General features: G+C 45.8%; 45 protein-coding genes and 1 pseudogene. 32 read left to right on the top strand and 14 right to left on the bottom strand.

Annotation, left to right across the window (positions count from 1 at the left end):
* From RAC86_RS07585 to znuB, 3 genes are all read left to right on the top strand, one after another.
* A partial coding sequence (locus RAC86_RS07585; RefSeq protein WP_377885464.1) for a metal ABC transporter solute-binding protein, Zn/Mn family occupies positions 1-667 on the top strand: 667 nt, incomplete at its 5' end.
* A gap of 54 nt (positions 668-721) precedes the next feature.
* Entirely contained in the window at positions 722-1,417 is a 696-nt protein-coding gene (znuC, locus tag RAC86_RS07580) for a zinc ABC transporter ATP-binding protein ZnuC (RefSeq protein WP_014475714.1), read from the top strand.
* Positions 1,375-2,217 carry a zinc ABC transporter permease ZnuB gene (znuB, locus tag RAC86_RS07575; protein WP_003246340.1) on the top strand — a complete coding sequence of 281 codons (843 nt, stop codon included), beginning with the start codon at positions 1,375-1,377 and terminating at the stop codon, positions 2,215-2,217. The genes znuC and znuB overlap by 43 nt, the downstream gene beginning before the upstream one ends.
* Positions 2,218-2,254: 37 nt before the next feature.
* On the opposite strand, the gene RAC86_RS07570 is transcribed toward znuB, so the two are convergent.
* A complete protein-coding gene (locus tag RAC86_RS07570; RefSeq protein WP_377885463.1) occupies positions 2,255-3,250 on the bottom strand; it encodes an LLM class flavin-dependent oxidoreductase in 996 nt (331 codons plus the stop codon).
* Positions 3,251-3,533: 283 nt separating this feature from the next.
* Between RAC86_RS07570 and RAC86_RS07565 the strand changes: the two genes are divergently transcribed.
* From RAC86_RS07565 to niaP, 7 genes are all read left to right on the top strand, one after another.
* Entirely contained in the window at positions 3,534-4,133 is a 600-nt protein-coding gene (locus RAC86_RS07565; protein WP_029317217.1) for a TerD family protein, read from the top strand.
* Positions 4,134-4,154: 21 nt separating this feature from the next.
* Positions 4,155-4,736, top strand: a complete 582-nt coding sequence (locus tag RAC86_RS07560; protein ID WP_003234723.1) for a TerD family protein — start codon at positions 4,155-4,157, stop codon at positions 4,734-4,736.
* A gap of 34 nt (positions 4,737-4,770) precedes the next feature.
* Positions 4,771-5,349: a TerD family protein gene (locus RAC86_RS07555; RefSeq protein ID WP_003241242.1), complete on the top strand. Its 579-nt coding sequence runs from the start codon at positions 4,771-4,773 to the stop codon at positions 5,347-5,349.
* Positions 5,350-5,400: 51 nt separating this feature from the next.
* A complete protein-coding gene (locus RAC86_RS07550; RefSeq protein ID WP_003234719.1) occupies positions 5,401-6,174 on the top strand; it encodes a TerC family protein in 774 nt (257 codons plus the stop codon).
* Positions 6,175-6,257: 83 nt separating this feature from the next.
* The gene (locus RAC86_RS07545; RefSeq protein ID WP_377885462.1) at positions 6,258-7,871 is read left to right on the top strand and encodes a YceG family protein; all 1,614 of its coding nucleotides are present in this window, start codon (positions 6,258-6,260) and stop codon (positions 7,869-7,871) included.
* A gap of 15 nt (positions 7,872-7,886) precedes the next feature.
* A complete protein-coding gene (locus RAC86_RS07540; protein ID WP_120027753.1) occupies positions 7,887-8,978 on the top strand; it encodes a toxic anion resistance protein in 1,092 nt (363 codons plus the stop codon).
* A gap of 120 nt (positions 8,979-9,098) precedes the next feature.
* Positions 9,099-10,301 (top strand): niacin permease NiaP, encoded by a 1,203-nt coding sequence (gene niaP / locus RAC86_RS07535; protein WP_015252880.1) that lies wholly within the window; start codon positions 9,099-9,101, stop codon positions 10,299-10,301.
* Positions 10,302-10,591: 290 nt separating this feature from the next.
* Here the strand turns inward: niaP and RAC86_RS07530 are convergent, their stop codons facing one another.
* Together RAC86_RS07530 and RAC86_RS07525 are read right to left on the bottom strand one after the other, a co-directional pair.
* Positions 10,592-11,764, bottom strand: coding sequence for an MFS transporter (locus RAC86_RS07530; RefSeq protein ID WP_029317213.1), 1,173 nt, complete (start codon positions 11,762-11,764; stop codon positions 10,592-10,594).
* Positions 11,765-11,828: 64 nt separating this feature from the next.
* Positions 11,829-12,131, bottom strand: coding sequence for an ArsR/SmtB family transcription factor (locus RAC86_RS07525; protein WP_010886398.1), 303 nt, complete (start codon positions 12,129-12,131; stop codon positions 11,829-11,831).
* 289 nt (positions 12,132-12,420) lie between these two features.
* On the opposite strand from RAC86_RS07525, the gene opuAA reads away from it, so the two are divergent.
* From opuAA to opuAC, 3 genes are read left to right on the top strand one after another with little or no spacing between them, the layout of a single operon-like run.
* Entirely contained in the window at positions 12,421-13,677 is a 1,257-nt protein-coding gene (gene opuAA, locus RAC86_RS07520) for a glycine/proline betaine ABC transporter ATP-binding protein OpuAA (RefSeq protein WP_003246301.1), read from the top strand.
* A 1-nt stretch (position 13,678) separates the two neighbouring features.
* Positions 13,679-14,527, top strand: a complete 849-nt coding sequence (gene opuAB / locus RAC86_RS07515) for a glycine/proline betaine ABC transporter permease subunit OpuAB (protein WP_003234703.1) — start codon at positions 13,679-13,681, stop codon at positions 14,525-14,527.
* Positions 14,527-15,408, top strand: a complete 882-nt coding sequence (gene opuAC / locus RAC86_RS07510) for a glycine/proline betaine ABC transporter substrate-binding protein OpuAC (RefSeq protein WP_003234700.1) — start codon at positions 14,527-14,529, stop codon at positions 15,406-15,408. Before opuAB ends, opuAC begins: the two co-directional genes overlap by 1 nt.
* Positions 15,409-15,445: 37 nt before the next feature.
* On the opposite strand, the gene RAC86_RS07505 is transcribed toward opuAC, so the two are convergent.
* Positions 15,446-16,597 carry a M20 peptidase aminoacylase family protein gene (locus RAC86_RS07505; RefSeq protein WP_377885461.1) on the bottom strand — a complete coding sequence of 384 codons (1,152 nt, stop codon included), beginning with the start codon at positions 16,595-16,597 and terminating at the stop codon, positions 15,446-15,448.
* A 149-nt stretch (positions 16,598-16,746) separates the two neighbouring features.
* Between RAC86_RS07505 and RAC86_RS07500 the strand changes: the two genes are divergently transcribed.
* The 5 genes and pseudogenes from RAC86_RS07500 (at position 16,747) to RAC86_RS07480 (ending at position 23,824) form a co-directional block, all read left to right on the top strand.
* Complete coding sequence (locus RAC86_RS07500; protein WP_029727054.1) at positions 16,747-18,180, top strand: YfcC family protein; 1,434 nt, start codon at positions 16,747-16,749, stop codon at positions 18,178-18,180.
* Positions 18,181-18,295: 115 nt separating this feature from the next.
* Positions 18,296-18,897 (top strand): annotated as a pseudogene (locus RAC86_RS07495) (DUF6773 family protein).
* Positions 18,898-19,045: 148 nt separating this feature from the next.
* Positions 19,046-21,025: an alpha-amylase gene (gene amyE / locus RAC86_RS07490; RefSeq protein ID WP_029727055.1), complete on the top strand. Its 1,980-nt coding sequence runs from the start codon at positions 19,046-19,048 to the stop codon at positions 21,023-21,025.
* Positions 21,026-21,201: 176 nt separating this feature from the next.
* Positions 21,202-22,167, top strand: a complete 966-nt coding sequence (locus RAC86_RS07485; protein ID WP_029727056.1) for an L-lactate dehydrogenase — start codon at positions 21,202-21,204, stop codon at positions 22,165-22,167.
* A gap of 31 nt (positions 22,168-22,198) precedes the next feature.
* Positions 22,199-23,824: an L-lactate permease gene (locus tag RAC86_RS07480; protein ID WP_003246465.1), complete on the top strand. Its 1,626-nt coding sequence runs from the start codon at positions 22,199-22,201 to the stop codon at positions 23,822-23,824.
* A gap of 44 nt (positions 23,825-23,868) precedes the next feature.
* Here RAC86_RS07480 and bmr3 read toward each other — a convergent pair whose 3' ends face one another.
* Positions 23,869-25,407 (bottom strand): multidrug efflux MFS transporter Bmr3, encoded by a 1,539-nt coding sequence (gene bmr3, locus RAC86_RS07475; protein ID WP_003246377.1) that lies wholly within the window; start codon positions 25,405-25,407, stop codon positions 23,869-23,871.
* 112 nt (positions 25,408-25,519) lie between these two features.
* On the opposite strand from bmr3, the gene RAC86_RS07470 reads away from it, so the two are divergent.
* The 3 genes from RAC86_RS07470 (at position 25,520) to RAC86_RS07460 (ending at position 27,518) form a co-directional block, all read left to right on the top strand.
* Entirely contained in the window at positions 25,520-25,984 is a 465-nt protein-coding gene (locus RAC86_RS07470; RefSeq protein WP_003246360.1) for a MarR family transcriptional regulator, read from the top strand.
* 73 nt (positions 25,985-26,057) lie between these two features.
* A complete protein-coding gene (locus RAC86_RS07465) occupies positions 26,058-26,687 on the top strand; it encodes a LysE family translocator (RefSeq protein WP_003246469.1) in 630 nt (209 codons plus the stop codon).
* Positions 26,688-26,756: 69 nt separating this feature from the next.
* On the top strand, positions 26,757-27,518 hold the full coding sequence (locus RAC86_RS07460) for a YqcI/YcgG family protein (protein ID WP_377885458.1): 762 nt from the start codon (positions 26,757-26,759) through the stop codon (positions 27,516-27,518).
* Between the two features lies 1 nt (position 27,519).
* On the opposite strand, the gene RAC86_RS07455 is transcribed toward RAC86_RS07460, so the two are convergent.
* Complete coding sequence (locus RAC86_RS07455) at positions 27,520-28,860, bottom strand: amino acid permease (RefSeq protein ID WP_024572720.1); 1,341 nt, start codon at positions 28,858-28,860, stop codon at positions 27,520-27,522.
* Positions 28,861-28,989: 129 nt separating this feature from the next.
* Between RAC86_RS07455 and RAC86_RS07450 the strand changes: the two genes are divergently transcribed.
* Complete coding sequence (locus RAC86_RS07450) at positions 28,990-29,586, top strand: DUF1989 domain-containing protein (RefSeq protein WP_003246345.1); 597 nt, start codon at positions 28,990-28,992, stop codon at positions 29,584-29,586.
* Positions 29,587-29,715: 129 nt separating this feature from the next.
* Positions 29,716-30,534 carry an ammonia-dependent NAD(+) synthetase gene (gene nadE / locus RAC86_RS07445; RefSeq protein WP_019712417.1) on the top strand — a complete coding sequence of 273 codons (819 nt, stop codon included), beginning with the start codon at positions 29,716-29,718 and terminating at the stop codon, positions 30,532-30,534.
* A gap of 49 nt (positions 30,535-30,583) precedes the next feature.
* Here nadE and tmrB read toward each other — a convergent pair whose 3' ends face one another.
* Complete coding sequence (gene tmrB / locus RAC86_RS07440) at positions 30,584-31,177, bottom strand: tunicamycin resistance ATP-binding TmrB (protein ID WP_116316175.1); 594 nt, start codon at positions 31,175-31,177, stop codon at positions 30,584-30,586.
* A 277-nt stretch (positions 31,178-31,454) separates the two neighbouring features.
* Here tmrB and RAC86_RS07435 point away from each other — a divergent pair, with 277 nt between their 5' ends.
* Positions 31,455-32,015, top strand: a complete 561-nt coding sequence (locus tag RAC86_RS07435) for a shikimate kinase (protein ID WP_014475740.1) — start codon at positions 31,455-31,457, stop codon at positions 32,013-32,015.
* Positions 32,016-32,042: 27 nt separating this feature from the next.
* Here RAC86_RS07435 and RAC86_RS07430 read toward each other — a convergent pair whose 3' ends face one another.
* The gene (locus RAC86_RS07430; protein ID WP_377885457.1) at positions 32,043-32,804 is read right to left on the bottom strand and encodes a class I SAM-dependent methyltransferase; all 762 of its coding nucleotides are present in this window, start codon (positions 32,802-32,804) and stop codon (positions 32,043-32,045) included.
* Positions 32,805-32,921: 117 nt separating this feature from the next.
* Between RAC86_RS07430 and RAC86_RS07425 the strand changes: the two genes are divergently transcribed.
* From RAC86_RS07425 to putR, 7 genes are all read left to right on the top strand, one after another.
* Complete coding sequence (locus RAC86_RS07425) at positions 32,922-33,896, top strand: LysR family transcriptional regulator (protein ID WP_119898983.1); 975 nt, start codon at positions 32,922-32,924, stop codon at positions 33,894-33,896.
* 71 nt (positions 33,897-33,967) lie between these two features.
* Entirely contained in the window at positions 33,968-34,924 is a 957-nt protein-coding gene (gene cah / locus RAC86_RS07420; protein WP_377885456.1) for a cephalosporin C deacetylase, read from the top strand.
* 83 nt (positions 34,925-35,007) lie between these two features.
* A complete protein-coding gene (locus tag RAC86_RS07415; protein WP_031315677.1) occupies positions 35,008-35,790 on the top strand; it encodes a nucleotidyltransferase domain-containing protein in 783 nt (260 codons plus the stop codon).
* A 189-nt stretch (positions 35,791-35,979) separates the two neighbouring features.
* Positions 35,980-36,891, top strand: a complete 912-nt coding sequence (gene putB, locus RAC86_RS07410; protein ID WP_003246421.1) for a proline dehydrogenase PutB — start codon at positions 35,980-35,982, stop codon at positions 36,889-36,891.
* A gap of 16 nt (positions 36,892-36,907) precedes the next feature.
* Positions 36,908-38,455, top strand: a complete 1,548-nt coding sequence (pruA, locus tag RAC86_RS07405; protein ID WP_003234655.1) for an L-glutamate gamma-semialdehyde dehydrogenase — start codon at positions 36,908-36,910, stop codon at positions 38,453-38,455.
* Positions 38,456-38,545: 90 nt separating this feature from the next.
* Positions 38,546-40,000, top strand: coding sequence for a sodium/proline symporter PutP (putP, locus tag RAC86_RS07400; RefSeq protein WP_483861760.1), 1,455 nt, complete (start codon positions 38,546-38,548; stop codon positions 39,998-40,000).
* A 152-nt stretch (positions 40,001-40,152) separates the two neighbouring features.
* On the top strand, positions 40,153-41,388 hold the full coding sequence (gene putR / locus RAC86_RS07395; RefSeq protein ID WP_003234651.1) for a proline utilization transcriptional regulator PutR: 1,236 nt from the start codon (positions 40,153-40,155) through the stop codon (positions 41,386-41,388).
* 36 nt (positions 41,389-41,424) lie between these two features.
* Here the strand turns inward: putR and RAC86_RS07390 are convergent, their stop codons facing one another.
* The 3 genes from RAC86_RS07390 to RAC86_RS07380 form a co-directional block, all read right to left on the bottom strand.
* Complete coding sequence (locus RAC86_RS07390; protein ID WP_003234649.1) at positions 41,425-42,282, bottom strand: TIGR03943 family putative permease subunit; 858 nt, start codon at positions 42,280-42,282, stop codon at positions 41,425-41,427.
* Positions 42,283-42,286: 4 nt separating this feature from the next.
* The gene (locus RAC86_RS07385; protein ID WP_088325278.1) at positions 42,287-43,171 is read right to left on the bottom strand and encodes a permease; all 885 of its coding nucleotides are present in this window, start codon (positions 43,169-43,171) and stop codon (positions 42,287-42,289) included.
* A 99-nt stretch (positions 43,172-43,270) separates the two neighbouring features.
* The gene (locus RAC86_RS07380; RefSeq protein ID WP_172480944.1) at positions 43,271-44,125 is read right to left on the bottom strand and encodes an alpha/beta fold hydrolase; all 855 of its coding nucleotides are present in this window, start codon (positions 44,123-44,125) and stop codon (positions 43,271-43,273) included.
* Positions 44,126-44,285: 160 nt separating this feature from the next.
* On the opposite strand from RAC86_RS07380, the gene ffoR reads away from it, so the two are divergent.
* The gene (ffoR, locus tag RAC86_RS07375; RefSeq protein ID WP_327837515.1) at positions 44,286-45,296 is read left to right on the top strand and encodes a ferredoxin--NADP(+) reductase; all 1,011 of its coding nucleotides are present in this window, start codon (positions 44,286-44,288) and stop codon (positions 45,294-45,296) included.
* A gap of 31 nt (positions 45,297-45,327) precedes the next feature.
* Here ffoR and cobA read toward each other — a convergent pair whose 3' ends face one another.
* From cobA to nasD, 3 genes are all read right to left on the bottom strand, one after another.
* A complete protein-coding gene (gene cobA, locus RAC86_RS07370) occupies positions 45,328-46,779 on the bottom strand; it encodes a uroporphyrinogen-III C-methyltransferase (RefSeq protein ID WP_377885455.1) in 1,452 nt (483 codons plus the stop codon).
* A 60-nt stretch (positions 46,780-46,839) separates the two neighbouring features.
* Positions 46,840-47,160 (bottom strand): nitrite reductase small subunit NirD, encoded by a 321-nt coding sequence (gene nirD / locus RAC86_RS07365; protein WP_003246252.1) that lies wholly within the window; start codon positions 47,158-47,160, stop codon positions 46,840-46,842.
* 31 nt (positions 47,161-47,191) lie between these two features.
* Positions 47,192-49,580 (bottom strand): NADPH-nitrite reductase (gene nasD / locus RAC86_RS07360; RefSeq protein ID WP_377885454.1); only part of this gene is annotated, 2,389 nt, incomplete at its 5' end.

Below are 49,580 nucleotides of genomic sequence, written 5' to 3'. Positions count from 1 at the left end.
ATGGGTTCCGTCAGCTGAAAAAAGCATGGGCCAAGGCCATGCCGTTTTCGTTAATGCAAGCAAAGGCATTGATTTAATGGAAGGCTCTGAAGAAGAACACGAAGAGCATGATCATGGGGAGCATGAGCACAGTCATGCAATGGACCCTCACGTATGGCTTAGCCCTGTTCTGGCACAGAAGGAAGTTAAAAATATTACGGCGCAAATCGTGAAGCAGGACCCGGATAACAAAGAATACTATGAGAAAAATAGTAAAGAATATATTGCAAAACTGCAGGATCTTGATAAACTATATCGTACAACCGCAAAAAAAGCGGAGAAAAAAGAATTTATCACGCAGCATACAGCTTTTGGCTATCTGGCAAAAGAATACGGCTTGAAGCAGGTTCCGATTGCAGGGCTGTCACCTGACCAAGAACCGAGTGCAGCCAGCTTGGCAAAGCTGAAAACATATGCCAAAGAACATAATGTAAAAGTCATTTACTTTGAAGAAATTGCATCCTCAAAGGTCGCAGATACGCTCGCCAGTGAAATCGGCGCAAAGACAGAAGTGCTGAATACACTGGAAGGCTTGAGCAAAGAAGAACAGGATAAAGGTTTAGGGTATATCGACATTATGAAACAAAACCTCGATGCCCTGAAAGATTCACTATTGGTTAAATCATAAGATAGTGTGCGCCGGAGGGTGCACACTATTTCTTTGTGAGAAAGGAAGATTAACATGAATCTCGTCTCATTGAAAGATATCGTTTTCGGCTATTCCCATACGCCTGTTTTAGATAAAGTATCACTTGATATTGAAAGCGGTGAGTTCGTCGGCATCACTGGACCAAACGGCGCCTCTAAATCGACGCTCATAAAGGTAATGCTCGGCATGCTGAAACCGTGGGAAGGCACAGTGACGATCAGTAAAAGGAATACAGAAGGGAAACGCCTGACCATAGGGTACGTCCCGCAGCAAATTTCTTCATTTAATGCCGGCTTTCCGAGCACGGTGCTGGAGCTTGTTCAGTCAGGCCGCTATACAAAAGGGAAATGGTTTAAACGTTTAAATGAAGAAGATCATCTTGAAGTAGAAAAAGCACTGAAAATGGTGGAAATGTGGGAGCTCCGTCATCGTAAAATCGGTGATTTATCAGGCGGACAGAAACAGAAAATCTGTATCGCCAGAATGCTCGCCAGCAACCCGGATCTGCTGATGCTGGACGAACCGACGACAGCTGTTGATTACGACAGCAGAAAAGGATTTTACGAATTTATGCATCACCTTGTGAAAAATCACAACCGCACAGTTGTGATGGTTACTCACGAACAAAACGAAGTACAGCAATTTTTAGATAAAGTGATTCGATTAGAGAGAGGAGAAAAAGGCGGATGGAAATGTTTGACTTGGAATTCATGCGACGAGCTTTTCTAGCAGGCGGCATGATCGCCGTCATGGCTCCGATACTAGGAGTGTATCTCGTTCTCAGAAGACAGGCCTTAATGGCTGACACACTTTCACATATCTCATTGTCAGGTGTTGCCATCGGCTTTTTTCTCAGCACCAATATAACCGCAGCAAGCATAGTCGTCGTGACCATTGGCGCGATCGGAATTGAATACATGCGGCGGGCGTATCGTACTTATTCAGAAGTGTCCATTGCCATCTTAATGGCAGCTGGTTTGTCCTTCGCGATGTTTTTAATCAGCCTTTCCAAAGGCACAGCCAATATGAGCATCGATCAATACCTATTTGGATCGCTTGTGACAGTAAACCAGCAGCAGGTCTATATTATCAGTATTATCACACTGCTGATCCTGCTTTATTTTATCGTACTGAGAAGGCCGCTCTACCTGCTGACGTTTGATGAAGCAACAGCCAAAACATCGGGAATCAATACAAACGTTCTCTCGTTGTCATTCAGTATTGTCACAGGCCTTGCGATTTCAGTCATTATTCCGATCATCGGGGTTCTTCTTGTATCGGCCCTGCTCGTATTGCCGGCAGCATTCGCCATCAGAATTGCAAAAGGCTTTAACATGGTTTTCATTACAGCCATACTCATTTCATTATTCAGCGTATTTACGGGACTGACATCATCCTATCAGCTCGGGACGCCGCCAGGTCCGTCTATTACCCTGCTATTGATCGTTTTGCTATTAATCGGATTTGCAGTTCAGGGAGTTTGGACGTTTATCAAAAAAGAAGCTCAGCGCAAAAAAAGAAGCCGATAACATGAAAAGCAGTTTTCCCTAGGGAAAACTGCTTTTTTTATAGAAACAATCCGGCAAGGCGCTCATAAGATTCCTTTTTCGCCTCAAAATCAAACACATTGCACAGAACCATGATTTCATTTGTTTCGTAGCGGCCTGTGAGGTCTAACAGCTGTTGTTTGACAGTGGTTGGAGAACCGATCACCATCCGCTTTCTGTTTTCTTCTATGAGTTTTTTATCGGACGCTGTATAGGGATGAGCTTTCGCTTCCTCGATGCTTGGCACGCGGCTGTCCAAGCCTTTTCCGACGCGAAGAAGCCACAGATCCTGGCTTAATGCGAGTTCTTCTGCCTCTTCATCTGTTTTTGCGCAAATGACAAAAATCGTAAACAGTGCGGATGGATTCGAAAAATGGGCTGAGGGCCGAAAGCTTTCCCGGTAGATGCGGAATGCATTTTCTCCTCGCTCGGGATTAATGAAATGCCCAAATACATATCCAATCCCCTGGTGCGCCGCGCGTCTTGCGCTGTTTTCACCAAGACCGAGCACCCATAGCTCGGGTGCCGTGTCAATAAGGGGCGCCGCTTTGATTCCGGCATACGGATGGTCGGGAGGAAGGGAATCTGTTAGAAAATAAGAGACATCCTGCAGCTGTCTGTTAAATTCGGTTAAGCTTTTTTTCACCCCGTCCGTTAATGCAAGCCTGGTTTTTGTCGTGCCGCCGGGGGAACGGCCGACGCCGAGGTCAATCCGGTTTGGATACAGGGCCTCAAGCTGGCGAAAGGTTTCAGCCACTTTAAATGGGCTGTATTGGGGCAGAAGCACGCCGCCTGATCCGACACGAATGGTGTTTGTCTGTGCTGCGATGCGGGCGATCATGATTTCAGGCGCTGTGCTTGCCAGTCCTTTCGTGCTGTGGTGCTCGGCAAACCAATACCGCTTATAGCCCCACTGTTCGCTTAATTGAGCAAGCTCAACCGAATGCTGGAGAGTTGTCACAGGGCTTTCTCCTTTAGAAACAGGTGCCTGATCAAGTATGCTTAAATGAATCAAAAGGCCGCTTCCTTTCTGTCTGTTTTTAGATGGTGACACCAGAATAGGCAAAATGACTTGCCCGCGTCAAATGGTTTGTTTAAGAAGCGCACTTTATAGCATTTGCAAATCATATATCAAATATGGAAGTTTTTTTTCGAGGTTTTTCGTCAATTATTCTTAACTTTTACGAAACTTTGATATAATAACAAACGTATATATTAGTAATTTACGGCTTATTTTCCTTGTGAGCGTAAAAATAAATGTGACTATCTTCACATTTCGATGAGTAGGAGTGAATCGTGTGGCAATTTCTTTAGAAAAAGGTCAACGAATTGATTTAACAAAAGGAAAAGCCGGTCTGTCAAAATTGATGGTCGGTCTCGGCTGGGACCCAGTGTCCTCAGGCGGAGGATTCTTCAGCAAACTGCTTGGCGGAGGCGGTCCGAATATCGACTGTGACGCTTCAGTGCTGATGCTGGAAAACGGAAAATTCACCGATAAGAAAAACCTGATTTATTTCGGCAACCTGAAAAGCCGCTGCGGCGGTGTACAGCATACAGGCGACAACCTGACGGGTGACGGTGCGGGCGATGACGAGCAAATTATGATAGATTTAGATAAAGTGCCTGCAAACATTGATAAGCTTGTATTTGTAGTAAACATTTACGATTGTGTCAGAAGAAAACAAGATTTCGGCATGATTCAAAATGCGTTTATCCGCGTAGTTGATCAATCTAATCACGAGGAAATGCTCAAGTACAATTTGAGAGACAATTACGCCGGCAGAACAAGCCTGATTACAGCAGAAATCTACCGCAGCGGCAGTGAGTGGAAGTTTGCAGCGGTTGGTGAAGGCACAAACGATACGAGACTAGAAGATATTATCAGCAGATACGTATAAAAGAAAAGGAGTGGATGAAACATGACAATTTCATTGGCAAAAGGACAAAAAGTAGATTTAACAAAAACAAATCCGGGTCTTTCAAAGGTTGTTGTCGGTTTAGGCTGGGATACGAACAAGTATGACGGCGGGCACGACTTTGATCTTGACTCAAGTGTGTTTCTGTTAGACGCCGCAGGCAAATGCGCGTCACCAAACGACTTTATTTTCTACAACCAGCTTGAAGGCGGCAACGGTTCAGTCGTTCATTCAGGCGACAACCTGACTGGTGCTGGCGAAGGCGACGATGAGAATGTAAAAGTAAATCTCAGCGCTGTACCGGCAAACATTGATAAAATCTCATTTGTTATTACCATTCACGATGCAGAAGCGCGCAGCCAAAACTTTGGACAAGTATCAAACGCGTTTGTCCGCATCGTAAATGAAGAAACAAATGAAGAGCTCATCCGTTACGATCTTGCAGAAGATTTCTCTATTGAAACGGCAATCATTGCAGGGGAGCTTTACAGACATAACGGCGAGTGGAAATTCTCAGCAATCGGCTCAGGCTACCAAGGCGGCCTTGCCCGCATTGCAACAGACTACGGTTTGCAAGTCGGTTAAGACAAATACGAAGAGCAGAAAGGAGAGAGGCAGTATGGCCATTCAATTATCAAAAGGACAGCGCATTGATTTAACAAAAACAAATCCGGGACTGACTAAAGCGGTGATCGGCTTAGGCTGGGATACAAACAAGTACTCCGGCGGACACGATTTTGACCTGGATGCTTCGGCCTTTTTAGTTGATGCGCATGATAACTGCGTAAATGATCTCGATTTCGTCTTCTATAATAACCTTGAACATCCGAGCGGCGGTGTCATCCATACGGGTGACAACCGCACGGGTGAGGGCGACGGAGATGATGAGCAGATTATCGTTGATTTCTCAAAAATCCCTGCTCACATTGAGAAAATCGGCATCACAGTGACCATTCACGACGCTGAAGCACGCAGCCAAAACTTTGGACAAGTTTCCAATGCATTTGTCCGCGTTGTGGATGAAGAAACGCAGAATGAGCTTCTTCGCTTCGATTTGGGAGAAGACTTCTCCATTGAAACAGCTGTTGTCGTTTGTGAGCTTTACAGACACGGCGGCGAGTGGAAATTCAATGCAATCGGCAGCGGATTTTCTGGCGGGCTGGCTGCATTGTGCCGGAATTACGGTTTGCAAGTGTAAGCGAGTGACAAATAGAGAAGTCACCGTTTCAAATTAATAGGAGGAAAAAACTTGGACTTTTTACATCATATTTTGTCTACGTATGCTTCATTTTTCGATTGGAAAATGTGGGGGGAAGTTCTGACTGATCCTGTTTCCTGGGGTTTGATCGGTTCCCTTGTTGTTCTGGAAGGCCTTTTATCGGCCGATAACGCGCTTGTTCTTGCGGTCATGGTTAAACACCTGCCGGAAAAACAGCGGAAAAAAGCGTTAACGTATGGTTTGTTTGGAGCTTATATTTTCAGATTTATTTTCATCGGGCTCGGTATGCTTCTCATTAAATTCTGGTGGATCAAGGTGCTTGGCGCGCTTTACCTGGCTTGGCTCGTCATTAAGCACTTCTGGATTGGCGAAAAAGAAGAGGAAGCGGACGGCATCAAGAAAAACTCTTGGATGGTCCGTACGTTTGGGATCTTCTGGGCGACTGTCATTTCAGTAGAATTAATGGATCTTGCCTTCTCTGTGGACAGCATCCTGGCCGCGTTTGCAGTATCTGAAAAAGTATGGGTGCTTCTGATCGGCGGTATGCTTGGTATTTTAATGATGCGTACAGTGGCAAAAGTGTTCCTTGTGCTGATTGATAAAATTCCTGAGCTGGAAAACACAGCATTCGTCTTAATCGGCATTATCGCGCTGAAAATGGCGGGGAGCGCTTTCCATTACGAAATGCCGCACTCTGTATTCTTCATCATCATTATCGCTGCATTTGCGGTAACATTGATCATTCACTACATCAATAAACAAAAGCAGGTGCGCGAACAAACAGCCGCTTCAAAAGAAGAATAAAACAAAACAAGGAGGGAGGTTCAATGTCCTTCCTTTTTTGTTACCGAAATATCGTTCAATGACAAACCGGAAAGGAGGATATGATGAGACAAGAAGAACTAACCATTCATAAAGCACTTCCGGCTGATGGCGATTGGAAAAGCCTGCTGTTTCAGCCATTGCCGGAGCGGGATCACTATGAAACTGCACAAGGCCTTTCTTTTTCTCGTCTTGCCGGGCAGATATTGGGCACGCCTATTGATGAGACGGACTACTATAACGAGCTGTATGAGCTGTCTGTAAACGACCGCATAACGATTTTGAGTGAAACGCTTGATAAAACAATCGAACCGGAAACATTTCAAAAGCTTCAGCATATTCATTCCATCAATCAGAAAGAAAAAGGGCTGTCAGTCAGCCGTTTTGTTGCCTTTCTGGACGGGGAAAAGCTGATTGCGAAGCACTCAAATCCCCTGATGCACCGCCATTTAAGAAAAGCGCTGATGACGCTTTTACATACCTTTGCGGACAGTCATGAAAAGGGGCTGAATCATCCTGATTTTCGCAGAGTGCTGCTTGATGTCTCGAAGTTTTCCTTAAACCATCTGAACCCTTGGCTGGAAAAAACCGATATAGAGCGAGAGATGCCGAAGATTGTTTGGTATGGAGATGCGACGAAAAGCCAGCTCTATTTCTTATATTATCTGATGCTGGTCGGCTGTGATGTACTGCTGTTCCATCCGGCGGGAACGAATCAGCTGGCGCTTATCGACCCGAAGCAGGAGCTCAGTTTTACGGAAAAGCTCCCGGATGTTTCGGAGCTTCAGCCGTTTCCGAAAGAAAAACCAGACCGTAAATCAACAGTGGCCTACCGCTCAACAAAAGAAATTGAACATGTGCTGAATCACGAGGAGTCCATGCTGTATAAGCCGTGGCAGTTCAGAGATCACACACCGGTGTCCGTTACGCTGAAAACGACCTATGATGAATTGTTTTTAATCACGAAAGAACGCGCCTTTATTCGGCCGAATTTCAAAGCTGATAAACATTCCATTGAGATTCCGAATGTATTCGCCAAAATTATGGGCGTGTCGAAAGACAATAAGGAATATTGGAACAGGCTTCATACTCTAGCGGATTATCAGGAAACAGAAATGGTCAGAAGCTTTCCATTTACAGAAGAAATAAAGTCGAACTATCAATTTCACTACAGCCACGCACTTGATCAAGAAGGGAACATTGATCCGGACAAGCTGATGGCAAGCAATGTGTGGCAGTATAAACAGCTGCCGGCGGGCGTTCAGACTGCCATTGCCAAAACGATTTCGAGAATGTGCAGGTACCCGCGGCTTAAAGCCTTGCATCAGGAACAAGTCAAGGATGTTCAAATCTATTTGTTTAAACAAACAACAAACCTGCCTGCTAATCTGCTGAAATTGATTCAAATGTTCGACTATGCGCAAACCGTTCCGAAACTCGTTTTATATCATACGGAAATGAGCGGCGGACTCACGCGTTCGGATGCTGCCGCCCTGCTGTTCCTGAATGAAATCGGAATCGATATCATCATTTATAATCCGCCCGGACACCAAGATATTGAGCAGTTTATTGAAGATGACCAGTATGATATCCACTGGCTGGATGACATGGTGTTTCAGCAGGACTACAAAGAGCCTTCGATTGTGAAAAGGCTCTTCAGAACCATTACCCAAAAATAAGGAGAGAAGAAAAGCATGACAACAGAAAATCAAAATCCGCTTGTTCTCGATAAAAATGAAGAGATTTCCCAGCAAAAAGCTGACGATATCCGTCTTCAGCTCCGTCAGGAACCAGAAGTGAAGCGGCTTGCTCAACAAATTGACGTCAAAAACCAAATGGAGCTGCTTGAGTACGGCAAGGAGCCGGCCGTTGAAATATCCAAGTTCTCTGACCGCATCTTAGGGATGATGAAAACAACAAGCGTGACAGACTCCGGCACAATGCTGACTCAGCTTGGGAAAATCATGGACCGCTTCGACAAAAATGATTTTGATGAGCCAAAGGGATTAATGGCGAAAATTTTCAAACGCGGCGGCAGCATGATTGAAAAAATCTTTAAAAAGTATCAGACACTTGGCGGAGAGATTGAAAAAATCCACGTTGAGATTTCTAAATACAAAGATGAGATGACGAAGACGAACTACACGCTCGATGAAATGTATGAAAACAATATCAAATACTATATGGAGCTTGAAAAATACGTCGTTGCCGGGCAGATGAAACTGGAAGAGATGCAGTCGATCCTTCCTTCATATGAGGAAAAAGCGGCAAGCGGGAACCAGCTGGCGCAAATGCAGCTCGATACGTTGCGCAACGGCATTCAGGCGCTTGAGGAACGGGTGTATGATCTGGATATGGCAAGGATGGTGGCGCTTCAAACCGCACCACAAATCCGTCTCCTGCAGCGCGGAAATGCAAAGCTGATCGGGAAAATCAACTCCGCGTTTATCATTACCATTCCGATTTTCAAAAACGGCATTATTCAGGCTGTTACGGTAAAGCGGCAAAAGCTTGTGGCTGATTCCATGAGCGAGCTTGACCGCCGGACAAACGAGATGCTGAAACGAAATGCTGAAAACATCTCGAGCCAAAGTATTGAAATTGCGAGAATGGCCGGCAGACCGAGCATAGATATTGAAACGATTGAATCGTCTTGGAACACGATTGTCAGCGGCATGCAGGAAACAAAACAAATCGAAGAAGAAAACAAGCGCCTCCGCGAAGACGGCGCGAGACGAATTGCCCAGCTTCAGGATAATATTAAAAAAGCAGCATTGCAGCAATAATAGAAACCCCGCTTGTGAACATAAGCGGGGTTTATCAATTACATCATTTAGTTAATGACAATGTGTAAAGACAGGTGTAAACTTAAACGGTAATCATTTTGCATATCAGAGGTGTTGGCAATGGGAAAACAACAGCCTATATCCCAGCGTAAACTGCTGGGCGTCGCCGGTTTGGGGTGGCTGTTTGATGCAATGGATGTCGGAATATTATCGTTTATTATCGCCGCGCTCCATGTAGAGTGGAATCTGTCGCCCGAGGAAATGAAATGGATCGGAAGCGTCAATTCCATCGGCATGGCTGCGGGTGCGTTTTTGTTTGGTTTGCTTGCTGATCGAATCGGCCGCAAAAAAGTGTTCATCATCACCCTTTTATGCTTTTCCATCGGAAGCGGCATTTCCGCTTTTGTGACGAGCTTATCGGCATTTCTAATCCTTCGTTTCGTGATTGGTATGGGACTTGGCGGCGAGCTTCCAGTCGCTTCAACACTCGTTTCGGAAGCGGTTGTGCCTGAAAAGCGGGGCAGAGTGATTGTGCTTTTGGAAAGCTTTTGGGCCGTGGGCTGGCTCGCAGCGGCCTTGATTTCTTACTTTGTGATACCAAGCTTCGGCTGGCAGGCTGCCCTTCTGTTAACTGCGCTGACTGCTTTTTATGCGCTGTACCTGCGGACGAGTCTGCCTGATTCGCCGAAATATGAATCGCTTTCTGCCAAAAAGAGGTCGGTGTGGGAGAATGTAAAAAGCGTCTGGGCAAGACAGTATATACGGCCGACGGTGATGCTGTCGATCGTTTGGTTCTGTGTGGTGTTTTCTTATTACGGCATGTTCCTATGGCTCCCGAGTGTCATGCTGCTGAAAGGCTTCAGCATGATTCAAAGCTTTGAATATGTCCTGCTGATGACGCTTGCTCAGCTACCGGGCTATTTCTCTGCCGCATGGCTGATTGAAAAAGCGGGCCGGAAGTGGATACTCGTCATTTACTTGATTGGCACAGCAGGAAGCGCCTATTTCTTCGGAACGGCGGATTCCTTAAGTCTTCTGCTTACGGCTGGAATGCTGTTATCGTTTTTCAATCTCGGTGCATGGGGCGTGCTGTATGCTTATACCCCGGAGCAATACCCGACTGCGATTCGAGCAACAGGTTCAGGAACGACAGCAGCGTTTGGAAGAATCGGCGGCATCTTCGGGCCTTTGCTCGTCGGAACTCTGGCAGCCCGTCATATTTCGTTTTCGGTCATCTTTTCAATCTTTTGCATTGCAATCTTACTTGCGGTTGCTTGTATTTTGATTATGGGGAAAGAAACGAAACAAACTGAGCTAGAATAGGAAAAGCACCTCTTGAAAGAGGTGCTTTCAGCGTGTCGACAAACCCTCGCATTCGTTGTCAGGACTGCGCTTCGGTGCTCAATGCGAAGTGGATCAACGGCTAAATTCTCAGGCGTCCTGCCTAAACGCCGTCGTCATCACATCCTGTGAATGTCCGCTCCTATGCTCGTCCTTCCTAGACTTCAAGGGTTTTCAATCACGCTGAAAAGATGACAAAATCCTAAAATGAAAACCATTTTAGGATTTTGTCAACAATCTGAGGCACCTCTTGAATGAGGTGCTTTTTTTTTTTACATCTGCGCCCGGGCTGCGGATTGGCGTTTCCCGGTTTTACTGATTGCCTGGTAGAGCGTCATAGAAAGTATGAACAAAATGGCAGTAAATCCTGTGACAGCTCCGAAATGCTGTGTGCTTTGATATAAAAAACCTGCAATACTTGTACCGACAGTGGTCCCGGCATACATAGCGGCATTGGAAAGGGAAGCGATGGTTCCTCGCGCATTTGGTGCAATGGATTGAAAGACACCCATCATTAACGGAAAGATGATGCCAGCTGTAAAGAACGTGAGAAAAAAGCCGGCTTCTACTAAAAACAAGTTTGGAAAGAACGGAAGAGCGAAATAGAGAGCGCCCATTAGCAGCATCCCGCTGATCAGTGTTTTAAACATGCCCAGCTTTTCTGAAACCCGGCTGCCGATAAGGCTCCCGAGCATATTTCCCAGTCCGAGTACAAGCATAGCTGCGCCAATTTGTGACACGGTTAAATGATAATCCGCGGAAAGCCAAGTACCCAGAAAGCTGAACGAAGCGAAGTTTCCGGTTTGAAACAGAAAATAGGCAAGCAGAATGACCGATGTTTTCGGCAATGAAAAAAGCTCCCGGTAGGGGTTGACAATTGATGGTCGCGCCAATGGTTCAGAAGGCAGGATATCAGGCATGACCGCCGCCAGGATCAATAGAAGAATAAGCGAGCACGCTGACAAAACGAAAAATGGCGTATGCCATGTAAAGGAAGCGAGAAACCCTCCAATAGGAAGTCCGAGCATTTGTGAAGCGGCCAAACCTGCTGTCGCAATCCCCATGCCTTTTATGATCTGAGAAGGCTGGACAATGACTGGGATGGACGCCCAAATTTGAGGCGTCACAAACGCAGCGCTAACGCCTGCGGCAAAACGGAACAGGCACATGGCGGCAAAAGAGGGAGCGATGCCGCATAAAAATGTGGATACGATAAAGCCTGCAAGTCCCCACAGCATGACTGTTTTCCTGTTCAGCCGGTCTGAGATTGGGCCTGCAATGAAAGCGAAGAGCGCATAACCGAGTGCATAAGCACTGACCATCCAGCCTGACAAATCAGTAGAGACATGAAACTGATCCTGTAAAAGGGGGAGAAGCGGCGAAAGCAAAAAGGTATCCGTGCCAATGACAAACATGACACTGAAGAAAAGCCAAATGCGATTCAAATTTTATCACTCCTATTGTTTTATAACTTTGAAACTATGAAACAGATATGTATAGAGAAAACCCTTAGAGGGTTTCCAAAAAGCCAGGCAGGTATGTTTGAAATGTGTCTTCACGCAGACTGACGTATTTTGTACGCGAATCTTTCCGGGTTGCCGTCAATCCCGCTTCACGCAGCGTTTTAAAATGATAAGATGCCGTGGTTTTGACAATATTGCACTTTTCACCTACTTCACCGCAGCTGAGTTCTTTTCCGCTGACATAAAGCGTACGAATAATGGCAAGCCTTGATTCATCAGACAGTGCTTTAAAAATTTGCGCTCTGATTTGATCATCTGATTGTTTCATAGTCATGAAACTATAATACATAATTGATGTTGAAAAAGCAACTTATTTTTCCAGTAAAGGAGAGGGAAGTCATAAGAGGAAGAAGGAATTCAATTCCAATAAAAGCGTTTTCAACTAAAGATAGGCGAAAAATCACCCGTAAAATACAATCATATAGGAGGATTACAGAGCATTTAGAAGCATAAATAAGATCATGTGGTCACATGGATGTTTATAAAGAAATGGTACAGAATAAAAGAGAATATGCTGTTTGTGTGGGAAGTTACATAAATGTTACGGTAATAAAGATTGCTTAATATGGAGGGAAAATATGAGTGTAGATGAGAAACCAATTAAGATAAAAGTCGAGAAAGTCTCTAAGATTTTTGGGAAACAAACAAAGAAGGCAGTTCAAATGCTTGCCAACGGAAAGACAAAAAAAGAGATCCTGAAAGCAACCGGATCAACCGTTGGGGTTAATCAGGCAGATTTTGAAGTATATGATGGTGAGATATTTGTCATCATGGGTCTATCAGGGAGCGGTAAATCAACTTTAGTACGGATGTTAAACCGGCTTATTGAACCGACTGCCGGAAATATTTACATTGATGGTGACATGATAACAAATATGTCTAAAGACCAGCTCCGGGAAGTCCGCCGGAAGAAAATCAGCATGGTCTTCCAAAAGTTCGCTCTGTTCCCGCACAGAACGATACTTGAAAACACAGAATACGGACTGGAGCTTCAAGGCGTAGACAAACAAGAGCGGCAGCAAAAAGCGCTTGAGTCTCTTAAGCTCGTCGGGCTCGAAGGGTTTGAACATCAATATCCTGACCAGCTTTCCGGCGGGATGCAGCAGCGTGTCGGCCTTGCCCGCGCGTTGACGAATGACCCGGACATCCTTCTGATGGACGAAGCGTTCAGTGCGCTTGATCCATTGATTCGTAAAGATATGCAGGATGAACTTCTTGATCTTCACGATAATGTCGGAAAAACGATTATCTTTATTACGCATGACCTGGACGAAGCGTTGCGGATCGGCGACAGAATTGTCCTAATGAAGGACGGCAACATCGTTCAAATCGGCACGCCTGAAGAAATCCTGATGAATCCATCTAACGAATATGTTGAGAAATTCGTCGAAGATGTTGATTTGTCTAAAGTCCTCACAGCAGGCCACATTATGAAACGCGCTGAAACAGTGCGGATTGATAAAGGGCCTCGCGTAGCATTGACACTGATGAAAAACCTTGGAATTTCTTCAATTTATGCAGTGGATAAACAAAAGAAATTATTAGGTGTTATCTATGCGTCTGATGCGAAAAAAGCGGCTGAGTCTGATTTGTCACTTCAAGACATCTTGAATACAGAATTTACGACTGTACCAGAGAATACGTATCTGACTGAGATTTTTGACGTTGTGTCCGATGCGAATATTCCAATTGCGGTTGTGGATGAGAAGCAAAGAATGAAAGGAATTGTTGTAAGAGGCGCGCTGATTGGCGCACTTGCCGGCAATAACGAGTATATCAATGCTGAAGGCACTAACGAACAAACACAAGATCCTTCTGCACAGGAGGTGAAGTAAGATGGATAGACTGCCTAGAATACCTTTAGCAGATATCATTGACCGTTTTGTTGACTGGATTACGATGACGTTTGGCGGATTCTTCGACGGAATTGCAAACGGATTGGCCGCTTTTGTAAATGGAATTGTCACCGGACTCGGATTTATTCCATCTATTTTGTTAACGATTATTTTCGCTGCACTTGCGTGGTGGATCAGTACAAGGGGAATTGCGTTATTTACGTTGATTGGATTCCTCCTGATCGATTATTTAGGATATTGGGACCCAATGCTGCAAACATTGGCGCTTGTTTTGACATCTGTGATTATTTCGATTGTGGTCGGAGTTCCGATCGGAATTTGGGCGTCTCAGAAAGAAACGGTTCGCCGTATTGTAACGCCAATTCTTGATTTAATGCAGACAATGCCTGCTTTCGTATATCTATTGCCGGCGATTTTCTTCTTTAACATCGGTGTTGTGCCGGGTGTTGTTGCATCTGTTATCTTCGCGATGCCGCCGACAATCCGCATGACTGTTCTCGGTATTAAACAAGTGCCGGCGGATCTGATTGAAGCGACTGAGGCATTCGGTTCTACAACAGCTCAGCGTTTGTTTAAAGTTCAGCTTCCGCTTGCGACAAAAACGATTTTGGCCGGAATTAACCAGAGCATCATGCTTGCGTTATCAATGGTTGTTATCGCCGCAATGGTCGGTGCACCGGGACTTGGTTCTGAAGTATACAGTGCCGTTACACAGCTGAAAACCGGGGTCGGAGTAGAGGCCGGTATCGCCATCGTTATCGTTGCCATTACCCTGGACCGTATTACTCAAAATATTAAAGTGAAGAAGAAAAGCAGGGGGAATGCCTGATGCTTAAAAAAATCATCGGCATCGGCGTTTCCGCCATGCTGGCGCTCTCACTTGCGGCTTGCGGTTCAGAAAACGATGAAAATGCATCCGCAGCAGAACAGGTGAATAAGACCATCATCGGGATTGACCCCGGTTCAGGGATTATGTCCCTGACTGACAAAGCGATGAAGGATTATGACCTGAATGACTGGACATTGATTTCAGCGTCAAGTGCTGCGATGACTGCTACGCTTAAAAAGTCATACGACCGTAAGAAGCCGATTATCATTACAGGATGGACTCCGCACTGGATGTTCTCCAGATATAAGCTGAAATATCTCGATGATCCGAAACAATCTTATGGCAGCGCAGAGGAAATCCATACGATCACACGCAAAGGCTTCAGCAAAGAGCAGCCGAATGCCGCAAAGCTTCTGAGCCAGTTTAAATGGACGCAAGACGAAATGGGCGAAATCATGATCAAGGTGGAAGAAGGCGAGAAACCTGCCAAAGTTGCTGCTGAGTACGTGAATAAACACAAGGATCAGATTGCCGAATGGACAAAAGGCGTTCAAAAGGTGAAGGGAGACAAAATCAACCTTGCCTATGTGGCGTGGGACAGTGAGATTGCAAGTACAAACGTCATAGGCAAAGTCTTAGAAGACTTGGGCTATGAGGTAACACTTACTCAAGTAGAGGCTGGGCCGATGTGGACTGCAATTGCGACGGGAAGTGCGGATGCATCCCTTTCCGCATGGCTGCCGAATACCCATAAAGCATACGCCGCTAAATATAAAGGCAAATATGATGATATTGGCACCAGTATGACTGGTGTGAAGATGGGGCTTGTTGTTCCTCAATATATGAAAAATGTCAACTCAATTGAAGATTTGAATAAATAATGGAGAAAGCAGCCTGTAGCCAGGCTGCTTTTTTGCGTTAAGAAGCGTTAGCGGCAGCAAGTGATTCCTCCTTCTGAAATGTTTTGAGCACGGCATTCGCTAAAATGTGAATGCCGTTGAACATCGCATTTCTGTCAAAGGTCATGTGCGGATGATGGAGCCCCGGCTGGAGCCCGCAGCCTAGGCCAAGCATCGTTGTTTTCAGATTCGGCACCTTCACGGCGTAAAAATGGAAATCCTCTCCGCCGGTAGTGACAAGCGGGTCATCAAGCCGCTCAGCCCCGATGATATCTGTAATGGCTTCTGCCATGATCGCTTCAGCTTCTTTGTTTTGTGTTGCCGCAGGAAGGCTGTGTTCTTTTTGCAGCTCGATTTTTGCGCCGAATGCAGCGGCGGCCGCTTCACAGGCTCTTTCTGTTTCGGCGATTAACGCCTCCATGGCTTCATTGGTCTGTGCGCGCAAATCAAGGCTGAACGATGCTTTTCCTGGAATGATGTTAGAGCTTTCACCGCCGGCTTGAAGTTTTGTCATTTTGACGGTATGCGGGATTTGCGGGTCAATATGAATGAGTCCGAGCTTATGTACAAGAAATGCCGCAATTTCAATGCTGTTTTTCCCGAGGTGCGGACGGGCGCCATGAGCCTCTTCCCCGATGATCGTTCCCTCAATGTGCTGGCTTGATCCGTGCAGAATAGACGGAGCGCAGCGGCCGTTCTGTGTTTCCTGGATCGGACGGACGTGAACGCCATACAAATAGTCGATGTCATCAAGCACGCCTTCTTCTATCATTTTCAAGGCGCCGCCGCCTTTTTCTTCTGCCGGCTGAAAGATAAAACGGATTGTGCCCTTCGGAAGCTCAGGTTGTTTTTTTAGCAGCATTAACGTGCCCAATGCCATTGTCATATGTGAATCGTGTCCGCAGGAATGGTTGGCGCGAAATGTGCCGTTAACCTCCTGCCACAGCGCGTCAATATCAGCGCGTACCGCTACAACAGGTGAGCCTGAGCCGATTTCGCCGACAACCCCGGTGCAGTCTGAAAACGTGCGCGTCCGGCACCCTAAATCCTCAAGCTTTTGTTTCAAAAATGAAGTTGTCTCATATTCCTTCCAGCTGACTTCAGGGTTCGCGTGCAGATGCTCGAAGATGTCCATAATGGTTTGTTTCATGTCTTCTGAAAGCTTTTGCATGGTAAGAAATACCTCCTTCTATCAGAATGAATTTTTACCTTCTTTACTTTATTTATATTGAAACAGGAAGATAGGCTGTATATAATATAGCACATATTGCTACTATTCAGAATAATTAATATTTTCAAACAGAGGGGATGGATCGAAATATGAGTATGCCAGCAGCCGAAACACAGCCTAAGAAAAAACGAATGACATTTAAAATGCCTGACGCCTATGTCCTCTTATTTATGATTGCTTTCATTTGCGCAATCGCTTCATATATTGTGCCGGCAGGTGAATTTGACCGCGTGACAAAGGGGGATGTCACGACCGCTGTTCCGGGAAGCTATCATTCAATTGAACAGTCTCCGGTCAGCTTGATCAGCTTTTTTACTTCTCTACAGGATGGAATGGTTGGATCAGCACCCATCATCTTTCTGATTCTATTCACAGGCGGCACCATTGCTATTCTAGAAAAAACGGGTGCCATCAATGGCCTGATTTACAATGTCATCAGCAAATTCCGCACAAAGCAATTATTATTTATTTGTATTGTCGGCGCATTGTTCTCCATTCTCGGAACAACCGGGATTGTCGTGAATTCAGTTATCGGTTTTATCCCCATCGGCCTCATTGTGGCACGATCCTTAAAATGGGACGCAGTCGCGGGAGCCGCTGTTATTTACATCGGCTGCTACGCTGGATTTAACTCCACCATATTATCACCGTCACCGCTCGGTTTATCACAATCAATCGCGGAGCTCCCTCTTTTCTCAGGAATCGGCCTGCGAGTTGTGATATACATATGCTTTTTGCTGTCTTCTATTATTTATATCTATTTGTATACGAGAAAATTAAAAAAATCAAAAGATGCCAGTGTGTTAGGAACAGATTGGTTCCCTGCGGCAGGAATGGCCGAAGCCGGTAAAGAAGAAGATCAGTCAGTGCCGTTTACCGTTCGCCATAAGCTGATTTTGGCTGTGGCGGGACTCTCACTTGTCGGATTTTTATACGGCGCTTTGAAGCTTGGCTGGTCAGATTCCCAAATGGCTGCGACATTTATTTTTATTTCTGTCCTTGCCGGTTTAATAGGCGGGCTTGCGGCGAACGATATTGCCAAAACCTTCATTACGGGCTGCCAAAGTCTTGTATACGGGGCGCTGATTGTCGGGATGGCACGAAGCATTTCCGTTATCCTTGAAAATGGAAAGCTTCTCGATACTGTCGTCAATGCTTTGGCTTCACTTTTGGATGGATTCAGCCCGATTGCCGGGGCAATCGGCATGTATATCGCCAGTGCGCTGCTTCATTTTCTCATCTCTTCAGGTTCTGGCGAAGCCGTTGTATTTATTCCAATCCTGGCGCCGCTCGCTGATTTGATGGGAATCACGAGACAGGTTGCGGTGGAGGCAGTTATGCTTGGAGAAGGGGTCGTCAACTGTGTGAACCCGACATCCGGCGTTCTCATGGCGGTGCTTGCCGCCAGCGGTATTCCGTATGTCAAGTGGCTGCGGTTTATGGTGCCGCTTGCTCTGATTTGGTTCTTGATCGGGCTTGTCTTTATCGTGATCGGCGTCATGATCAATTGGGGGCCGTTTTAACGATTGCTGCCCGCCGGCTTGTACGGCGGGCTTTTGAGTTATTCATTGCAGAAGCGCAGGCTGTTATTGTAACATGTAAGCCATAAGCCATTCGTAAAAGTGCGGGAGGAAGGTCATGAATAATCTGCGTAATAGACTTTCAGGCGTGAATGGGAAAAATAAGAGAGTAAAAGAAAAAGAACAAAAAATCTGGTCGGAGATTGGGATGATAGCGGGAGCATTTGCGCTGCTTGATGTGATCATCCGCGGCATTATGTTTGAATTTCCGTTTAAAGAATGGGCTGCAAGCCTTGTGTTTTTGTTCATCATTATCTTATATTACTGCATCAGGGCTGCGGCATCCGGAATGCTCATGCCGAGAATAGACACCAAAGAAGAACTGCAAAAACGGGTGAAGCAGCAGCGAATAGAATCAATTGCGGTCGCCTTTGCGGTAGTGGTGCTTACGATGTACGACAGGGGGATTCCCCATACATTCTTCGCTTGGCTAAAAATGATTCTTCTTTTTATCGTCTGCGGCGGTGTTCTGTTTCTGCTTCGGTATGTGATTGTGAAGCTGGCTTACAGAAGAGCGGTAAAAGAAGAAATAAAAAAGAAATCATCTTGAAAAATAGATGGTTTCTTTTTTTGTTTGGAAAGCGAGGGAAGCGTTCACAGTTTCGGGCAGCTTTTTTTATAGGAACATTGATTTGTATTCACTCTGCCAAGTTGTTTTGATAGAGTGATTGTGATAATTTAAAATGTAAGCGTTAACAAAATTATCCAGTCTTCACATCAGGTTGAAAGGAGGAAGCGGAAGATTGAAGTAAGAGCGATTTTTGACTCCGAAGTAAGTCTTCAAAAAATCAAATAAGGAGTGTCAAGAATGTTTGCAAAACGATTCAAAACCTCTTTACTGCCGTTATTCGCTGGATTTTTATTGCTGTTTCATTTGGTTCTGGCAGGACCGGCGGCTGCGAGTGCTGAAACGGCGAACAAATCGAATGAGCTTACAGCACCGTCGATCAAAAGCGGAACCATTCTTCATGCATGGAATTGGTCGTTCAATACGTTAAAACATAATATGAAGGATATTCATGATGCAGGATATACAGCCATTCAGACATCTCCGATTAACCAAGTAAAGGAAGGGAACCAAGGAAATAAAAGCATGTCGAACTGGTACTGGCTCTATCAGCCGACATCGTACCAAATTGGCAACCGTTACTTAGGAACTGAACAAGAATTTAAAGAAATGTGTGCAGCCGCTGAAGAATATGGCATAAAGGTCATTGTTGACGCGGTCATCAATCATACCACCAGTGATTATGCCGCGATTTCCAATGAGATTAAGAGTATTCCAAACTGGACACATGGAAACACGCAAATTAAAAACTGGTCTGATCGATGGGATGTCACGCAGAATTCATTGCTCGGGCTGTATGACTGGAATACACAAAATACACAAGTACAGTCCTATTTGAAACGGTTCTTAGAAAGAGCATTGAATGACGGGGCAGATGGATTTCGCTTTGATGCCGCTAAACATATAGAGCTTCCGGATGATGGGAGTTACGGCAGTCAATTTTGGCCGAATATCACAAATACAGCTGCAGAGTTCCAATACGGAGAAATCCTGCAGGATAGTGCCTCCAGAGATGCTTCATATGCGAATTATATGAATGTGACAGCGTCTAACCATGGGCATTCCATAAGGTCCGCTTTAAAGAATCGCAATCTGGGCGTGTCGAATATCTCCCACTATGCATCTGATGTGTCTGCGGACAAGCTAGTGACATGGGTGGAGTCGCATGATACGTATGCCAATGATGATGAAGAGTCGACATGGATGAGCGATGATGATATCCGTTTAGGCTGGGCGGTGATAGCTTCTCGTTCAGGCAGTACGCCTCTTTTCTTTTCCAGGCCTGAGGGAGGCGGAAATGGTGTGAGATTCCCGGGGAAAAGCCAAATAGGCGATCGCGGGAGTGCTTTATTTGAAGATCAGGCTATCACTGCGGTCAATAGATTTCACAATGTGATGGCAGGACAGCCTGAGGAACTCTCGAACCCAAATGGAAACAACCAGATATTTATGAATCAGCGCGGCTCACATGGCGTTGTGCTGGCAAATGCAGGTTCATCCTCTGTTTCTATCAATACGCCAACAAAATTGCCTGATGGCAGGTATGACAATAAAGCTGGGGCAGGTTCATTTCAAGTGAATGATGGTAAACTGACAGGCACGATCAATGCCAGGTCTGTGGCTGTGCTTTATCCTGATGATATTGCACAAGCGCCTCATGTTTTCCTTGAGAATTACAAAACAGGTGTAACACATTCTTTCAATGATCAACTGACGATTACCTTGCGTGCAGATGCGAATACAACAAAAGCCGTTTATCAAATCAATAATGGACCAGAGACGGCGTTTAAGGATGGAGATCAATTCACAATCGGAAAAGGAGATCCATTTGGCAAAACATACACCATCATGTTAAAAGGAACGAACAGTGATGGTGTAACGAGGACCGAGGAATACAGTTTTATTAAAAGAGATCCAGCTTCGGCCAAAACCATCGGCTATCAAAATCCGAATCATTGGAGCCAGGTAAATGCTTATATCTATAAACATGATGGGGGCCAGGCAATTGAATTGACCGGATCTTGGCCTGGAAAACCAATGACTAAAAATGCAGACGGAATTTACACGCTGACTCTGCCTGCGGACACGGATACAACCAACGCAAAAGTGATTTTTAATAATGGCAGCGCCCAAGTGCCTGGCCAGAATCAGCCTGGCTTTGATTACGTGCAAAATGGTTTATATAATGACTCGGGCTTAAGCGGTTCTCTTCCTTATTGAGGACAAGGCTAGACTGGACTTACCGAAAGAAACCATCTATGATGGTTTCTTTTTTGTTCATAAATCAGACAAAACTTTTCCCTTGCAAAAGTTTGTGAAGTGTTGCACAATATAAATGTGAAATACTTCACAAACAAAAAGACATCAAAGAGAAACATACCCTGGAAGGATGATTAATGATGAACAAACATGTAAATAAAGTAGCTTTAATCGGAGCGGGTTTTGTTGGAAGCAGTTATGCATTTGCGTTAATTAACCAAGGGATCACAGATGAGCTTGTGGTCATTGATGTAAATAAAGAAAAAGCAATGGGCGATGTGATGGATTTAAACCACGGAAAGGCGTTTGCGCCACAACCGGTCAAAACATCTTACGGAACATATGAAGACTGCAAGGATGCTGATATTGTCTGCATTTGCGCCGGAGCAAACCAAAAACCTGGTGAGACACGCCTTGAATTAGTAGAAAAGAACTTGAAGATTTTCAAAGGCATCGTTAGTGAAGTCATGGAGAGCGGATTTGACGGCATTTTCTTAATCGCGACAAATCCGGTTGATATCCTGACTTACGCAACATGGAAATTCAGCGGCCTGCCAAAAGAGCGGGTGATCGGAAGCGGCACAACACTAGATTCTGCGAGATTCCGTTTCATGCTGAGCGAATACTTTGGCGCAGCGCCTCAAAACGTACACGCGCATATTATCGGAGAGCACGGCGACACAGAGCTTCCTGTTTGGAGCCACGCGAATGTCGGCGGTGTGCCGGTCAGTGAACTCGTTGAGAAAAACGATGCGTACAAACAAGAGGAGCTGGACCAAATTGTAGATGATGTGAAAAACGCAGCTTACCATATCATTGAGAAAAAAGGCGCGACTTATTATGGGGTTGCGATGAGTCTTGCTCGCATTACAAAAGCCATTCTTCATAATGAAAACAGCATATTAACTGTCAGCACATATTTGGACGGGCAATACGGTGCAGATGACGTGTACATCGGTGTGCCGGCTGTCGTGAATCGCGGAGGGATCGCAGGTATCACTGAGCTGAACTTAAATGAGAAAGAAAAAGAACAGTTCCTTCACAGCGCCGGCGTCCTTAAAAACATTTTAAAACCTCATTTTGCAGAACAAAAAGTCAACTAACCGCAACTTTAGAGTAAAGGGCTGATTGTCAATGTGGGAGCAGTTGTATGATCCGTTTGGAAACGAGTATGTGAGCGCACTTGTGGCGCTCACTCCGATTCTCTTTTTTCTTTTGGCTTTAACTGTTTTGAAAATGAAAGGCATTCTTGCGGCATTTCTTACCCTAGCCGTCAGTTTCTTCGTCTCCGTTTGGGCATTTCATATGCCGGTTGAAAAAGCGATTTCTTCTGTTTTGTTAGGAATCGGGAGCGGGCTGTGGCCCATTGGCTACATCGTCCTGATGGCGGTGTGGCTGTATAAAATCGCCGTGAAAACCGGGAAATTTACCATTATTCGGTCCAGCATTGCCGGCATTTCGCCTGACCAACGATTACAGCTATTATTAATTGGTTTTTGTTTTAACGCGTTTTTAGAAGGCGCGGCCGGTTTTGGTGTTCCGATTGCGATTAGTGCGGCGCTGCTCGTCGAACTTGGTTTTAAACCGTTAAAAGCGGCGGCGCTCTGCTTGATTGCAAACGCTGCCTCCGGAGCCTTTGGGGCGATTGGGATTCCTGTCATCACAGGGGCGCAGATTGGTGATTTGTCTGCTCTTGAGCTGTCTCGGACATTAATGTGGACACTGCCGATGATCTCATTTTTAATACCATTCCTGCTTGTATTCTTATTAGACCGAATGAAAGGAATCAAACAGACATGGCCCGCTCTTCTGGTTGTGAGCGGTGGGTATACAGCGGTTCAGACACTGACAATGGCGGTGCTCGGGCCGGAATTAGCAAACATTTTGGCGGCCTTATTCAGCATGGGCGGGCTTGCCCTCTTCCTCCGCAAATGGCAGCCGAAAGAGATTTACCGCGAGGAAGGGGCCGGCGATGCTGGTGAGAAAAAGGCATACCGTGCCGCTGACATTGCGAAAGCGTGGTCTCCTTTCTACATTTTAACTGCGGCGATCACCATCTGGAGCCTTCCTGCCTTCAAAGCGCTTTTCCAAGAAGGCGGGCTGTTATATCAATCAACGCTCCTGTTCAAAATGCCTTTTCTGCATCAGCAAATTATGAAAATGCCGCCGATTGCGCCATCTGCCATGCCGTTAGATGCAGTCTTTAAAGTTGATCTGCTGTCAGCGACTGGTACAGCGATTTTAGCGGCGGTCATCGTGACAGGGCTGTTCAGCAAAAAGTTCTCCTCTCGGGATGCCTTTGCTTCCTTGAAGGAGACGGGAAAAGAGCTGTGGGTGCCGATTATGACGATCTGCTTCGTGATGGGGTTTGCCAATCTGGCCAACTTCGCAGGGCTCAGCTCTTCAATTGGGTTAGCATTGGCGAAAACAGGAGACCTGTTCCCGTTTGTCAGTCCTGTTCTCGGCTGGATTGGCGTGTTCATCACCGGTTCTGTTGTCAGCAATAATGCTTTGTTCGGCCATTTGCAGGTTGTCACGGGAGCGCAGATCGGTGCGGGTTCAGATTTGCTGTTAGCCGCAAATACGGCGGGCGGTGTCATGGCGAAACTTGTTTCTCCTCAATCTATCGCCATCGCTGCCGCAGCGGTCGGCCAAACAGGCAAGGAATCTAAACTGTTTAAAAGGACAGTGGCGTACAGCCTGATTCTGTTATTGATCATTTGTATATGGACGTTTATTCTTGCAAGATTAGGAGTGTAATAGAAAAAAGCAGTACATGCCCAGCATGTACTGCTTTTTTTATGTTAATTTGCTTTCTTTGTCATTTCGGCTGTTGTTTTCACTCTGGCTTTTCCCATAAATAAAATGGTAACCGCCGCGAGGACAATTGGAATCAAAGCGAGCAAAAAGACATACGTGATACTTGATGACATCGCGTCAATAATGCGATTCAGGATCGCATCAGGAATCTGGGAACGTGTTCCCGCTTGGAATATCTCCTGCGGGTCGCCAATATTTTGCGCAGCGCCTGATCCCGCTGAGCCTTTCATACCGCTGAAGGCGTCATTCAGCTTGTTTGTGAATACGTTTGTTTGCACCGTTCCGAAAATGGTGACACCTAAGGTCATGCCAAATGATCGCAAAAATGAATTTGTAGAGTTTGCCGTTCCCCGAAAGCGAGGTTCAAGATCATTCATCGATGCCGCCGGCAGCAGGGAGAAGTTAAAGCCTACACCAAAGCCTGAAATCATCATAAAGACTGTCAGCCATACCCGTGCTGTGTCAGGCGTCATATTGGAAAGAAGCAGCATGCCGATAAAGAAAGCTATAACAGATATCAGCATCAAATTGCGGAAGCTTGCCTTCGTTTGGAAGATCCCGCCGATCATGCTTCCGATGACTGATCCAATCATCATCGGCGTCAGAATGAAGCCCGCGCTTGTCGCCGAGCTGCCGTAGACCGCCTGAACGAAAATCGGAATAAATACCGCTAAAATAATAAATGTTCCGCCATACAGGAAAGCGAGAATCTGTGCTGTGGCAAACAAGCGGTTCTTAAACATCCAGAAAGAAATAATCGGCTCTTCTGCTTTTCTCTCCACAATAAAAAAGGCAATGAAGAAAACGGCGAATACAATAAACAGCCCGATGATCTGAATGGAGTTCCAATCGTATGTTTTGCCGCCAAGCTCAAGGGCGAACATCAGGCATACAATGGATACGACTAAGGTAATCGCGCCGCCCCAGTCTATTTTCTGCTTTCTGTGCTCCAGAGATTCTTTGTAGTAGCGAATAATGAAAAACAATGACAATGCGCCGATCGGCACATTGATGTAAAACACCCAGTGCCAGCTGATCGAATCTGTAATGATCGCGCCTAAGAGCGGACCAAGAACACTGGATAATCCAAATACAGCACCGAACATGCCGGACATTTTTCCGCGTTTTTCCGGCGGAAACAAATCAAAGATAATGGTAAAGGCAATCGGCAGGAGCGCGCCGCCTCCGATCCCTTGAATGGCCCGGAAGATGATCAGCTGATTCATCGTCTGGGCAATCCCGCATAAAGCAGAACCGATTAAGAAAAAAATAAGTCCAAACAGGAAAAAACGTTTTCGGCCGTACATATCGGAAAGCTTGCCGTAAATCGGCATGCCAGCCATAACCGCCACCATATAGGATGCCGTCACCCAGGCAAATTTATCGAAGCTTCCAAGATCGGCTACGATATTGCCCATCGCGGTGGCAACAATCGTATTGTCCATTGCAGACATCAAGATGCCCAGCAGGAGACCGAGGACCACAAATTTGGTGGAAGCCTGTTTTGCTGTTGTTGTGTCCATTTGTTCTACCTCCTCTTACTTTTCTATGTAAGTTCTGATATCATGATAATAGTTTGATTGTTGAATATCTCGATTATCAAGATAAACTCGATTTTATAGGGAGGACTGTCAGTTGTCAACAAGAAATTCCAGAAGTGAGTTGGAAAAGACTGCTGTTCAGCTTTTTCGAAAACTGGGCACAAGAACGGTTCTGTTTCATCAGGCAGCCGCTCAAGCTCTCGGTCTGTTTCCCACCGATTTGAAATCAGCTGACATTTTAAATGAAGCAGGGCCGATGACGGCCGGAGAGCTGGGGAAAAAAACCGGCCTCAGCACGGGTTCCGTCACGGCGCTTGTTGACCGGCTGGAAAAAGCGGGGTATGTGGCTCGTGAAAAGGACCCGAACGATCGCAGGAGAGTCGTAATCGTCCCTTTGACTGCTTCGAAAAAACATATAAAGGATTTGTTCCGTCCTCTGTCTGAGTCAACGATGGATTTGTGCCGCGAATATACGGAAGAGGAGCTGGAACTCATTTTCAGTTTTGTAGGCAAAGCTGCCGATATTATGGAGGAAGAGCTTGAACGTCTGAAGCAGTAAGTGAATTTGTGCATAGCTTGGCCCGTTCCCGAATAAATTGTACAAGTTACATAAGAGAAGGGAGTACGGGCCGGTGAACATTTTTTTGAGCTATATTGTGCTGGGACTGTCCTTGTCTGCGCCTGTGGGGCCAGTGAATGCGGCGCAAATAGACAAAGGAATTAAAAACGGTTTTTGGCATGCATGGATTTTCGGTTTAGGCGCCATGACAGCGGATGGGCTGTACATGCTTTTTATCTATTTCGGGCTGTCGCAGTTCTTGACCGCTCCATTTGTGAAAACGTTTTTGTGGCTCTTCGGCTTTTTTGTCCTGACCTATACCGGAATTGAAACGCTGAAAAACGTCAGAGAACCGATGGATGTGCGTAGCTCGCGGGGGAAACCGTCATACAGGAAAACATTCGCATCGGGTTTTCTCATTTCATTGTCAAACCCATTGAGCATCCTTTTTTGGCTTGGAATTTACGGAAGCATTCTTGCGAAAACAGCAGAGGCCTACAATATGAATCAGCTTCTAATCTATAGCTCCGGAATCATGATCGGCATTTTAATCTGGGATTTCTGCATGGCTATCACAGCCAGTACGTTCAGAAACCTGCTTCATGAAAAGCTATTGAGAGGATTGACCGGAATCGCCGGTGTATCCCTCCTTGTGTTTGGCTTTTACTTTGGTTATCAGGGCATCAAACAGTTATTGGGCTGATTCTTGAAGGACAGTCACCTGCCGCTTCCAGTTTTAATATAGTATCCAGATGATACTGGAGGTGGATCAATGGTGAATGGGATTTACACCAAAAGTTTTCTGGAACGTATTCAGGAAGAGCTTCCTGAATGGCAAAGAATCGCTTTTGAGCTGCTGGCAGAAACTCTGGGGGACGACGCGGATACGTTTCCGTGCATTCCCGGACGCCAGGCGTTTCTGACTGATCAGCTTCGGATTGCTTTTGCCGGAGATCCGCGGGAAAACCGTACAGCGGAGGAACTGGCTCCGTTGCTTGCGGAGTACGGCAAGATATCGCGGGACACGGGAAAATACGCATCCCTCGTTGTGTTGTTTGATACACCCGAAGATTTGGCGGAGCATTATTCGATTGAAGCGTATGAACAGCTGTTTTGGCGCTTTTTAAATAGACTGAGTCATCAAGACGAAAAAGAATGGCCGGAAGACATTCCGGCCGATCCTGAGCATTATAAATGGGAGTTTTGTTTTGACGGCGAGCCGTATTTCATTCTGTGCGCTACACCGGGGCACGAGGCAAGAAGAAGCCGGAGCTTTCCTTTTTTTATGGTCACGTTTCAGCCAAGGTGGGTGTTTGATGACCTAAATGGATCTACTGCATTTGGCCGTAACATGAGCAGGCTGATCCGATCTCGTTTAGAGGCCTATGATCAGGCTCCGATTCACCCGCAATTAGGCTGGTACGGAGGAAAAGATAATCGTGAATGGAAGCAGTATTTCCTCCGTGATGACGAAAAACAGGTATCGAGGTGCCCGTTTTCTTATTTAAAGAACATGTTCAACAAAATGAAATAAATCAAGGACTGGCAGGGCGATCTTTATGACCCTGCTTTTTTTGATAGATCATGGTCACGATGGCGATGATCACGAGAAAACCTATGCTGACGAAAAAACCGGGCCGGCTTGATTTTTCAAACAATGTACCGGACACAGCCGCAGCAATCAGAACCATCGCTAAATAAATTTGCGTTTTTCCCATGCCCTCGGGATCAGTCAGCTTTTTGCTGGAGAACAGGATAAACAGCCAAGTGTATAAAAGCATAAGCCCCGCAGCTGTTGTCATATGCTCATAAATGTTTTTAGGCAGCACTAACGACAGAATAATGGAGAGAACAAGCCCCGCAAACGTCAGCCCAAGTGCCGGCCAGCATATTTTTTTGCCTTCCTTGAGAGTAAAGCATTTCGGCGCGTCGCCGTCATCAGCCATTGTACAAAGCAATGTCGTAACGGCAAAAAGCGAAGCGACAAGGGTCGAGAACCCGGCGATGATGAAAATCCCGTTAAATATATCAAGGATGATCTCAAGGTTATATCCTTTTAATGATGTAATGAACGGACTGTCCTGTTCAGTAAACGCGTGTAACGGAACCAAAAGCAGAGCAAGCCCGATTGAAATGATATAAATAATCGCCAGCGTCGCCAGCATCAGTTTCCCTGATTTAGACGCTTCCTCAGGTTTTTTTAAGTGAACCGCCATCAGCCCCATGACCTCAATTCCGCCAAAAGCGTAAAACGCGTAGATTAAACCTGTCCACAGCCCCATGGCGCCGTATGGGAAAAACTCACTCGTCTTATTTGGAACATGTATGCCATGATTTCCGCCGGACAGGATACCGCATAAAGCCAGGATGGCAATGACAATAAACATAAAAATAGCAGCTGTTTTAATGACTGCCAGCACGTTTTCTGTTTTTTCAAAGACGGACAGGCCGGTGAAAATAATAAGGAGCCCCAGTACTGCGTAGATTGAGGCAAACACCCATAGCGGCACTTGAGGAAACCAATGCTTCGTAAATAGCGAAATGGCTGTCAGCTGGCTTCCGGTAATCAGCATTTCTGATGTCCAGTACACCCAGCCGTTGCTGAAGCCTGCCCATTTGCCGAATGCTTTTCGGGCATACGCACAAAACGAGCCCTTTTCCGGCTGCTTCGCCGATAGCTTGGCGAGCTGTTCAAAGACAAAATACGTACCGATCCCTGCGATCAGAAATGAAAGGAGAACGGAAAAACCGCTTTTTACAATTGCGATGCTGGAACCGAGAAAGAAGCCTGTTCCAATCGTGCAGCCGACTCCGATCAGTGACAGCTGCCACCAAGCCAGATTCCCTTTTGGCTGGTCTTTTTTTGTTTGGCTCATTATTTATTCAACCCCTTTTATCTAAGGTTAGATTGTGATCTGTCCAAAGCTTATATACATCGGATTTTTGCCTCTTTTTACATGGAGAAGGAAGCGGACGCTCATACTAATGAAAAAAGGAGCAAACCAATGACACAGCAATATATTGTGGAGCCGAAAAAAGGGCTTGGGCTGAAGCTGAAAAAGGGTCAGATTTTAAAGGTGGTTGATGTAGAAGGGCAGCAGGTGGCTGATTTTGTCGCATACCATGCCAAGGATTTTTATGAACACCTTGATCAGGGAGCGACGATAGACGCCAATCACTCCATTCATGTGAAGGTCAACGACCATCTCTACTCCAACCTGTATAAGCCGATGTTAACCCTGATTGAAGATACGGTCGGCAAGCATGATCTGCTGTTGCCCGCCTGCCGTCCTGATATGAACAGGCTCTTATATGGGAAGCAAAAGGATGAGTTTCAGGATACGTGCTATGACAATATGAACCGTGCGCTTGAGCAGTTTGGCGTACCGAAGCCCCACATGCATTACCCATTTGCGATTTTTATGAATACTGTCCTTGATGAGAAAGGGAATCTGTCTGTGGAAACGCCGCTTTCGAATGCCGGAGATTATGTAAGGCTCAGGGCGGAGATGGATTTAATTGTCGCGTTTTCTTCCTGCCCGATTGAAAAAGGGAAATGCAATGGCGACAGTGTGACATCCATACGGGTTGAAGTCAGCTGATCTCTCTTGTTCACTGTGAATGAAGACCTGTGCTATATTTAATAGGGATACATAACAGTCATGATTCATTTTCATTGATTTGGGGAAATGATCAGTAATAAGGGAAAATGTACAGGAGGAATGATTGGGATGAGCATGCAGGAAAAGATTATGCGTGAGTTACATGTGAAGCCCTCAATTGATCCAAAGCAAGAAATTGAGGACCGAGTCAATTTTTTAAAACAATATGTAAAGAAAACCGGTGCTAAAGGCTTTGTATTGGGAATCAGCGGGGGCCAGGATTCAACACTTGCGGGAAGACTCGCTCAGCTTGCGGTGGAGAGCATTCGCGAGGAGGGCGGAGACGCTCAATTTATCGCGGTCCGTCTTCCGCATGGCACACAGCAGGATGAAGACGATGCCCAGCTTGCTTTGAAGTTTATTAAGCCGGATAAATCATGGAAGTTTGATATTAAATCGACAGTCAGCGCTTTTTCTGAACAGTATCAGCAGGAAACAGGCGATCAGCTGACGGACTTTAATAAAGGAAACGTAAAAGCAAGAACAAGAATGATCGCGCAATACGCGATCGGCGGCCAGGAAGGTCTTCTTGTGTTAGGAACAGACCATGCTGCTGAAGCAGTGACTGGTTTCTTTACGAAGTACGGTGACGGCGGAGCAGACCTCCTGCCGCTGACAGGCTTGACGAAGCGCCAGGGAAGAACCTTGCTGAAAGAGCTGGGTGCACCGGAACGCTTATACTTAAAAGAACCGACTGCCGATCTGCTCGACGAAAAACCGCAGCAGTCGGATGAAACAGAGCTTGGCATTTCCTACGACGAGATTGACGATTATCTCGAAGGAAAAGAAGTATCAGCGAAAGTATCAGAAGCGCTGGAAAAACGCTACAGCATGACTGAACATAAACGCCAGGTTCCGGCGTCTATGTTTGATGACTGGTGGAAATAAGTTGAAGAAAGCCCGCTCTCGGAGCGGGCTTTTGTCGTGTACAGAAGCTTTATTTGATGCGGATATGATTCAGCTTTACCATTAATCTGTCGGCGAACCTTCGGAGGCTGCCTCTTGTATCAGGATCTAATGGGAGTTCGGCTCTCGCTGCAATGTTCTCTGCCACATCCTGAATCGACAGGTTGTCTGTTTGAATGTGGTCCTCAAAAATGGGTGATGATAAACCTTCAACGCAGCGGTCAATTTGTTTGGCGGCCCAGGAGTTTTTTCCTTCTGCTCTGGTGCGCAGCCTTTTTAACAAGGTTTCCTTTGAAGCCATTAGTGTAAAGTGGTGAACGATCCTCCCTTCATGTCTGAGCCTGCCGATGATCTCATTGAAGTATTCAGGATGTACAATCGTCATAGGCACAATAATGATGCCGTGGTATGTATCTGTCAGAGAAGCTAGCAAACTGTAATTGAACGCCCGCCATAAGGGGTAGCTTTGAAAATCGTCCTTTGCGATCTCCTGCGGCACCATGGAGCGCAGCGCAAAACCCATTTTCTCGGGATCATACACGTAAGATGGGTTTAGCCTTCTGTGCAGTTCGAAGGCTGTTTGTGTTTTTCCCGAACCGAATGCCCCGTTTATCCAAATGATCATCGCCATTTCTCCCTTCCTATTCATCATACAGAAAAAGACCCTTCCATCGAAGAGTCAGCTGGAAAAACAATAAAGGCGGAAGATTTTAACGCTTTTTTGCGTCGAAGTATTAAAATACCTGCAGAAATGTTGTACAATGAATGTCATTCAGGCAAAAATGGCTAAACAACAAAGCGCACTATAAGCTTGACCGGTAAAGCCGGTATCTATATAAATATTCGCTAAATAAGCATATAATGAATATAAAATTTCATTCCTTAGGAGGATTTCGCCGAAGATGAACGCTAAACGAGCCATCCCAGTAAGAGAAAGAAATATCGTCCTGATCGGATTCATGGGTGTAGGAAAAACAACAATCGGCCAATTGGTCGCTAAAAAATTATATAGAGATTTTATTGATATTGACCAAGAGATCGAAAAGGATTTCAATATGTCAATTCCTGAGATATTTGAGAAAAAGGGAGAAGACTTTTTCCGGAAAACGGAGAAGGAATATATTTTAGACATCTGCCATCATAAACGATTCAAAATCGTATCTCTGGGCGGGGGATCTTTTAAACAAGAAGAAATCAGAAATTGCTGTCTGGAAAACTGTCTCGTGCTTCATCTGGACCTGTCATGGGAGAACTGGAAGCAGCGCGCGGATTTATTGATCGAAAGCCGCCCTGTACTGCATAACCGTTCAATGGATGAAATGGAACAGCTGTTTAACGAAAGAAAAGTCATTTATGACAAGCACAATTCAAAAGTGGCAACAGACAACCTTTCCCCGGAAGAGGTTGCCGATTACATTGTTGAGACATTAAAAATTGGCTGGGATCTTTATCAGCCGATGTAAAAAGCCGTGCGCAGCGCACGGCTTTTTTTATCGTTTTATCCCTTGTATCAAAATCGCTTTTAAACAAAAGGAGATGGGCTGTCCGTTTTGGTTCAATGTAATACAGAACGTGTCGCGTGCTTCGTCTGATGCGTGATTCAAGTGGGTAATGATTTGTTTTTCTCGGTCAGCGGGGGTTCCGCCTCGTTTGATCCAGCTATCGTATTGAATCGACAAGTTCCACTTTTGGATGTCTTGATAGGCCAGTTGATTGGCGCTGAACATCGCCTGCCATTCTGATAATGAGCTTTCTCGAACATGGGAAGGGTCTCGAAGCCGGTTCAAATGATTGACAAACTCATCAAGAATGGGATCTTCAGGCGCGTAATGATCAACTAAGAGAAAACGTCCGTCCTGTTTCAGTACGCGTGCAATCTCGCTGACAGCTTTGCGGACATCTGAAAAATGGTGGGCTGCGTATCGGCAGGTGATGATGTCAAATGAATCGTCGGTGAAGGGGAGTGACTCTGCCGTTCCTTGCTGAAAGCGTACGTTTTCAACTCCTTTTTCTTGCGCGAAGGAGGACGCAACCTCAACCATCTCTTTCGTCGCATCAACACCGATGCACTCCTGTACATAAAGAGAAAATGCCAGCGCCGTATGGCCGGCGCCCGCTCCTATATCCAGCACTCGATGCTCTGCCCGGCATTCCACTGTTTTGATCATCAACCCCAAATCTTCCCCCTCGGCAAATACCTTTTCATCCCGATACATCTCGGCGTTTTTAGAAAACGGTGTTTCATTAGTCATTTGAACCAGCTCCTTCTTTTCGTAAATGATGATATGGATTATGTTAGCAATTTCTGTTATGATTCGTCCAAGATATAAAAATGATGAAAACGATAGGTTCAACCTATGGAGGCTGAAATGGATATTAAAGTGATGGAATATGCAGCTGAAATTGCCCGGCGTCAAAGCTTTACAAAGGCGGCGGAACATCTTCATATCGCACAGCCGTCTCTCAGCCAGCAAATCAAAAAGCTTGAGGCTGAGCTGGGGCTTACCCTTTTTCACAGATCTCATGGCTCTGTTACACTGACACCCCACGGCAGGCGTTTCATTGAAAAAGCCGAGGACATCATTCGTTCCAGAGATGATTTGCTTCGGGAAATGCAGGAGCGATCACAGGGAATCGGTCATAAATTATCCATCGGGATTCCTGCTGTAACAGGGAGATATCTCTTTCCTCCGCTGCTGAAGCAGTTTTTGGCGCGCTATCCTCATGTGGAGGTTCAGCTTGTTGAAAAAGATCCGGTTTCATTAGAGGAGATGACGGCAAAGGGAGAAGTTGACCTTTCTGTTTTATCCTTGCCGATCGAGGATGAACGGCTCTCCATTATACCCTTGCTCACGGAACCGGTTGTTCTCGCGGTGCCGAAGGAAAAACAAAGGTGGATGCCGCCGGAAATGGTCGCTCTGATTGAGAAAGCGCTGGAAGAAGATGAGGGACGCCAGCCGTGCGTGCCGCTTGACATGGTAAGGAACGTGCCCTTTATTCTGTTAAAAGAAGGCTTCGGCTTTCGCAGGACAGTTCTCGATCTCTGTGCGGAAAGCGGCTTTAAGCCGAATGCTGCCTTTAAGACAAGCCATATTGAAACCGCCCAATCTCTTGTGGCTAACGGATTAGGTGTGACAATGGCGCCGAATATGGTCAGAAGGGATAAAGATCCGGGTGTGATCTATTTATCGATTCAATCCGCGCCATCACGAACCCTCGTCTTTGTCTTTTTAAAGAACCGCTATGTCAGTCTGACCGCCCAGGCCTTTATGGAACTAAGCCGGGAAAGTCTTAAACAAACGTTTGATGAAGGCTGTCTGGGAAACAAAGATGAAAATATTTAGAAAACAAAGCCGAAACGTGGTAGTATAGGAATACAAACTAAATCTTATAAAACAAAGGGGAATAATCGGAAATGCAACTATTCGATCTGCCGCTCGACCAATTGCAAACATATAAGCCTGAAAAAACAGCACCGAAAGATTTTTCTGAGTTTTGGAAATTGTCTTTGGAGGAACTTGCAAAAGTCCAAGCAGAACCTGATTTACAGCCGGTTGACTATCCTGCTGACGGAGTAAAAGTGTACCGTCTCACATATAAAAGCTTCGGAAACGCCCGCATTACCGGATGGTACGCGGTGCCTGACAAGGAAGGCCCGCATCCGGCGATCGTGAAATATCATGGCTACAATGCAAGCTATGATGGTGAGATTCATGAAATGGTAAACTGGGCACTCCATGGCTACGCCGCATTCGGCATGCTTGTCCGCGGCCAGCAGAGCAGCGAGGATACGAGTATTTCACCGCACGGTCACGCTTTGGGCTGGATGACGAAAGGAATTCTTGATAAAGATACATACTATTACCGCGGTGTTTATTTGGACGCCGTCCGCGCGCTTGAGGTCATCAGCAGCTTCGACGAGGTTGACGAAACAAGGATCGGTGTGACAGGAGGAAGCCAAGGCGGAGGTTTAACCATTGCCGCAGCAGCGCTGTCAGACATTCCAAAAGCCGCGGTTGCCGATTATCCTTATTTAAGCAACTTCGAACGGGCCATTGATGTGGCGCTTGAACAGCCGTACCTTGAAATCAATTCCTTCTTCAGAAGAAATGGCAGCCCGGAAACAGAAGCGCAGGCGATGAAGACACTTTCATATTTCGATATTATGAATCTCGCTGACCGAGTGAAGGTGCCTGTCCTGATGTCAATCGGCCTGATTGACAAGGTCACGCCGCCGTCCACCGTGTTTGCCGCCTACAATCATTTGGAAACAAAGAAAGAGCTGAAGGTGTACCGCTACTTCGGACATGAGTATATCCCTGCTTTTCAAACGGAAAAACTTGCTTTCTTTAAGCAGCATCTTAAAGGCTGATAAATGTGAAAAGCCGTCGCATATCATCAGGCGGTTTTTTTCTGCAAACTGCCGGAATGAGAACAGACTGGAGACGAATAGATATGAAACAAAGAATCATTGATGAATTAAAACGGATCGAGCAGTCATATGGAGTCAAAATCGTGTATGCCGTCGAGTCAGGAAGCCGCGCATGGGGATTTCCGTCGCAGGATAGTGATTACGACGTCCGCTTTATTTATGTGCCGAAAAAGGAGTGGTATTTTTCAATTGAGCAGGAGCGTGATGTCATTGAGGAACCGATTCACGATTTGCTGGATATCAGCGGCTGGGAGCTGAGAAAAACGCTTCGGCTTTTCAAAAAGTCAAACCCTCCGCTCCTCGAATGGCTGTCCTCAGACATTGTGTATTATGAAGCATTTACGACCGCAGAGCAGTTAAGAAAACTGCGCACGGAGGCATTTAAGCCTGAAGCAAGCGTGTATCACTATATCAATATGGCGAGAAGGAACGTCAAGGATTATCTACAAGGACAAGAGGTCAAAATTAAAAAGTACTTCTACGTTCTTCGGCCTATTTTGGCTTGCCAATGGATTGAAAAGCACGGAACCATTCCGCCAATGGACTTTACTGTTTTGATGAATGAACTTGTTGCTGAACCCGAGCTGAAGGCTGAAATGGAAACCTTGCTTGAACGGAAAAGAAGAGGGGAAGAGCTTGACCTCGAAGCAAGAATTGATGTTATTCACCAATTCATTGAAACGGAAATTGAAAGAATCATGGAAGCGGCAAAAGAACTGAAGGCAGAGAAAAAAGATATGACACCTGAGTTGAACCGTTTGCTTTTGAATACGGTTGAAGAAGTGTGGAAGGATGGAGGAAGCTGATGTTTTTTGTCGCTTCCTTTTCTCCTTTATTCGACAGAATCCCCCCCGACTTTCTAACTATCTGATTGTGACAAACCCACAAAAATAATCAGAATCTTTGTATTTTGAGAATATTGTGAACGTCGGTTTTGTCCATTTACAATAAACTCATACAAATACTTCTTAGATTGCGGGGTGTTGAGGTTGGAAGTGATCACAAGAGATTTTTTCTTATTTTTATCCAAAAGCGGCTTTCTCAATAAAATGGCGAGGAACTGGGGAAGCCGGGTAGCAGCGGGTAAAATTATCGGCGGGAATGACTTTAACAGTTCAATCCCGACCATTCGACAGCTTAACAGCCAAGGTTTGTCAGTTACTGTCGATCATTTAGGCGAGTTTGTGAACAGCGCCGAGGTCGCACGGGAGCGTACGGAAGAGTGCATTCAAACCATTGCGACCATCGCAGATCAGGAGCTGAACTCACACGTTTCTTTAAAAATGACGTCTTTAGGTTTGGATATAGATATGGATTTGGTGTATGAAAATATGACAAAAATCCTTCAGACGGCCGAGAAACATAAAATCATGGTCACCATTGACATGGAGGACGAAGTCAGATGCCAGAAAACGCTTGATATTTTCAAAGATTTCAGAAAGAAATACGAGCATGTGAGCACAGTGCTGCAAGCCTATCTGTACCGGACGGAAAAAGACATTGACGATTTGGATTCTTTAAACCCGTTCCTTCGCCTTGTAAAAGGAGCTTATAAAGAATCAGAAAAAGTAGCTTTCCCGGAGAAAAGCGATGTCGATGAAAATTACAAAAAAATCATCCGAAAGCAGCTCTTAAACGGTCACTATACAGCGATTGCCACACATGACGACAAAATGATCGACTTTACAAAGCAGCTTGCCAAGGAACATGGCATTGCCAATGACAAGTTTGAATTTCAGATGCTGTACGGCATGCGGTCGCAAACCCAGCTCAGCCTCGTAAAAGAAGGTTATAACATGAGAGTCTACCTGCCATACGGCGAGGATTGGTACGGCTACTTTATGAGACGCCTTGCAGAACGTCCGTCAAACATTGCATTTGCTTTCAAAGGAATGACAAAGAAGTAAAAAAGGAGAGATTATCATGACAACACCTTACAAACACGAGCCATTCACAAATTTCCAAGATCAAAACAACGTGGAAGCGTTTAAAAAAGCGCTTGCGACAGTAAGCGAATATTTAGGAAAAGACTATCCGCTTGTCATTAACGGCGAGAGAGTGGAAACGGAAGCGAAAATCGTTTCAATCAACCCGGCTGATAAAGAAGAAGTCGTCGGCCGAGTGTCAAAAGCGTCTCAAGAGCACGCTGAGCAAGCGATTCAAGCGGCTGCAAAAGCATTTGAAGAGTGGAGATATACGTCTCCTGAAGAGAGAGCGGCTGTCCTGTTCCGCGCTGCTGCCAAAGTCCGCAGAAGAAAACATGAATTCTCAGCTTTGCTTGTGAAAGAAGCAGGAAAGCCTTGGAACGAGGCGGATGCCGATACGGCTGAAGCGATTGACTTCATGGAGTATTATGCACGCCAAATGATCGAACTGGCAAAAGGCAAACCGGTCAACAGCCGTGAAGGCGAGAAAAACCAATATGTATACACGCCGACTGGAGTGACAGTCGTTATCCCGCCTTGGAACTTCTTGTTTGCGATCATGGCAGGCACAACAGTGGCGCCGATCGTTACTGGAAACACAGTGGTTCTGAAACCTGCGAGTGCTACACCTGTTATTGCAGCAAAATTTGTTGAGGTGCTTGAAGAGTCCGGATTGCCAAAAGGCGTAGTCAACTTTGTTCCGGGAAGCGGAGCGGAAGTAGGCGACTATCTTGTTGACCATCCGAAAACAAGCCTTATCACATTTACGGGATCAAGAGAAGTTGGTACGAGAATTTTCGAACGCGCGGCGAAGGTTCAGCCGGGCCAGCAGCATTTAAAGCGTGTCATCGCTGAAATGGGCGGTAAAGATACGGTTGTTGTTGATGAGGATGCGGACATTGAATTAGCGGCTCAATCGATCTTTACTTCAGCATTCGGCTTTGCGGGACAAAAATGCTCTGCAGGTTCACGTGCAGTTGTTCATGAAAAAGTGTATGATCAAGTATTAGAGCGTGTCATTGAAATTACGGAATCAAAAGTAACAGCTAAACCTGACAGTGCAGATGTTTATATGGGACCTGTCATTGACCAAGGTTCTTATGATAAAATTATGAGCTATATTGAGATCGGAAAACAGGAAGGGCGTCTAGTAAGCGGCGGTACTGGTGATGATTCGAAAGGATACTTCATCAAACCGACGATCTTCGCTGACCTTGATCCGAAAGCAAGACTCATGCAGGAAGAAATTTTCGGACCTGTCGTTGCATTTTGTAAAGTGTCAGACTTTGATGAAGCTTTAGAAGTGGCAAACAATACTGAATATGGTTTGACAGGCGCAGTAATCACAAACAACCGCAAGCACATCGAGCGTGCGAAACAGGAATTCCATGTCGGAAACCTATACTTCAACCGCAACTGTACAGGTGCTATCGTCGGCTACCATCCGTTTGGCGGCTTCAAAATGTCGGGAACGGATTCAAAAGCAGGCGGGCCGGATTACTTGGCTCTGCATATGCAAGCAAAAACAATCAGTGAAATGTTCTAAGCGGGACTAAATGGGCATCCTCCCTGCGGGGGTGTCCATTTCATCCATATACTATAAAAAAGAGGAGGAAGTGCCATAGAAAACACACAGCTGATTATTTCGATTTGTATTTATATGGCGGGAATGCTGCTAATCGGCTACTTTGCTTACAAGCGTACGTCGAATCTGACGGATTATATGCTGGGAGGACGCTCTTTGGGTCCGGCAGTAACCGCTCTCAGTGCCGGCGCTGCCGATATGAGCGGCTGGCTGCTAATGGGGCTTCCGGGCGCCATGTTTTCTACTGGTCTGAGCGGCGCTTGGATCGTCATCGGACTTTGCCTTGGAGCGTGGGCGAACTGGCTTTACGTCGCACCGCGGCTGAGAACCTATACTGAAAAAGCGGGGAATTCTATTACAATTCCCGGATTCCTGGAAAATCGCTTCGGAGATCAAACAAAGCTTCTCAGACTGTTTTCGGGAATTGTCATTTTAGTCTTTTTCACGTTTTATGTATCGTCCGGAATGGTGTCCGGCGGCGTTTTATTCAACAGCATCTTGGGGATGGATTATCACACCGGCCTGTGGATTGTGACGGGTGTTGTTGTGGCATATACCCTGTTTGGCGGCTTTTTGGCAGTCAGCTGGACAGATTTTGTTCAGGGGATTATTATGTTTGCCGCACTCATTCTTGTGCCGATCGTTACGTTTTTCCACACGGGAGGAGCAGGTGATACAGTTGCTGAAATCCGCTCTGTAGATCCTGATATGTTTAATATTTTCAAAGGAACGAGCGTCCTTGGCATTATTTCTTTGTTTGCCTGGGGGCTGGGATACTTTGGCCAGCCGCATATTATTGTGCGTTTTATGGCGATAACGTCTGTCAAAGAGATCAAAAGAGCGCGCAGAATTGGGATGGGCTGGATGATTTTGTCTGCAGTAGGCGCAGTGCTGACCGGTTTGGGCGGAATCGCTTATTACCATCAGCGCGGCATGACACTGAAGGACCCAGAGACGATTTTTATTCAATTAGGGAATATCTTGTTCCATCCGATTATCACGGGTTTTCTGATTTCAGCGATTTTGGCCGCGATTATGAGTACAATTTCTTCCCAGCTGCTTGTGACATCAAGCTCTCTGGTAGAAGATTTGTATAAGTCGATGTTCAGACGCTCAGCTTCAGATAAAGAACTGGTGTTTTTAGGCCGACTGGCTGTTCTGGCTGTTTCAATTGTCGCGTTGGTTCTGGCTTGGGAGAAAAATAACACCATCCTTGGATTGGTCAGCTACGCGTGGGCGGGCTTCGGTGCATCATTCGGGCCAATTGTACTGCTCAGTCTGTTTTGGAAACGAATGACCAAATGGGGGGCACTCGCCGGCATGATTGTGGGAGCAGCGACTGTAATCATTTGGGCGAATGCCGGTCTTTCGGACTTTCTGTATGAAATGATACCTGGTTTTGCTGCGAGTCTATTATCTGTCTTTTTTGTCAGCATATTGACGCAGGCTCCGTCACAAGCTGTCACAGACCAGTTCAACGACTACCAAGATACAATGTCGCAATAAAGATCGAAAGGAGGAGGAAGGGGCTGTCCCTTTTTCCTCTTTTCTCCTTTTAAGCGGCCATTTTTTTCTTTTGGAAACAAACGTATTTTTTTCTATACAAAAAGACCCCGTATGGATATGATTAAAGTAAAAAAAGTATAGGAGAAAAAGGTATGGAAGAGCTTTTAGAGAGAGTTTTTTCATTTTCAGATGTTGATAAGCTGATTGATTTTATTAGCTATGAACTGCAAAAGCCAGTGATACTGGAAAGCGCGGATTTCTTTTTGTTAGCCTATAATTCTTACTATATTAACCATTTTGATTCTGCCAACCAGCAGACTATTTTTTCGAAAAAGTGTCCGGTCCAGATTTTTGAGAGGTTTCTGAAGGACGGAATTATTGAAAAATTGAAAACAGAGCCTGAGCCTTTTCGCGTCAATAAAATTGAAAGCATTGGGTTAAACCAGAGGGTGGTCGTGAGTGCAAAGCACAAAGGGGAAGTCATGGGCTACATCTGGATTCAGGAGCTGGACCAAAATCTGACGGATGAAGAGCTCGACTTTTTGTACGAGACCTCCTTCCATGTCGGGAAAATTATTTATAAAACGAATAAATTGAAACAGGAAAAGGAAGAAAAAGCAGAGGATCTCATCAAACGGGCGATCTATCAGCAATTTACCTCTGAGAAGGAACTCAGACGGGAAGCTGAAAGGATCAACACCGTGCTGCCTTCCATGTTTTCAGTTGTTATCCTGCACGCCGCAAATGGGGATGGGGAAGCGGTAGAGGATTTAAAGGAAAATATCAGGTCGTACCTGAATTTACGGGATAAGGTCAGTCATGTCTTAACGATCGAATCAAATATTGTCATCGTCGTAGCGAGTTTTTCCCAAAAAAGCTCCGTCTCCTCAGCAGCTTCTGAGTTTATTAACAAGCTGTTAACACATTTTCACTTTCAAAAAATACCTACCCCTATTTATATCGGTATCGGAAACGAATATAATCACCTATTAAAACTTGGCAAGAGCTACACAGAAGCACTTGAAGTCATCAAAGCCGCAGAAATCACCGGCAATCAGGAAAACATTCCATATGAATATGCCAAACTCGGCATTTACCGCTATTTAGAAAGCATCGAACAGAAAAATGAATTTTTAGAATACGAGAATAAAGATTTAGCTTTATTAAAAGCAAAAGACGAAGAAAGCAGCACTGAGCTGCTCAAAACCTTGGAAATCTATCTCCTCAACAACTGCAAAACAAAACCAGCGGCAGAACAGCTGTTTATTCACCAAAATACATTGAATTACCGCATCAAACAGATTACTGAGATGACATCGATCGATTTAAGCGATTTCAGAACGCGGTGCCAGCTCTATCTCGATTTGATGCTGATGAAAAAGAAATAAAAAAGAAACCAGTACTTGTACTGGTTTCGTCTTCACTTAAAATCCTCTGTAAACATACGGATCATCAGGTTTTTTAATGGTATTCCAGTCAGTTACTTTGACGACAGGGAGAGTTGACTTGAATGGCTGGTAATACTCTGAGGCCAGAGTGCCCTTAATGTGAATCCATTCATCATCCTTGATGTCCATGTCCTTCGGAAATTCCACAAGCATCCCGTACACGCCGGAATCAGCGATACAGTGAATGATGCCAAACCTTAATACGAACAGCTGATTTTTGTTAATTGCGTTTCCTTTGTAAGCAAATCCATGGAATTCTATCGTCCGTCCGAGAAATTCACCCGGATAGTTATAGATGGTTTCCATTCCTTTTAGGAAATCGTCATCGGTCAGAGAAATCTCTTTTTTGCTGGAATACTTATTAAACAGCTGTTTCATTTGTTTGTCATAGCTGTCTTGCGCGTAATAAAGGCTGGCATCAGGCCGCAAATACTGTGTTTGGGAGTAGTGATCTCCGCTCTCCATCGCCTTAAACGAGAACCCTTTTGTTTTGACTATGGATGAGTCAAGCGTTGCAATCGGGAAGAAGATGCCTGACACCAAAGGAAAAAGAAAAACAACATAAATCAAATAACGCTGATAAAATGGCTTGTTTTGTTCATGGTCATGCTCGTGATCATGGCCGCACCCGCAATCATGGTCATGGTGATGCCCGCTTTTTTCAGGCGACTTGATAAATAGATACGCTTGAACGGCTGTCAAAATGGCCAGCAGGAAGATCGCAATAAAGGATAGATAGGCATATTTCATATTGATATATTTTGTTAGATTTCCTGAGGCATGCAGATGATAAAAGAAAAACGTAAATCCCATCAGCACCAATAAACGAAACATCCAATCACCCCTTTACCAGTAGTGATCCCGCTAAAACAATCACGACAATGTATGTAATCAGCAGGAAAACAAATCGTTTTTTGAAGGCCGCAAGCATCATCAATAGATTCTTAATATCCACCATTGCGCCAAAGACGAGAAAGGCGATTAACGATCCTAATGAAAATGTGCTGCTGAAGGAAGACGCGATGAACGCATCAACTTCTGAACAAAGCGACAGGACAAACGCCAGACCCATCATCACGAGGGAAGAGGATACATCATTCTGCCCGATCGCAAGCAGAGTGGATGTTTTGACATACGTCTGCATAGCGGCTGCGATAAAGGCGCCGATGATTAAATATTTCCCCACGGAGAAAAATTCATCAATGGCATGCCGCAAGGTCCCGCCCAGTTTTTGGAGCAAGGTGCCGTGATGATGATGGTGGTGCCCGGGTTCATCAGGCTTTAAAAGCTGGTTATCCTTAAATTGATAGGATAAGATGACCCCGATGATCAGCGAAACGGCGAGAGCCAGTCCGCCTCTGTAAAAGACCACGCTCCATCTATTTCCGAACGCAATATAAGTAGAAAATAAAACGATAGGATTAATGATAGGCGCGGTCAGCATGAAAGCAACGCCCGCATGCAGAGGAACTCCCTTTAACAGAAGCCGCCTCGTAATCGGGATGATGCCGCATTCGCAGGCGGGAAATAAAACGCCGGCCAGCGCACCGAATAAAACGGCGAGAAAACGGTTTTTCGGCATGATTTTTGCAATCATTTCTTCAGAAACAAACATTTGAATGATTCCGGAAAGTATGACGCCAATCAGAATAAACGGAATGGCTTCTATTAAAATGCTGATAAAAATAGAATTCAGCTGAAGAAAAGATGATTGTGCTGTCACAATAAAACCTCCGCTCATGTTAAGCTGCCTTTCTTATGATACCAGAAAAAAAGGCACTGCTTGTTTGACGGAGGAGGGGAAAGGATCGTTTCACTTTGGTTAGGATTCCAAAAAGCCGAGTAGGATACTGCCTGTTTCTGCAGCTTCTTTTCCGAGCCAAATCAGGTGTCCCCATGAGTGAAGCAAACAGAGAGCAGCGCCACGAATGTGCTCTTTTGCATGATGTGCATGTGACAAGTCAACCAATCCATCATAAACACTTTGCATAATCAGCACGGGACATATGATGGCTTGCAGGTCTTTTAAAGAGACAGCGGCGGTTTGTGACAAGTCAATCAGAAATCCTTCACCCGAGCGCTGCCGACTGTTCATTTTCCGAAATGCTTCTATGTCTTTTTCATTCATCAAGGACTTGATTCGCTGAAACGGAAGCGTGCTGAATTGGGGGCTCATAGCTCGAAACATCAAACGCGGGAAAGCGTTATTCAAGGAAGAAATCAGCCTCCATATCCACTTTTCCACCGGCGGGCGGAAGAGAATTTTCCCCAATTTATATTCAGTGTCTTTTGGGGTGAGCCACTCTTTGGTGACTGCGGATTGCAGGGTCAATGTATTTACTCTTTCCGGATAATGTGAGGCAAAGCATATGCCGCTCGGCCCTCCTGCTGAGATGGCGATCACATGGACACTGTCGATTTGTAAATGATCTAATAATTTCACATAGAAACGGCAGGCGTTGGCAAGACTTTTTCCAATTTCTTTTGACGTTCGTCCATAGCCGGGCCTTGAAGGCGTAATGATGGAATACCCTTGCTCAATCAACGCTGTGTATCCGAATTCCTCGTAACAATGTGAATGCCCGCCATGCATGACAAGGATCGGAGTTCCCTTGCCTGTCACAGAATATTCTAGTGTACTGCCATCGAAGGTGATCGTTTCGACTCGTCTTTTCATCTGTTTCACCCAATTGGTTTTTGCCTATTATAGAGTTTTCAGCAATTGACCACAAGGAGAAGAAATGAATAAACAAAGGCCCTTGAAATATGATATACTTTTTATTGATATTCATTCTCAATTAAAACTTTGATATAGATGTGAACGGGAGGCAGGACGGATGGCTGAGAATCAAGAGGTATATGACGTTACGATTATAGGCGGGGGGCCGATTGGGCTGTTTACTGCTTTTTACTGCGGGATGCGGGAGCTAAAAACAAAGGTAATCGAATTTTTGCCGAAGCTCGGAGGAAAGGTGTCTTTATTCTTTCCTGAGAAAATCATTCGCGATATCGGCGGCATACCGGGGATTGCGGGAAAGCAGCTGATCGAGCAGTTGAAGGAGCAGGCGGCAACGTTTGATCCTGATATCGTATTGAATCAGCGTGTGACCGGGTTTGAACGCCTGAATGACGGCACCATTGTACTGACGGGTTCTGAAGGGGAGAAGCACTATACAAGAACTGTGATTTTGGCTTGCGGCATGGGTACACTTGAGGTCAATGAGTTTGACAGCGAGGATGCGGCCAGATATGCGGGCAAAAATCTTCATTATGGAGTGGAGAAGCTCGATGCGTTTAAAGATAAGCGCGTGGTGATATCAGGCGGCGGAGATACTGCGGTCGATTGGGCTAATGAGCTTGAACCGATTGCGGCGTCTGTGACTGTCGTTCATCGGCGTGAGGAATTCGGCGGAATGGAAAGCAGCGTGACGAAAATGAAGCAATCATCGGTGCGGGTGCTTACGCCTTATCGGCTGGAGCAGTTGAACGGAGATGAAGAGGGCATCAAAAGCGTGACCGTTTGTCATACTGAGTCTGGCCAGAGGAAAGACATAGAAATTGATGAGCTGATCATTAATCATGGGTTCAAAATTGATCTCGGGCCGATGATGGAGTGGGGGCTGGAGATTGAAGAAGGAAGGGTGAAAGCTGACAGACATATGCGAACGAATCTTCCGGGCGTGTTTGTGGCGGGCGACGCGGCTTTTTATGAAAGCAAGCTGAGATTGATTGCCGGCGGATTTACGGAAGGCCCGACAGCGGTCAACAGTGCCAAGGCTTATCTGGACCCTAAGGCCGAGAATATGGCGATGTATTCCACCCATCATAAAAAATTGGTGCATAAATAAAACAGCCCTTGGGGGAAAGGGCTGCCAGCCATCAGCTGTGAAGGAGCTTTTTCTGCGTCTGTTGATTCTGAATGAAAGCTAGCAATTCATCCTGTTCTTGTACAGCTGTGAATCCATAAGCTTCGGCAGCTGAGTCATCGCCTATACAGACGATAGGGGGCCGGCTTGCTGACAATTCCGGCGAAATGCCAATTTGTTCGCCACCATTGATCAATTGCTGAACGGACAGCTTGTTCGGGCAAATGACCATGTGCAGCGGGGATTCACTGATGGTACGCTGAATCATGTGGGTGAACCGGTCATCTATGACGTTTTCATGAGTGATATAAAACGAACAGGATTCATGCTTTTGCATGTTTTCCACTGCATGGCGGCTCCCGACAACAAGACGTTTCTCTGAATCAGGCTGAATGGCGGTGACAAGAAAGCCCCGTTTCTCAAGCTCTGTCTTTGCTTGCTCAGATGCTGCACTCAGTTTGGCTGTCAGCTGGCGGATGTCGATTTTCTGAGAAGCCAGTGCTCTGAAAAATTCACAAACCGCCCGGCGCGATGTGAAAAAAACGTCTTCAAAGGTGCCAATCTTTCGAAGAATTTCTTCATTGACAGGCATGTTTTCGGTCCGCCATTTCGGCCACTCGATGAGATCGGCGCCGGAATCGCGCAGCTTGTCTGCAAGCGGGTCTTCATCTTCGCCATGAGTCACAACCATCAAATGCCGTCCGATGAGCGGTTTGCTTTCAAACCAGCTGTGTGTTTGAAAGTTGACGATGTCTCCGATGACGATAATCGCAGGGTTTGTAATCTGGTGTTCCTGCACTTTTTGCTGAATGTTCTCAAGTGTTCCTTTCACACTCCGCTGGCGGCCCCACGTTCCCCATTGGATGACAATGACAGGGACAGAAGGCGATTTCCCGTATGAAATAAGCTGCTGGCAAATATAAGACAAGTTCTTGACACCCATGTAAAAAACAAGGGTTTGTACGCTTCGGGCCAGCCCTTCCCAGTCAAGGTTCGGCGTGCCTTTTAATGATTTATCATGCGCTGTAATCATGGCAAAAGACGATGCAAAATCCCGATGCGTGACGGGGATGCCCGCATATAGCGGCGCTGCAATTCCAGAGGTGATTCCCGGCACCATTTCATAGCGAATGCCGTGCTCATGAAGAGCATCTGCTTCCTCGCCGACTCTGCCGAATACGCTCGGATCTCCGCCCTTCAGGCGAATAACGGTTAACCCATTTAATGCTTTTTCAACCAGCAGGGCGTTAATTTCTTTTTGTTTCATAAAATGGCGGTTTGGCAGTTTTCCGCAATAAATAAACTGGCAGTCCGGTGATGCAAATTCGAGCAGCTTCGGGTTGGCGAGCCGGTCATATAAAATCACATCTGCTTCCTCGAGCGCCTGTTTTCCTTTGATGGTGAGCAGGCCTGGGTCGCCGGGTCCGGCTCCCACGAAATATACGATTCCGTTCTTCATGATCATGTCATCCTTCCGTCACTGTAAAAAATGAAGGACCACTAGAAAAGTGATCCGGTCTTTTGATCAATATACGAGATAAACATGTTCTCCTTCGATCAGCGTTTCATATGTTTTGACGCATCCGTGGTCAGGTTCTTGGACGATTCCGTCTTCTAAGGAAATTTTCCAGTCGTGCATCGGGCAGAAAACATATTGACCGCTGACGATGCCTTCTGCCAGGACGCCGCCTTTGTGCGGACAGCGGTTTTCGATGGCGCGGATGCTTCCGTCTGAAAGCTTGAAAACCGCGAGCTCCTTATCTTCAATATACACTGTTTTGCCTAATTGTTCAGGCAATTCTTCAATTTTTCCGATACATACTTTTGTTACGTCTTTGTTTACCATGTCCATTCCTCCTCAATGATTGTTTTTGTCATTATGATGTGGTCACGACATTTTCAAATAATTCTTTAGAGGTTTGTTTATCCTCTAAAAAGTCTTTCCACGGATCCTTGTGGACAGAGAGTGTTTCATTCATTCGGTCGTTCAGCTCCTGCCGCTTTTCCGGATCGTTTAACACGGATTGGACATGGGATAAACCGACGCGCTCAAGCCATGCGGACGTACGCTCCAGATAGTTTGCGGTTTCCCTGTAATATTGCAGGTAAGCGCCCGCGTATTCTAAGACTTCTTCATTTGTTTTCACCTTCATCAGCAAATCGCCGGCACGCAAATGGGTTCCGCCGTTTCCGCCGACATAAAGCTCCCAGCCTCCGTCGATGCCGACAACGCCAAGGTCCTTAATGCCGGATTCCGCACAGTTTCGCGGGCAGGCAGACACGGCCATTTTGACTTTGTGAGGCGTGTTCAGCCCTTCGAATTTTTTCTCAAGCGCAATGCCCAGTGCCATGGAGTCTTGTGTGCCGAAGCGGCAGAATTGCTCGCCTACACATGTTTTCACTGTGCGGAGCGTTTTTCCGTACGCGTAGCCCGAAGGCATATCAAGATCTTCCCATACCTTCGGAAGGTCTTCTTTTTTCACGCCGATAAGATCAATTCGCTGGCCGCCTGTCATTTTCACGAGCGGGATCTCATATTTGTCAACGACATCGGCGATCTTGCGCAAATCTGTGGAGTTGGTCACGCCGCCGTACATCCGAGGAACGACTGAGTATGTTCCGTCTTTTTGAATATTGGCGTGCATTCGTTCATTAACAAAGCGGGATGTCCGGTCATCCTCGTATTTGGTTGGATTGATCATGCCTAAGTAGTAGTTCAGAGCCGGCCGGCATTTGGAACAGCCTTCTGGCGTTTTCCAGCCGAGCACATTCATGATTTCTCTTGTATGTGACAGCCCTTTGGCTTTGATTTCTTCTACGACTTCATCTCTTGACAATGTGGTGCAGCCGCAAATGGCTTCTTTTTGCGCTGACGCATCAAAGTCTGATCCGAGCGTATGCTGGAGGATTTCTTCTACGAGCGGCTTACAGCCTCCGCATGAGCGGGATGCGCCAGTGCATGCTTTGATCTCGTCCGTTGACGAGCAGCCCTTTTCCTGTATGGCTTGAATAATCGCACCTTTTGACACGCCGTTACAGCCGCAGATGATTTCATCGTCGCTCATCGCTGCGGTGATGCTTGTGCCTGCTTCTTGGCTGAGAGGCTGTAAGATTGATATTTTAGAGGTTTCAGAGATATCGGCTTCTTTTTGAATCATAGAAAACAGGCGATTGCCTTCGCTGCTGTCGCCGAATAAAACAGCACCGACTATTTGATTGCCTCTCAGGACGATTTTTTTATAGATGCCGTCCTGCTCATCGAAGACTTTAATCGCTTTTTTCTCTTCTGATTCGTTAAAGTCACCGGCAGAGAAAACCTCGACGCCTGATACCTTTAACTGTGTGGAGAGAACGGAGCCCTCATACGGTTTTGTTTCGATGCCGCAAATATGCTTCGCCAGCACTTTTGCCTGTTCATAGAGCGGTGCCACAAGCCCGTAGGCGATTCCGCGGTGCTCGGCACATTCGCCGACCGCGTAAATGTGCGGGATTTCAGTCTGCATATAATCATTGACGATGATGCCGCGGTTAACCGGAATGCCGCTCTCGGCGCCGAGTGTTGTATTCGGACGGATGCCGACAGCCATGACGACTAAATCGGCTTCAATGCTTGTGCCATCTTTGAAGCGAAGGCCTTCGACACGGTCATCACCGACAATTTCTTCTGTTTGCTTTTCAAGTAAAAAGGTCATACCTTGTTTTTCTAACTCGTTTTGCAGCAGGCGTCCTGCCGTTGCATCAAGCTGGCGCTCCATCAGGAATGGGGCAAGGTGGATGACGGACACGTCCATGCCGAGATTCAGCAGTCCGCGAGCTGCTTCCAAACCAAGTAGTCCTCCGCCGATGACGGCAGCTTTTTTATATTGTTTTGACGCGGCGAGCATTGTGTCTGTATCTTTTATGTCCCGGAAAGCTGTGACGCCTTTTTTGTCTGCGCCCGGAATCGGAAGGATAAAAGGGACCGATCCTGTCGCCAGGATCAATTCATCGTAAGGCTGGATTCTGTCTGCATCTGTGATGACTGTTTTGTTTTCCGTGTCCACTTTGATGACTGTTTCATTTGTATACAATTGAATGTTGTTTTCTTCGTACCAGTCCCAATCGTTTAACGTAATATCTTTAATATCTGTATCGCCTTGAAGCACTTTTGACAAAAGGATTCGGTTGTAATTGGGATGCGGTTCGGCACCGAAAATTGTGATCTGAAACTCGTCTTTAGCAACACTCAGTATCTCTTCAATGGCCCTTACCCCGGCCATTCCATTA

Source organism: Bacillus sp. LR_5 (genome assembly GCF_042709275.1).
This window is presented reverse-complemented; position numbering and strand designations above follow the sequence as displayed.

Excerpts from the sequence above, each read along its gene's own strand:
- znuC (WP_014475714.1), top strand. The coding sequence starts at position 722 with ATGAATCTCGTCTCATTGAAAGATATCGTTTTCGGCTATTCCCATACG.
- znuB (WP_003246340.1), top strand. The coding sequence starts at position 1,375 with ATGGAAATGTTTGACTTGGAATTCATGCGACGAGCTTTTCTAGCAGGC.
- RAC86_RS07560 (WP_003234723.1), top strand. The coding sequence starts at position 4,155 with ATGACAATTTCATTGGCAAAAGGACAAAAAGTAGATTTAACAAAAACA.
- RAC86_RS07555 (WP_003241242.1), top strand. The coding sequence starts at position 4,771 with ATGGCCATTCAATTATCAAAAGGACAGCGCATTGATTTAACAAAAACA.
- RAC86_RS07545 (WP_377885462.1), top strand. The coding sequence starts at position 6,258 with ATGAGACAAGAAGAACTAACCATTCATAAAGCACTTCCGGCTGATGGC.
- RAC86_RS07540 (WP_120027753.1), top strand. The coding sequence starts at position 7,887 with ATGACAACAGAAAATCAAAATCCGCTTGTTCTCGATAAAAATGAAGAG.
- niaP (WP_015252880.1), top strand. The coding sequence starts at position 9,099 with ATGGGAAAACAACAGCCTATATCCCAGCGTAAACTGCTGGGCGTCGCC.
- RAC86_RS07525 (WP_010886398.1), bottom strand. The coding sequence starts at position 12,131 with ATGTATTATAGTTTCATGACTATGAAACAATCAGATGATCAAATCAGA.
- opuAA (WP_003246301.1), top strand. The coding sequence starts at position 12,421 with ATGAGTGTAGATGAGAAACCAATTAAGATAAAAGTCGAGAAAGTCTCT.
- opuAB (WP_003234703.1), top strand. The coding sequence starts at position 13,679 with ATGGATAGACTGCCTAGAATACCTTTAGCAGATATCATTGACCGTTTT.
- opuAC (WP_003234700.1), top strand. The coding sequence starts at position 14,527 with ATGCTTAAAAAAATCATCGGCATCGGCGTTTCCGCCATGCTGGCGCTC.
- RAC86_RS07505 (WP_377885461.1), bottom strand. The coding sequence starts at position 16,597 with ATGCAAAAGCTTTCAGAAGACATGAAACAAACCATTATGGACATCTTC.
- RAC86_RS07500 (WP_029727054.1), top strand. The coding sequence starts at position 16,747 with ATGAGTATGCCAGCAGCCGAAACACAGCCTAAGAAAAAACGAATGACA.
- amyE (WP_029727055.1), top strand. The coding sequence starts at position 19,046 with ATGTTTGCAAAACGATTCAAAACCTCTTTACTGCCGTTATTCGCTGGA.
- RAC86_RS07485 (WP_029727056.1), top strand. The coding sequence starts at position 21,202 with ATGATGAACAAACATGTAAATAAAGTAGCTTTAATCGGAGCGGGTTTT.
- RAC86_RS07480 (WP_003246465.1), top strand. The coding sequence starts at position 22,199 with ATGTGGGAGCAGTTGTATGATCCGTTTGGAAACGAGTATGTGAGCGCA.
- bmr3 (WP_003246377.1), bottom strand. The coding sequence starts at position 25,407 with ATGGACACAACAACAGCAAAACAGGCTTCCACCAAATTTGTGGTCCTC.
- RAC86_RS07460 (WP_377885458.1), top strand. The coding sequence starts at position 26,757 with ATGGTGAATGGGATTTACACCAAAAGTTTTCTGGAACGTATTCAGGAA.
- RAC86_RS07455 (WP_024572720.1), bottom strand. The coding sequence starts at position 28,860 with ATGAGCCAAACAAAAAAAGACCAGCCAAAAGGGAATCTGGCTTGGTGG.
- RAC86_RS07450 (WP_003246345.1), top strand. The coding sequence starts at position 28,990 with ATGACACAGCAATATATTGTGGAGCCGAAAAAAGGGCTTGGGCTGAAG.
- nadE (WP_019712417.1), top strand. The coding sequence starts at position 29,716 with ATGAGCATGCAGGAAAAGATTATGCGTGAGTTACATGTGAAGCCCTCA.
- tmrB (WP_116316175.1), bottom strand. The coding sequence starts at position 31,177 with ATGATCATTTGGATAAACGGGGCATTCGGTTCGGGAAAAACACAAACA.
- RAC86_RS07435 (WP_014475740.1), top strand. The coding sequence starts at position 31,455 with ATGAACGCTAAACGAGCCATCCCAGTAAGAGAAAGAAATATCGTCCTG.
- RAC86_RS07430 (WP_377885457.1), bottom strand. The coding sequence starts at position 32,804 with ATGACTAATGAAACACCGTTTTCTAAAAACGCCGAGATGTATCGGGAT.
- RAC86_RS07425 (WP_119898983.1), top strand. The coding sequence starts at position 32,922 with ATGGATATTAAAGTGATGGAATATGCAGCTGAAATTGCCCGGCGTCAA.
- cah (WP_377885456.1), top strand. The coding sequence starts at position 33,968 with ATGCAACTATTCGATCTGCCGCTCGACCAATTGCAAACATATAAGCCT.
- RAC86_RS07415 (WP_031315677.1), top strand. The coding sequence starts at position 35,008 with ATGAAACAAAGAATCATTGATGAATTAAAACGGATCGAGCAGTCATAT.
- pruA (WP_003234655.1), top strand. The coding sequence starts at position 36,908 with ATGACAACACCTTACAAACACGAGCCATTCACAAATTTCCAAGATCAA.
- putR (WP_003234651.1), top strand. The coding sequence starts at position 40,153 with ATGGAAGAGCTTTTAGAGAGAGTTTTTTCATTTTCAGATGTTGATAAG.
- RAC86_RS07390 (WP_003234649.1), bottom strand. The coding sequence starts at position 42,282 with ATGTTTCGTTTATTGGTGCTGATGGGATTTACGTTTTTCTTTTATCAT.
- RAC86_RS07380 (WP_172480944.1), bottom strand. The coding sequence starts at position 44,125 with ATGAAAAGACGAGTCGAAACGATCACCTTCGATGGCAGTACACTAGAA.
- ffoR (WP_327837515.1), top strand. The coding sequence starts at position 44,286 with ATGGCTGAGAATCAAGAGGTATATGACGTTACGATTATAGGCGGGGGG.
- cobA (WP_377885455.1), bottom strand. The coding sequence starts at position 46,779 with ATGATCATGAAGAACGGAATCGTATATTTCGTGGGAGCCGGACCCGGC.
- nirD (WP_003246252.1), bottom strand. The coding sequence starts at position 47,160 with ATGGTAAACAAAGACGTAACAAAAGTATGTATCGGAAAAATTGAAGAA.